Source organism: Litchfieldia alkalitelluris (assembly GCF_002153425.1).
GTDB classification, from domain to species: Bacteria; Bacillota; Bacilli; order Bacillales; family Salisediminibacteriaceae; genus Evansella; species Evansella alkalicola.
On record NZ_KZ119600.1, the window covers coordinates 4,197,100 to 4,254,770 of the forward strand.

The 57,671-nt window shown below is 39.8% G+C and carries 58 protein-coding genes and 4 pseudogenes (1 of these 62 running past the window's edge); all 62 read right to left on the minus strand.

The window, feature by feature from the left end:
* Positions 1-261 (minus strand): annotated as a pseudogene (locus BW724_RS23995) (hypothetical protein); the annotation flags it as partial.
* A 123-nt stretch (positions 262-384) separates the two neighbouring features.
* Entirely contained in the window at positions 385-537 is a 153-nt protein-coding gene (locus tag BW724_RS23765; RefSeq protein WP_176371487.1) for a hypothetical protein, read from the minus strand.
* Positions 534-1,157, minus strand: coding sequence for a DUF6338 family protein (locus BW724_RS19785; RefSeq protein ID WP_088076841.1), 624 nt, complete (start codon positions 1,155-1,157; stop codon positions 534-536). The genes BW724_RS23765 and BW724_RS19785 overlap by 4 nt, the downstream gene beginning before the upstream one ends.
* Before the next feature lie 168 nt (positions 1,158-1,325).
* Complete coding sequence (locus BW724_RS19790; protein ID WP_176371488.1) at positions 1,326-4,946, minus strand: recombinase family protein; 3,621 nt, start codon at positions 4,944-4,946, stop codon at positions 1,326-1,328.
* A 115-nt stretch (positions 4,947-5,061) separates the two neighbouring features.
* Positions 5,062-5,784, minus strand: a complete 723-nt coding sequence (locus tag BW724_RS19795; RefSeq protein ID WP_176371489.1) for a recombinase zinc ribbon domain-containing protein — start codon at positions 5,782-5,784, stop codon at positions 5,062-5,064.
* Between the two features lie 18 nt (positions 5,785-5,802).
* Positions 5,803-5,946 (minus strand): annotated as a pseudogene (locus BW724_RS24480) (recombinase family protein); the annotation flags it as partial.
* Between the two features lie 127 nt (positions 5,947-6,073).
* The gene (locus tag BW724_RS19800; protein WP_088076844.1) at positions 6,074-8,617 is read right to left on the minus strand and encodes a S8 family peptidase; all 2,544 of its coding nucleotides are present in this window, start codon (positions 8,615-8,617) and stop codon (positions 6,074-6,076) included.
* 7 nt (positions 8,618-8,624) lie between these two features.
* A complete protein-coding gene (locus BW724_RS19805; RefSeq protein WP_088076845.1) occupies positions 8,625-9,587 on the minus strand; it encodes an AAA family ATPase in 963 nt (320 codons plus the stop codon).
* A 219-nt stretch (positions 9,588-9,806) separates the two neighbouring features.
* A complete protein-coding gene (locus BW724_RS19810; protein ID WP_176371490.1) occupies positions 9,807-13,439 on the minus strand; it encodes a recombinase family protein in 3,633 nt (1,210 codons plus the stop codon).
* A 115-nt stretch (positions 13,440-13,554) separates the two neighbouring features.
* Complete coding sequence (locus BW724_RS19815; RefSeq protein WP_088076847.1) at positions 13,555-15,222, minus strand: recombinase family protein; 1,668 nt, start codon at positions 15,220-15,222, stop codon at positions 13,555-13,557.
* The gene (locus tag BW724_RS19820; RefSeq protein WP_088076848.1) at positions 15,215-16,831 is read right to left on the minus strand and encodes a recombinase family protein; all 1,617 of its coding nucleotides are present in this window, start codon (positions 16,829-16,831) and stop codon (positions 15,215-15,217) included. The genes BW724_RS19815 and BW724_RS19820 overlap by 8 nt, the downstream gene beginning before the upstream one ends.
* A gap of 400 nt (positions 16,832-17,231) precedes the next feature.
* Positions 17,232-17,849 carry a sigma factor-like helix-turn-helix DNA-binding protein gene (locus BW724_RS19825; RefSeq protein WP_088076849.1) on the minus strand — a complete coding sequence of 206 codons (618 nt, stop codon included), beginning with the start codon at positions 17,847-17,849 and terminating at the stop codon, positions 17,232-17,234.
* Between the two features lie 59 nt (positions 17,850-17,908).
* A complete protein-coding gene (locus tag BW724_RS19830; RefSeq protein ID WP_088076850.1) occupies positions 17,909-18,895 on the minus strand; it encodes an N-acetylmuramoyl-L-alanine amidase in 987 nt (328 codons plus the stop codon).
* Positions 18,879-19,313, minus strand: a complete 435-nt coding sequence (locus BW724_RS19835) for a phage holin family protein (RefSeq protein ID WP_088076851.1) — start codon at positions 19,311-19,313, stop codon at positions 18,879-18,881. Before BW724_RS19835 ends, BW724_RS19830 begins: the two co-directional genes overlap by 17 nt.
* Positions 19,314-19,497: 184 nt before the next feature.
* Positions 19,498-21,234 (minus strand): DUF2326 domain-containing protein, encoded by a 1,737-nt coding sequence (locus tag BW724_RS19840; protein ID WP_088076852.1) that lies wholly within the window; start codon positions 21,232-21,234, stop codon positions 19,498-19,500.
* On the minus strand, positions 21,222-21,467 hold the full coding sequence (locus BW724_RS19845; protein ID WP_088076853.1) for an ABC-three component system middle component 6: 246 nt from the start codon (positions 21,465-21,467) through the stop codon (positions 21,222-21,224). Before BW724_RS19845 ends, BW724_RS19840 begins: the two co-directional genes overlap by 13 nt.
* Positions 21,464-22,375 (minus strand): ABC-three component system protein, encoded by a 912-nt coding sequence (locus BW724_RS19850; RefSeq protein ID WP_088076854.1) that lies wholly within the window; start codon positions 22,373-22,375, stop codon positions 21,464-21,466. The genes BW724_RS19845 and BW724_RS19850 overlap by 4 nt, the downstream gene beginning before the upstream one ends.
* Positions 22,376-22,727: 352 nt before the next feature.
* Positions 22,728-23,783, minus strand: coding sequence for a hypothetical protein (locus BW724_RS19855; RefSeq protein WP_088076855.1), 1,056 nt, complete (start codon positions 23,781-23,783; stop codon positions 22,728-22,730).
* Between the two features lie 65 nt (positions 23,784-23,848).
* Positions 23,849-24,226 (minus strand): annotated as a pseudogene (locus tag BW724_RS19860) (DNA-binding protein); the annotation flags it as partial.
* Positions 24,227-24,279: 53 nt separating this feature from the next.
* Complete coding sequence (locus BW724_RS19865) at positions 24,280-24,873, minus strand: type IV toxin-antitoxin system AbiEi family antitoxin domain-containing protein (RefSeq protein WP_088076856.1); 594 nt, start codon at positions 24,871-24,873, stop codon at positions 24,280-24,282.
* An 87-nt stretch (positions 24,874-24,960) separates the two neighbouring features.
* Positions 24,961-26,118: a phage tail protein gene (locus BW724_RS19870; RefSeq protein ID WP_088076857.1), complete on the minus strand. Its 1,158-nt coding sequence runs from the start codon at positions 26,116-26,118 to the stop codon at positions 24,961-24,963.
* Between the two features lie 37 nt (positions 26,119-26,155).
* Positions 26,156-28,429 carry a phage tail protein gene (locus BW724_RS19875; protein WP_088076858.1) on the minus strand — a complete coding sequence of 758 codons (2,274 nt, stop codon included), beginning with the start codon at positions 28,427-28,429 and terminating at the stop codon, positions 26,156-26,158.
* Positions 28,430-28,512: 83 nt separating this feature from the next.
* Positions 28,513-28,701, minus strand: coding sequence for a hypothetical protein (locus BW724_RS19880; protein ID WP_088076859.1), 189 nt, complete (start codon positions 28,699-28,701; stop codon positions 28,513-28,515).
* A 69-nt stretch (positions 28,702-28,770) separates the two neighbouring features.
* Positions 28,771-28,947: a hypothetical protein gene (locus BW724_RS23775; protein ID WP_176371491.1), complete on the minus strand. Its 177-nt coding sequence runs from the start codon at positions 28,945-28,947 to the stop codon at positions 28,771-28,773.
* A gap of 11 nt (positions 28,948-28,958) precedes the next feature.
* Positions 28,959-29,384, minus strand: coding sequence for a hypothetical protein (locus BW724_RS19885; protein WP_088076860.1), 426 nt, complete (start codon positions 29,382-29,384; stop codon positions 28,959-28,961).
* A 337-nt stretch (positions 29,385-29,721) separates the two neighbouring features.
* Positions 29,722-30,297 (minus strand): annotated as a pseudogene (locus BW724_RS19890) (major tail protein); the annotation flags it as partial.
* Between the two features lie 3 nt (positions 30,298-30,300).
* The gene (locus tag BW724_RS19895) at positions 30,301-30,669 is read right to left on the minus strand and encodes a hypothetical protein (RefSeq protein WP_088076862.1); all 369 of its coding nucleotides are present in this window, start codon (positions 30,667-30,669) and stop codon (positions 30,301-30,303) included.
* An 18-nt stretch (positions 30,670-30,687) separates the two neighbouring features.
* Positions 30,688-31,119 (minus strand): HK97-gp10 family putative phage morphogenesis protein, encoded by a 432-nt coding sequence (locus BW724_RS19900; protein ID WP_088076863.1) that lies wholly within the window; start codon positions 31,117-31,119, stop codon positions 30,688-30,690.
* A gap of 16 nt (positions 31,120-31,135) precedes the next feature.
* Positions 31,136-31,450 (minus strand): phage head completion protein, encoded by a 315-nt coding sequence (locus tag BW724_RS19905; RefSeq protein WP_235849029.1) that lies wholly within the window; start codon positions 31,448-31,450, stop codon positions 31,136-31,138.
* On the minus strand, positions 31,425-31,592 hold the full coding sequence (locus BW724_RS23780; RefSeq protein WP_176371492.1) for a hypothetical protein: 168 nt from the start codon (positions 31,590-31,592) through the stop codon (positions 31,425-31,427). Before BW724_RS23780 ends, BW724_RS19905 begins: the two co-directional genes overlap by 26 nt.
* Positions 31,593-31,605: 13 nt before the next feature.
* Positions 31,606-31,917 (minus strand): head-tail connector protein, encoded by a 312-nt coding sequence (locus BW724_RS19910; RefSeq protein ID WP_088076865.1) that lies wholly within the window; start codon positions 31,915-31,917, stop codon positions 31,606-31,608.
* A gap of 24 nt (positions 31,918-31,941) precedes the next feature.
* Entirely contained in the window at positions 31,942-32,463 is a 522-nt protein-coding gene (locus BW724_RS24000; protein WP_205160376.1) for a hypothetical protein, read from the minus strand.
* Between the two features lie 63 nt (positions 32,464-32,526).
* On the minus strand, positions 32,527-33,717 hold the full coding sequence (locus BW724_RS19920) for a phage major capsid protein (protein WP_088076866.1): 1,191 nt from the start codon (positions 33,715-33,717) through the stop codon (positions 32,527-32,529).
* Positions 33,718-33,723: 6 nt separating this feature from the next.
* Entirely contained in the window at positions 33,724-34,503 is a 780-nt protein-coding gene (locus BW724_RS19925; RefSeq protein WP_088076867.1) for a head maturation protease, ClpP-related, read from the minus strand.
* A 68-nt stretch (positions 34,504-34,571) separates the two neighbouring features.
* Positions 34,572-35,828, minus strand: coding sequence for a phage portal protein (locus BW724_RS19930; protein ID WP_088076868.1), 1,257 nt, complete (start codon positions 35,826-35,828; stop codon positions 34,572-34,574).
* 79 nt (positions 35,829-35,907) lie between these two features.
* Positions 35,908-37,464 (minus strand): terminase large subunit, encoded by a 1,557-nt coding sequence (locus BW724_RS19935; protein WP_088076869.1) that lies wholly within the window; start codon positions 37,462-37,464, stop codon positions 35,908-35,910.
* Between the two features lie 25 nt (positions 37,465-37,489).
* Positions 37,490-37,996, minus strand: coding sequence for a phage terminase small subunit P27 family (locus BW724_RS19940; RefSeq protein ID WP_088076870.1), 507 nt, complete (start codon positions 37,994-37,996; stop codon positions 37,490-37,492).
* 82 nt (positions 37,997-38,078) lie between these two features.
* Positions 38,079-38,294, minus strand: a complete 216-nt coding sequence (locus BW724_RS19945; RefSeq protein WP_088076871.1) for a hypothetical protein — start codon at positions 38,292-38,294, stop codon at positions 38,079-38,081.
* A 68-nt stretch (positions 38,295-38,362) separates the two neighbouring features.
* Positions 38,363-38,572, minus strand: a complete 210-nt coding sequence (locus BW724_RS19950) for a gamma-glutamylcyclotransferase (protein ID WP_088076872.1) — start codon at positions 38,570-38,572, stop codon at positions 38,363-38,365.
* The gene (locus BW724_RS19955) at positions 38,572-38,802 is read right to left on the minus strand and encodes a hypothetical protein (RefSeq protein WP_088076873.1); all 231 of its coding nucleotides are present in this window, start codon (positions 38,800-38,802) and stop codon (positions 38,572-38,574) included. Before BW724_RS19955 ends, BW724_RS19950 begins: the two co-directional genes overlap by 1 nt.
* Positions 38,795-39,556, minus strand: a complete 762-nt coding sequence (locus tag BW724_RS19960) for a virulence-related protein (protein WP_088076874.1) — start codon at positions 39,554-39,556, stop codon at positions 38,795-38,797. The genes BW724_RS19955 and BW724_RS19960 overlap by 8 nt, the downstream gene beginning before the upstream one ends.
* Before the next feature lie 288 nt (positions 39,557-39,844).
* Positions 39,845-40,171: a hypothetical protein gene (locus BW724_RS19965; RefSeq protein ID WP_088076875.1), complete on the minus strand. Its 327-nt coding sequence runs from the start codon at positions 40,169-40,171 to the stop codon at positions 39,845-39,847.
* 7 nt (positions 40,172-40,178) lie between these two features.
* Positions 40,179-40,376 carry a hypothetical protein gene (locus BW724_RS19970; protein ID WP_088076876.1) on the minus strand — a complete coding sequence of 66 codons (198 nt, stop codon included), beginning with the start codon at positions 40,374-40,376 and terminating at the stop codon, positions 40,179-40,181.
* Positions 40,377-40,465: 89 nt separating this feature from the next.
* Positions 40,466-41,728, minus strand: a complete 1,263-nt coding sequence (locus BW724_RS19975; RefSeq protein ID WP_088078087.1) for a site-specific DNA-methyltransferase — start codon at positions 41,726-41,728, stop codon at positions 40,466-40,468.
* 323 nt (positions 41,729-42,051) lie between these two features.
* Positions 42,052-42,420 carry an HNH endonuclease gene (locus BW724_RS19980; protein WP_328588729.1) on the minus strand — a complete coding sequence of 123 codons (369 nt, stop codon included), beginning with the start codon at positions 42,418-42,420 and terminating at the stop codon, positions 42,052-42,054.
* A gap of 195 nt (positions 42,421-42,615) precedes the next feature.
* Positions 42,616-43,038 (minus strand): DUF1492 domain-containing protein, encoded by a 423-nt coding sequence (locus tag BW724_RS19985; protein WP_088076878.1) that lies wholly within the window; start codon positions 43,036-43,038, stop codon positions 42,616-42,618.
* 38 nt (positions 43,039-43,076) lie between these two features.
* Entirely contained in the window at positions 43,077-43,301 is a 225-nt protein-coding gene (locus BW724_RS19990) for a hypothetical protein (protein WP_088076879.1), read from the minus strand.
* Positions 43,298-43,723 (minus strand): DUF7768 domain-containing protein, encoded by a 426-nt coding sequence (locus tag BW724_RS19995; protein WP_088076880.1) that lies wholly within the window; start codon positions 43,721-43,723, stop codon positions 43,298-43,300. The genes BW724_RS19990 and BW724_RS19995 overlap by 4 nt, the downstream gene beginning before the upstream one ends.
* Positions 43,704-45,095 carry a DEAD/DEAH box helicase gene (locus BW724_RS20000; RefSeq protein ID WP_088076881.1) on the minus strand — a complete coding sequence of 464 codons (1,392 nt, stop codon included), beginning with the start codon at positions 45,093-45,095 and terminating at the stop codon, positions 43,704-43,706. Before BW724_RS20000 ends, BW724_RS19995 begins: the two co-directional genes overlap by 20 nt.
* A complete protein-coding gene (locus tag BW724_RS20005) occupies positions 45,043-45,357 on the minus strand; it encodes a VRR-NUC domain-containing protein (protein WP_088076882.1) in 315 nt (104 codons plus the stop codon). The genes BW724_RS20000 and BW724_RS20005 overlap by 53 nt, the downstream gene beginning before the upstream one ends.
* 340 nt (positions 45,358-45,697) lie before the next feature.
* Positions 45,698-48,094: a virulence-associated E family protein gene (locus BW724_RS20010; protein WP_088076883.1), complete on the minus strand. Its 2,397-nt coding sequence runs from the start codon at positions 48,092-48,094 to the stop codon at positions 45,698-45,700.
* Between the two features lie 30 nt (positions 48,095-48,124).
* Positions 48,125-50,083 (minus strand): DNA polymerase, encoded by a 1,959-nt coding sequence (locus BW724_RS20015; protein ID WP_088076884.1) that lies wholly within the window; start codon positions 50,081-50,083, stop codon positions 48,125-48,127.
* A gap of 66 nt (positions 50,084-50,149) precedes the next feature.
* On the minus strand, positions 50,150-50,689 hold the full coding sequence (locus BW724_RS20020) for a DUF2815 family protein (protein ID WP_088076885.1): 540 nt from the start codon (positions 50,687-50,689) through the stop codon (positions 50,150-50,152).
* A 72-nt stretch (positions 50,690-50,761) separates the two neighbouring features.
* A complete protein-coding gene (locus BW724_RS20025; RefSeq protein WP_088076886.1) occupies positions 50,762-51,898 on the minus strand; it encodes a DUF2800 domain-containing protein in 1,137 nt (378 codons plus the stop codon).
* The gene (locus tag BW724_RS20030) at positions 51,895-52,248 is read right to left on the minus strand and encodes an rRNA biogenesis protein rrp5 (protein WP_088076887.1); all 354 of its coding nucleotides are present in this window, start codon (positions 52,246-52,248) and stop codon (positions 51,895-51,897) included. The genes BW724_RS20025 and BW724_RS20030 overlap by 4 nt, the downstream gene beginning before the upstream one ends.
* Positions 52,241-52,408 carry a hypothetical protein gene (locus BW724_RS23785; protein ID WP_176371493.1) on the minus strand — a complete coding sequence of 56 codons (168 nt, stop codon included), beginning with the start codon at positions 52,406-52,408 and terminating at the stop codon, positions 52,241-52,243. The genes BW724_RS20030 and BW724_RS23785 overlap by 8 nt, the downstream gene beginning before the upstream one ends.
* A 180-nt stretch (positions 52,409-52,588) precedes the next feature.
* Positions 52,589-53,023, minus strand: coding sequence for a sigma factor-like helix-turn-helix DNA-binding protein (locus tag BW724_RS20035; protein WP_088076888.1), 435 nt, complete (start codon positions 53,021-53,023; stop codon positions 52,589-52,591).
* A gap of 318 nt (positions 53,024-53,341) precedes the next feature.
* Positions 53,342-53,536 carry a hypothetical protein gene (locus BW724_RS20040; RefSeq protein WP_088076889.1) on the minus strand — a complete coding sequence of 65 codons (195 nt, stop codon included), beginning with the start codon at positions 53,534-53,536 and terminating at the stop codon, positions 53,342-53,344.
* A 151-nt stretch (positions 53,537-53,687) separates the two neighbouring features.
* On the minus strand, positions 53,688-53,915 hold the full coding sequence (locus tag BW724_RS20045) for a hypothetical protein (protein WP_088076890.1): 228 nt from the start codon (positions 53,913-53,915) through the stop codon (positions 53,688-53,690).
* Positions 53,916-53,964: 49 nt separating this feature from the next.
* The gene (locus tag BW724_RS20050) at positions 53,965-55,833 is read right to left on the minus strand and encodes an N-6 DNA methylase (protein ID WP_088076891.1); all 1,869 of its coding nucleotides are present in this window, start codon (positions 55,831-55,833) and stop codon (positions 53,965-53,967) included.
* A 439-nt stretch (positions 55,834-56,272) separates the two neighbouring features.
* A complete protein-coding gene (locus tag BW724_RS20055) occupies positions 56,273-57,298 on the minus strand; it encodes a GDP-mannose 4,6-dehydratase (RefSeq protein WP_088076892.1) in 1,026 nt (341 codons plus the stop codon).
* Positions 57,273-57,671 carry the final stretch of a UDP-glucose dehydrogenase family protein gene (locus tag BW724_RS20060; protein ID WP_088076893.1) on the minus strand. The gene runs 978 nt beyond the window's last position, so the window shows 399 of its 1,377 coding nt (coding positions 979-1,377); its start codon lies off the right edge, out of view; the stop codon is at positions 57,273-57,275. Before BW724_RS20060 ends, BW724_RS20055 begins: the two co-directional genes overlap by 26 nt.

Consider the following 57,671-nt stretch of genomic DNA (forward strand, 5'->3'; position numbering starts at 1 on the left):
TTGGAAATGTATTAAATAAAAAATAAATAGGTATTTTAAAATAATAAATAGATCAATTGAATGATTTCGAGCTCTTCTTACTTTCCTCTTTTTAAAATTTTCATCACTATAATTTCTATAACGTAATAGAACAACTTTTACTGTAATCCATTTTAGTAGTTCAACTAAGTTAATATAGTAAAGGATATTTATTATTCTGTTTAACATTGGATATATAAAGCCATTATCTGTTTCTTTTTCTTTGTTTCTCCCACTGTACATATACGCATTTATCCTTTATATGAATTTCAAGTTAAATAAAATACTTGTTTATATCCAATTATTAATTTTTGAAAGTAGAATAAAAAGAACATAAGTTCAGTAGTTCTTTTTATTCTTTTACTTTTACTCCTTAGGTTTCAAGGCTGGTTTTGCACTAGTTGGTGGCGGTTGAGGTGTTTGTCTTGATGGTTGATGTCCGTTTTGATGGCGAGGTTGGTGTCCAAAATTTTGACTAGGTTGATATCCCTCATTTAATTTTTTATTATCTTGACTCATTCTTCAGTTTCACTCCTTTCTACGTATTCTATTGCTTTAATTTCATCTCCCTTTATCCAGATACTCCTTAATGGAGTTAACTCTATCCAATTACCATCTTCATCTAGTTCATATATTTTTTCTAAGAAAATATCTCTTTCCGAGCTTAAAGATGAGGCAAAGGATCTTGAGCCAAAGTAACCACTAATTGGCTGATTATCTTTTAGGTGAATAGTAACGTAAGCACCTTCCTTTTTATTATTAAAAACATAATCCCAAGAAACTGCAGTAGGATGAATAGGATTTAACCCTAATTTATTGTAAAACTTTTTCATTAGGCTATACTGATGAACTATTACTGAAATCAAACCGAACACAATTGGAAAAACAAACATGATAGATATCCAAAATAAAAAAGTTAACATAGGATGCTGAGTTTGGAAGTCATTCTTATATAAATAGTAAATTGGAAACGCCCAAACACCGTAATTAAAACAACTATAAATAAGAAATTGAATATATACAAACTCAGTTCGTGTATCTTTCAACGAAATAAATTTCCTTCGGATGAAGTCAATAATAAAACCTGGAACGATAAATAACAAAACTATCATTAACACAGTATAATTTGTAATACTCATATTTTTCTCCATTTCAACAAGAGATTTAAAGAGCCGATAGTGTTTAAATAACACATGGGTATTATACCATTTTTTTGAAGTAATTGGTCGAATTTTGTATACAATTAATGCTAGAATCAGAATAAACCCACCAAGCGGCTTGATCTGCCTACTCAGTGGGTTCCTTCATTACTTCTTCACCATATAATATTTATGCTTTCTTTGACGATTTGGCAAGAACTCTTTATATAGCTTCCCTTCTTCAATTAATGGTTGTACAATGCTTGCTCGCAAATGAGAATCGGAGATAAACTTCACCGTGTTCATAAACTCCAAGATTTCTCCCCACATCCGTGGTTTTTCACAAAACTCCAACAAGGCTTTCACTTCCGGTCCTTTCAAAAAGTCCTTCTGCTTTTGCTTTCGTTTCGCCTTGGTTCTCGCCTTTTTCTCATCTAAAAGCTGTTGCCGGTACTGATCATACCGTTCATCCGTTGTCCACCTCACTCCTATGCTCAAATGGTACACTACCTTTCCGTCTTTAAAGATTGTGGCTTGTTCCACAAACTGTGAGTAAAGCTCTGTAGGAAATGCCTGCTGTTGTTCTTCGTGAAGTATCTTTACTTTTTTCATAAGCTCTTTGAATTCATCCCGGTATTGCTCAGCCAACTTTTTACGGTCCGAGAAAGCTTTTAATTGCTGGTGTAGCTCCACAATCTCCCCACTTAGTTCATCTACCCTTTGTGAGTCTTGTCCGTCTTGATGGAGTTCTTCATCCACCACTTCGTAGAGCTCATGGTTCATCTGCTCCATTCTTTTTTGAGCCTCTTCTTCTTGTTTTAATTCCAGGGGACTTAACTCCGTTTGAGAAATGATTGCTTCCACTTCTTTTTGAAAGGCCTCATTCCGGTAAAGCCCTTTGACCATGTTCACAAAGTGCTGCTCGAGGTAGGTTTGTTGAAAACGACGTGAGGAACAGCCCTCGACAGCGTAATACTTTTCCGCAAGTCTACACACCCATCGGTGGATCTCGTATCGTTCACCCGTACTTCGCCGTTCCACCGCCCTCGAATAGCCAACACCACTCCCACATTCGCCACACTCGAGTTTCTGACCAAACGCTTCATTTTTGTGGGTCTGTGCTATATACTTGCTGCTCATACGAGACTTATAGGATCTTGATCGATCTTCAATGATGGCTTGTACATCGTCCCACTCTTTGGGATCAATGATGGCTTCGTGGTGGCCTTCGATATAGTATTGAGGCAATTCCCCTTGATTGGTCGCACTCTTCTCTTCTAACGTGTCCACCGTAAAGTACTTCTGATACAAGTAGTCGCCGCGGTAGACCACGTTTGTCAAAATCTGTTTGACCGTACTTAACGACCACATTCCCTTTCCTTTTGGACTCGGGATCCTATCTTTCGTTAGCGAGGCATGGATTTGGCTGTAGTTCTTTCCCGCCCTTAAGTCCGCATAGATGCGACGGACGATGGTCGCTTCTTCTTTATGAATGATCCATTGATGGTTGTTCCCTATTTCGTACCCGTAGTTCGCCGTTCCGACCTTAATAATGCCTCTTTCTGCTTGGCTTCTCTTTCCCCAGGAGATGGAGTTTCCAATGTTGATGCTTTCTTCTTGAGCAATGCTTCCGAAAATCGTCATCATCAATTCACTATCGGAATTTTTTGTATGAATGTTCTCTTTTTCGAAGAAAATGTAGACGGGCTTGGAAAGTGACTTCAGCCAACGGATGGTTTTCAATGTTTCTAATGTGTTTCTGCTAAATCTTGAAATGGATTTACACAAAATAAGGTCGACATTTCCTCGGCTACATTCATCCATTAATTTCTTAAAGTCGGTTCTGTTTTTCAGTGACTTTCCAGATATCCCTTCATCCGCAAAGATCCCCGCAAATTCATACCGAGGGTCTTTTAAGATTAGATACGTATAGTACGCGACCTGTGTCTTATAACTCGTGAGCTGCTCTTCCTTATCTGTCGAAACCCTGCAATAGGCAGCCGTTCTTAGCGGTTTTGTCACCGGGTTGGCTGTAGCGGTGGAAGGAAGGCCGTTCAAGTTTGCTTCAATGGTTTTCAACATGCTTTTTCCTTCTTTTGGTTCGATTTTGATGACTTCTCGCTCCATTAGAGTTTGCATGCTCTCTTCACCCCTTCCCTTTAAATGGCCATTTGCATCAATGATCTCATACAACGGCTCTTGTTCTTTTTGTTTTTGTGGCTTTTTCTTGATTGGACTTTCGGTACTAATCCCCTTCCCATCCTTTTCCGGCATCTCTCCTATGACGGTTTCCGTTCCATCCACCCATTCGATACGGTAATCGTTGGTTGAATAGATCTCCACCCCCATCACCCACGCCCGAAGCTGGTCAATCGTCACTTGTTCCAAAAACTCATCTACTGTTTGCACGTCCTCGAGCCAACTCAATGTTTGATTTCGATAGGGCCGATCATCTTCAATCCTTGCGGTGTGCTTCTCAAATGCTTGATACTCCTGTTCTAACTTGGCCAGATCTCCCTGTTCTGCTTTTGCTAACTCCAGTTCAGCCATCCATCTTAATCGGTGAAATTCGAAATGGTCTTTCTGATTGATATCTTGCAGCGCTTTTTTCAACTTATGAAAAACAGAAGGGCTCTCCATGTTAAACTTCTGTTTGAGCCCCTCTAGCAACATTTCTCTCAAAATATCTTCTCTTATGGACGTCAAATCACAGACCCCAATATCGCTCGTGTTACATTTCCAATAGTTCACGCCTCTTGTTGGATAGTTGCTCAAACGATAGCTACACCGGTGACAGTTCATTCTCCCTGAAAGACAATGTTTCTTCCCCTTTGGTCCTGTGTAGTTCTTCTTTGGCTTTATCTCCTCTAAACGTTTCTGTACCTGCTCAAAAACATCCACACTGATAATGGGAGAATGACAGTTTGCAATGGATATCTGATCTCTTATGTTTTTGGTCGTTTTATTCGTGAAAATATCTTTTGTTCGAACCCTTGTCAGTTTACTTCCGGTATAGGTAACATTGGTTAAGATGTGCTTGACCGTCGATCCCCTCCACAGTTCTTTCCCAACCGAAGTCTTTATTCCTTGTTGCATCAGTTCGCGAGCAATTTCAGCCATGGTCATGCCTTGTAAAAACCAGTCAAAAATTCTGCGAACAACTACAGCTCCTTCTTCATTAATTTGCAGGGCGTTCCGTCCCTCTTTTTTGACTAAATCATAACCAAGCATTTTATTATAGCGAGGGATACCTTGCTTGAAATTCTTCTCATACCCCCACCTAGTTGAGATGGATATGGTCTCGACTTCTTCTTGAGCAAGCGCCGCATACGTACTTAATAGAAATTTGTTGTACTCAACCGATGTATCAATCTGCTCTTTCTCAAAATAAAGTCCTACGTTCAATTTTTTAAGCTTTTCAATAATGGACAACGTCTCTTCCGCATTTCGTGATAGGCGGGAAATATTTTTTGTTAAAATAAAGTCCACTCGGCCTTCTTCACAGTGTCGAAGTAACCGTTGTAGCCCACGCTGTTTATCCGTTCTGGTTCCACTTCCGCTATCCACATATACCCCAACAAACTTCCAATTGGCTTTGTTTCGGATAAGGTGGGTATAGTGGCTTACTTGGTTTTCCAGAGAACGAATTTGCTCTTCCAGTGTGGTACTTACCCGGCAATAAGCTGCCACTCGGATAATCCCTTCCTCTGTTTCAAGAGAGCTTTGCCTTTTCTCCTTAACCGGATCCCAAAGCGTTCGTACCCACATTCCTTGTTGAACATAATCCAACACAAAAACCCCTTTCCATAGGTGATAATGGTTCGTGTCCATCTATCACTCACATCCCATAAAGGTTCAAGTCCTTTTTTACAGGTGGAAAGAGGTTTCTAGTTATTCAATAAGATTACGCTTTTTCTTTTTTCGGTGTCTTGCGTACTTTCGCACAGATGGTCCGTTTCACTCCGCATTTAAAGTGGAATTCGACCATCCGCTCTTTGCAAATGATGCCTCGCTCAATTGTGCTTTTGAAAAGCTTGGCATCAAAATCATCTAATTCTTCCGTTTCTTGGAGTATGTCTAGAAGGGATTGCAATTGCTTCTCCAAATAAACTTGTTCTTGTCTATTTTCTTCCAAGCTATCCCGCTCTTGTTGGAGAATTTCCTGCTCGTAGATAAGATGTCTTAAGGTTGCATCGTATATGGCATCGCTTGTGGCAGACTCCTTTGCGGCGAGATTACTAATTCGGTCACTAACCGCTTCAATCTGGATGTTCAATTCTTCAAGTCGTTCTTGTTCTGGGGGAGAAAGAGATGCTTTTTCAATGGCACACTTCGCTTCTTCTACTGTCTCCTCTAGATTCTCTTTCATCTCACGCACGACGTTCATAAAGGCTTTTTCCAGGTCTGTTTCTTGTACATAACTTGTTTTGCAATCTTTAAAGTCAGGATCCGACCCAGCTGTGACTCGACATTGCCAGGCGGTAAAGTAATACTTTTCTCCTTTCCTGCTTGAAGTCATGCGCCTTCGTACGACCGGCCTTCCACATTCCCCGCAAAAAAACTGGTTGGAAAAGATGCCAGTAGAACTATAATTCTGTCGGTATTTCCGATCCGGGTCCCGCATCATCAAACTTCGCCTTTTCATTTCTTGTTGAACTGCTTCAAAGGTTTCTTCACTGATAATCGCAGGGTGAGTGTTCTTCACATAATATTGTGGTTGTATATCGTGGTTGCGTACTCGTTTATGTGATAAGTACGCCGTGGAGACGAATAGATAAAAATTCGCAATATATAGATTGAAAGAATCCGAGTTTCTACTATTATATAAGCAGAATTATTTCGCTATTATTTATGCACAAAAAAATACCCACCAAACAGCTTGTACTAGCTTGTTCAGTGGGTATTATCTTCACTATCTATTTTTTATAAGTAACTTCTGTAGATACAGTAGTACGATTTTCAACACTAACTTTAGATTCAATTTTATTTTTTATGACAGAATATAAATCAACTTCTGTCTCAGGTGCCTCAATACTTACTATTAAAGAATATCTAATCTTTGAATTATATTTCTTTAAGTTCGTTCTCAGTTTCCACCATCCCGTTATTGGATAAACAGCTATTTGATTGCTTTGACTTAATTCACTTGCTGTTCCTTCCCAAATATCAGAATGAACGGATCCTACATTTCTATTAGATGTCCCGATAACCCAACGGTTACTATCGTTTTTTACATCACCTTTATCTTCTTCATCATCTCGCATAGCCTTATTAATTCTCTTCAAGAAATTATCTTGATCCTCAGTTGAATTATTAACATCAAACTGCAGGCCACAAGAAGGATATCGATATTTATCTTTCCAACCAACTTCTCCAGGACCTGGTTCAATAAAATAAGACAATGTAACTCGCATCTTTACATTTTTATCTTCCAGACTAAGTAATACATCATCTGGCCAGGGTATATTATGAATATGCATTTCTTTTGAAGTAATGCTTCCACTAGCCTTCTTATAAAAAGGTTGAATTTCATCTTCTATAATAAGGTTAACTCTATTAGAAACACTCCAAAGTGCTTTCGAAAGATTTGGCACACCATACCCGCAAGTTCTCAATAAGTTTCTATAATCCATTCTTTTTGGGGGATTATTCTCAAAACAAGCATTTTTCATTGCGTCTGTCCATTCAGCTGAATGAATCATCAAAGCCCTTATTGTTTCTGGCCATAGTTCTGGATAATGATGTTGAATATTTGCACCCATCCATGCAGCTTGAGCTGTTGCAGAACTTGTCATACTAAGTGTATCGAATGATTTACCCGTCGCAGCATCTTTACATGTCGTCAAAAGTTGTAGATCTGGTAATTCTGTATAAAAATTAGAATTTTCATCATAAGCTAAATTTCCACCCTCTAAAACTATATCCGGTTTCACCGGCCATTTAATACTCCACGTAAGTGAGCTAGAGGTAAATGGTGAGAAACATCCAGGTTCCACAACTGGATGATATGTACCACTTAATTCTTCAGGTATTTGGTATTTGACTGTATAAGCACCTACAGTAATAGCATTCCAAGCTTGTGCAGGATCTTCAATTGCATGGTTGATGACAGCAGTTTTTACATCACCTGATTCGCTAATCTCTGTAACACTTGTATTTCCTGCAGAAATGAACATAAGCTTTCTTTTTATATCCGTTTCCTCTATTAAATTTGCACCTGAAATAATAGAATCAATCGCTCCTGACCATGAGGAAGGTCGTCCATCACCTTTAAGTGTATTGGTTGGAGCCGTAATAGCCATACAAATAGCTCTATTAGTCTCAGGATTTTGTATTTCCGCTAAGCTAATAGCACTTTCGGTAACATAACCATATAATTCTCGTTGATTATCATCACTACGATCAAATAACTTTACAGATTCTAAAAAGTGATTAACTACAACAGGAGTAGTATTTTCAAGTTTATCTTCAAGTGTAAAGTAAGATGCTATTCCAGCCATTCTTGTACCATGATTAGCAATGTCATACACACCTTTTGAAGGATCTACTGCATGCATATTTTCATCAGTTAAAAGTGGCGCTAGCAAATCATGACCATTATTAACACCTGTATCAAGTAAACAGACCGAAGTATTTGACTGTTCTGAAACATCTAGTCTTTCTACTAAATCTTTTACAAAGTCTCTTTGATCTAATTCAGAAAGCTCTTCAAAAAAGCTTGTTGGGGTAACCATAATTCTGAATTCTGCAATTCTAGAACTTAACCATTGCAATTCTGATAATTGCTGCTTATTAGCTCTTACTCCTAATACGACCCTCTCTGGAAATACTATTTTTTGATTTTTATGTTGGATTTGTCTTTCATCACAAATTTGAAAAAATTCCCCAATAATGGTGTCCACTTCTTCTTTCATATCAAACATTAACCACACTTCACACCATTTAGGAGTATTGTTGGGTAATTCATTTTTATCGCTCATCCAAAGAGCATCGACCATTGCTAGATTAATACTCTCTATTGTTCCAATTACTTTTTCTTCAGTCTCTGTTTCTTTGTACTTATTTAATTTCTTAACAAAAAAATCCCTTTTGTTTTCAGGGACAAAAACAGTGGAGCTTACAACTTTCTGCTCCTCACCATCATCTTCACTTTTTATATTACAAATCCTAACTTTTTGCGTTGTATTCTCTAAGCTTTTAGTAATCAGATCATAACCAGCCTGACCCTTAATTTCTAAATATACACCGTGTTGAGAAGATACCGAAACCGCGCCTAAAATTTCCTGCTGTTTTTCAGCTTCTTCCCACGCTTTTGTTAAGCTTTCTTCTAATCGTTCTGCATGGCTACGTCTACTAGTTCTAACGGGATAATTACCTTTTCCACTGTTGGAGACAATTGGTGTGTAATCAACTGTTTGAGAGGATTGATTTATATATAAGTTGCTTAATTCTGGTTTCATTTATTGCTTAAGCCTCCTTATATTTATAATAATTCTTCCGATCTTTAATGTAATTTAATAGTATGTTTTTTGTAATCAGCTGATCCTCTAAGATAGAATACTTAACTGCTTCCTCACACGCTTTAACAATGTCTGCATGATTTAATCCTTTGGCCTCTTTGTACACATCTTCTGTAAAAATATTGTTAGATGCTTTGCCATGAAGCTTCATCTTAAATAATCTTGTGATTTGTTCGATATCAGGATTTTTATATTCCATCACATCATCAAATCGTCTAAATAGAGCATTGTCTAAAATGCTCGGATTATTGGTTGCTGCGATGATAATACTATAAGATTCATCATCTTCAAGATTCTGTAAAAATGAATTTAAGATTCTTCTCATCTCACCTACATCATTATCTAAGTTTCTATCCGACCCTATAGCATCAAACTCATCAAATAAATATACCCCTCGAACTTCCTTTATCTGATCAAATACTTGTCGAAGTTTTGCACTTGTTTCACCCATGTATTTCGTTATCAACCGATCAAATTGTATTACATAAAGCGGTAAATATAACTCGCTGGCTATAACCGAAGCAGTCATGGTTTTCCCTGTACCAGGATCACCTGCAAGTAACAGTTTTGAACGATTCATAAGTCCATTTTTTCTTAAGAGATCTTTTTTGTGATACTCATTGATTACACGTTTGATTTTTTCTTCTATCTCAACCGAAACGATTAAATCAGATAAATGGACATGAGTCATCTTTTGTTCAAGAATGTCTAATCCATTATTTAATGCTACAACCTTATTTTTGTTTAGATATTTTGGGTTTTGGATAATTTCTTTAATTTCACGAGCACTTGCTGTATGACCTACTTTTGCTTCGTGAGCCGCAATTTGCAAAACAACAGTTTTAAATTTCTCTTCATTACTATCGAAATGCGCTCTTATTAAAGCTTTAATCTGTTCTATTGTTGCCATGCGGATTCACCTACTTTCTATAGAAGTGCTTATATAAAAATATAAGGCACATACATCCTTTGTGCCTTGAAAAATAACGGTAAAGTTTACTTAAATTATATTTTATGTTAAAATTTCCATTTCGTTACAACGCATAGATTCTCTCTTTATTTTATCACTCAATGTCAAGCATCACAACTACATCAATTGGCTCATTTCATGTTGGATAATCACTTTTTTCTAAAAAGATGTCTTCTTTCTTTGATAATGAAACACCTCTCTGGTCCCACCCTTTTCCGGTGCTTTGAATCTTTCCATTTCCCCCTGCCTCATTAATGGTCTCAATATAACTTGGAAGATGTGCGAATCAGAAATCTCCATCCTCTCATTCATAAAAACTACAATCTCTTTAACTGCTTTGGGCTCCTCGCAAAACACTAACAGCTCCTCCACCTCAAGCCCATTGAGTAACGCCTCATGCTTTTCCTTCGTTTTCTGCTTCTTTTGCTGTCTTTTTATCTCAACATAGTCATCGTAGGTGTCAGGCATTTTTTGTTCCAGTTCAATTATGAGATGGTAGGTGACCTTTCCATCTTTACACACATCTGCACTACTTATAAATTCTTGAAACAAATCTTCAGGGAAGTCCTCGCTTACTCCTTCCACATACTTTCTCACCTTCTTCATTATTTCCTTAAACTGTTTTCTTTCATGTTCCACACGTCTTTCGCGATCACTAAAATATTTCAGTCGTTCATGCAGTTCGACCAATTCCTCTGTCAATTGATCCACCAGCTGAGTGTTTTGCCCGCTCTCATGGATACCTTCTTCAACCGTACTGTACAAGGATTGGTTTTGCTTCTCTACTTGTTCCTGCAAAGCTGTTCTTTCTTGTTTCTCTTCCTCTGTTAATTCCAATCTATTAATCCAATGCAAGACGTCATTTTTAAAATTAAGATTGTCATGAATTTGATTTAAAAAGTGAATGAAGTTCCACTCTAAATAATCCTGGCGAATACGCCGTGTATCGCATCGTTCTTGTCTATATCTCTGATCATGGCGACAGCACACCCAGAAGTGCGTTTCAAAAGGATTTTTCCATCGTCTCTCTACATGCCGTCTATGCCCCATCAAATATCCACATTCACCACAATACAGTTTTTCAATAAAAGCTTCATTTTTCATTTCGTCTTTTTCGTATTTCTGATGTCCATCCTTGATAAATCCTTTATTTCGTTTTCGTTCTTCTAAAATATCTTGAACCCGGTCCCAGTCCTTCGGCTTAATAATCGCCTCATGGTGATTTTCAATATAATACTGTGGTTCCTCTCCTTGATTACGAACGACCTTGGATTGTAGTGTATCGATGGTCACATGTTTTTGAAATAAGTAATCGCCCTTATACACTTCATTTGTTAACATCGCCATCACCGATTTAGGATTCCAAAAGTCTTTTCCAGTCACTGTTTTAATGCCATCCCCTGCCAAGTCTTCGCAGATTTTATTTACTGTCTTTCCTTTTATCACTTCAGAATAAATACGTTGGATGACTTTCGCTTGTTCTGGTTGGATATGCCAGTGATAGTCATTGTCCACCCAATACCCAAAAGTAGCTTTCTTCCACCGAATAATTCCTCGTTTAGCCTGACTTCGATGCCCCCAAGCAATGCTCTTCCCAATATTCATTACTTCTTCTTGGGCAATTGCACCGTAGATGGACATCATCAGTTCTGATTGAGGGTCTGATGTCCAAATGTTCTCCTTCTCAAAATAAATATACACAGGGGTTGGGAGTTCTTTCAATTGGCGTGAAATGGAAAGGGTGTCTAATGCATTCCGACTAAAGCGAGAAATTGACTTTGTAATGATGACATTTACAAGGCCCCGTTCACAATCCTTCAATAGACGGTTTAATTGATCACGATTTTCCAAGGAACGCCCTGTAATTCCTTCATCGGCATAGATACCAGCAAATTCGTAGGATGGGTCTTTTAAAATGAGATACGTATAGTACGCTACCTGGGTTTTCAAACTTGTTTTCTGTTCTAAACGGTCGGTTGAAACCCTGCAGTAAGCAGCTGTTTTAAGTGTTTTTTTAATTTTTTGCAAATGATCAGGTTTTTCATTTCCTATTCGAGCATTCTCGATCGTTTGAAGAATAACCTTCCCCTCACTTGGTTCTATCTTTTGTACTTCTCGCTCAACTGTAGTATTCATAGCTTCTTCCCCCTTCTCTTTTAACGCCCCGTGCTCATCTAGAAGGGTCAGTTCCCGGTTCACCTCCTTCTTGGGGCTTTCTTTTTTCATTAATTTCTCTTTCTGAGATGAATGAGTGGAGTTGCTTTCCGATAATTGACCAACCGTCAGGCTTGTCCCATCAAACCATTCAATTTGGTAGTTTTTTTCAGATTCAATCGTGATTTGATGAATCCATGCCCGTAAATATTCCGTCGTTACTTTTTGGTGAAACTCTTCCACAGACTTTAGTGTTTCTAGCCATTCCAATGTCTTCACACGAAATAGACGATCATCTTCTATTCGAGCCACTTGTTTTTCAAACGCTTGGTATTCTTTTTCTAATGCAACTATCTTTTCTGGATCTTCATTTCTTGCTTTTGCTATCTCCAATTCCGTTAACCATTTCAACCGATGAAATTCAAAATGATCCTGCTGATTGGTGTCTTTTAGGTCTTTCTTCATTTTTGCAAGGTTATCTGATTGATCCATATCGTATTTTGAACTCATCACTTGTAATGCCATTTGTTTTAACTGCTCTTCATTGATATTTGGAGCATCGCATGTTTTTGCATTACTCGAAGCACACTTCCAATAATCAATTCGTGGACTAGGGTGAAATTTATACCGATATCCACAAGCATGGCAGATGAGCTTTCTTGCGAATGCAGGTTGATTTATTTTCGTTGGTTTTCCTGTATTTCTTTTGTTGCTCTCGATACGCCTCTGTGCTTCTTCAAAAACTTCAAGACGAATAATCGGAGGGTGAGTATTTACTAATTCCATCGCTCCTCGCTCATGATATGTTACTTTATGAGTGAACAGGTCCCTCGTCGTGGTTCTTGTCATGATATTCCCTGTGTAGGTATACGTCTGTAACAAGGTTTTGATATTTGATGACAACCATCTATCTTTTCCAGTAGCTGTTTTAACTCCTTGGCGATATAATTCTCTTGTTATTTCAGCCCTCGACCATCCTTGTAGAAACCAATCAAAAATGTTGCGAACGCTCGTTGCTTCTTGTTCGTTGATTTCTAGTCTACTTCCTGACTCCTCTTGCACTAAGTTATAACCATATAATCTCGAGAATTTTGCTTCTCCTTTTTGAAACTTTTTTTCGTATCCCCATTTCGTTGTGGAAGAGAGAGTCTCTATTTCTTCTTGTGCTAAAGCAGCATACGTATTAAGTAAAAAATGATTAAAAGTAATGGAGGTATCAATTTGTTCCTTTTCAAAGTAAATCCCCACATCTTTCGCTTTAAGATCCTCTACTATTTCCATCAGATGTTCTGCATTTCTCGTTAAACGAGATACATCTTTTGTGAGGATGTAATTGACTCTGCCCTCGTCGCAATGGCGAAGCAACCGCTGCAGTCCTCGTTGTTTTTTAGCATTACTACCACTCGTACCACTATCAAAATACACACCAACAAATTTCCAATTAGGTTTACTTCTAATTAAGTGGGTATAATGATGTACCTGGTTTTCCAATGACCGAACTTGATCTTCAAAAGCGGTACTCACTCGACAATAAGCTGCGACCTTTACTTGCTTTTCACCAAGTAACGGACTTTCCTCTCTTTCCTTGACTGGATCCCAAAGTGTTTTGGTCCACAAACCTTTTTGAAATTCATCCAACACAAAAACCCCTTTCCCTAAGTGATAATGGTTCGTGTCCATCTATCACTCACATCCCTTAAAGGTTCAAGTCCTTTTTTCGGATGGAAAGAGGTTTTTGGTTATCCAGTTTAGGTTAAGCTTTTTCTTTTTTCGGCGTCTTTCGTACTTTCGCACAAATGGTCCGTTTCACACCGCATTTAAAGTGAAACTCGACAATCCGCTCTTTGCATATGATGCCTCGCTCTATGATGCTTTTGAAAAGCTTGCCATCAAAGTCTTCTAATTCTTCTGCTTCTAAGATGTCTAGAAGTGATTGTAGGTGCTTCTCCAAGTACACCTGTTCTTGCCTGTTTTCCTCCAAGCTGTCCCGCTCTTGTTGGAGGATTTCCTGTTCGTAGATCAGATGTCTTAATGTGGCATCGTAGATCGCATCGCTTGTCGCTGATTCTTTTGCGGCCAGGTTACTAATGCGGTCGTTGACCGCTTCAATTTGACCGTTTAACTCTTCAAGCCGGGCTTGTTCTGGGGGAGAAAGGGACGCTTGTGCAATGGCCGTCTTCGCATCTTCCACCGTCTCGTCTAGATTCTCTTTCATCTCGCGCACGATCGTCATAAAGGCCTTTTCCATGTCTATTTCTTGTACATAGCTGGTTTTGCAATCTTTAAAGTCCGGATCGGCCCCAGCGGTGACGCGACATTGCCAGGCAGTGAAATAATACTTCTCCCCTTTCCTGCTTGATGTCATTCGCCTTCGAATGACCGGCCTCCCACACTCCCCGCAGAAAAAGTGGTTGGAGAAGGTGCCTGTGTTACTGTAGTTCTGGCGATACTTCCGATCTGGATCCCGCAGCATCAAGCTCCTTCGTTTGAGTTCCTGTTGGGCTGCTTCAAAGGTTTCTTCACTGATGATTGCCGGGTGCGTGTTTTTCACGTAGTATTGCGGTTGAATATCGGTGTTGCGTACGCGCCTGTGCGACAAGTAGCAAGTTGTGACAGTCTTCTGAGCTAAACAGTGTCCTTGATATTTTTCTTGTTTGATAATCTTATAAACCGCATCACTCGTCCATGTGGTATTCCCTTTTCCGGTCTTCATCCCATCTCTCGTAAGTTCTTTAGCAATGGTAGGGCATCCTTTTCCTTCAAGAAATTCTCGGAAGATGCGCCTCACTACCTTAGCCTGTTCTTCGTCAATGACAATCTCGCCGTCTTCCATCGTGTCGTACCCCAGAAAGAATGTGGTCGGCATATGAACAATACCTTGTTGGAAGCGTTTCTGTACACCCCATTTTGTATTTTCACTTACACTTCGGCTTTCCTCTTGGGCCATTGAGGATAAAATGGTTAAAAACAGTTCGGATTTCGAGTCCAACGTGTCGATGTTTTCTTTCTCGAAATATACGCCCACGGCGGGTTTCAGTCCTTTGAGGCGCCTTAAAATGCTGATGCAGTCAATAGTGTTACGTGCGAAGCGGCTAATGGATTTTGTCAAAATATAATCAATTCTATTATCTTCACAGTCCTGTATCATTCGATTGAATTCTGTCCTGTTTTTCGTTGATGTTCCCGATATCCCTTCATCTGCATAGACATCAACAAGTGTCCAAGCTGGATTCTTTTTAACATATTCAGTGTAGTGAGCCACTTGTAAGTCATAACTACTTGATTGCATTTCCGATGCTGTTGAAACTCTGGCATAAACTGCTATCCGCTTTTTCTGACCATCAGGATTCTCTTCCATCCGGCCAGTTCTAGCTTTTGCGGGTATAATTCGTACTCTCGATTGGTTTTGATATTCACTCATTGAGTTTTGCTCCTCCCCTTAAGTCAACAATGGTTTCTTGATCATCAATCCACTTTATACAAAAGGACATTGGCGATATCGTTTTTACACGAACCACCCATGCCCTTAAAAATGTGATCTGTTCTAGTTCTTTTTGTAATAGTTTTAATGGATCTCTTACTCCTTCTAGTTCTTGCAACTTGTGTTGAGCCGTATCTCGAAAGGTGGCATCTTGATCTATCCTTTGCCACCACTCTTCCTTCACTTTTAGCTCTTTTTCAATTTCTTCACGTTTACAGGCGAGTGCTTCAAGCTTATTGTTTGTACTTGCACTCTCAGTTCCACTTGAATTAATTAATGTGATATTTTCTTCTAACAAGATTTTCTCTAAATCCAGTCGAAGTCTATTGTAGGAAAGATCTCTTGCTGATACAGCTCTCGAAAGGTCTTTTTCCATTCGTTGAGTGTCGTATACATATTTGGTCTTTCCATAGCGTTGCAGAAATGCAGCTTGCATAGCTTCCATGATGGTGGCCTCTGTTATACTTTTCATCGGGCAAAGCTCTTTGCTCTTCACATTATTTTCACATCGCCATCTGACAAATCCTCTGCAAATAAATCGATGCAAAGTCCCTCCACAATTACTACATTCTATCCGACTAGACAGCGGGTAGCGATTGGCTTTTTTGTTTCGGTTTGGCTTTTTCCGCTTCTCTAACGCTTGTTGGGCTGCTTCAAATAGTTCCCGGGTGACTATGGGTTCATGGTGGTTTCTAATGAGGAATTGATTTCTTTCCCCTTTATTAGCCACTTGCTTGTGAGAAAGGTGGCACTCAGTATATGATTTCTGGCAAATGACGTCTCCTGTGTAGTCTCGATTGAGAAGCATTAACCTCACGGTAGTAGAAGACCAATCTGTCCGGCCATTAATCTTCTCATAGCCCTTTTTAATAAACTCCCTAGCTATTTCAGAGGGCCTTTTTCCTTTCACCACTTCTTCAAATGCTTCTCGAACAATTTGAGCTTCTTCCTCTATCACAACCCATCTTTTATATGCATCTTGACGATATCCTAGCTTTCTACAAAAGACCGGTTCACCTCTTTCAAACCGTCTTGATACCGCCCAATTTATATTTTCTGATATGCTTCGACTCTCTTCTTGTGCAGTAGCTGAAAGCATGGTGAGAATAAACTCACTCGTCATGTCTCCTGTATCTATATTTTCTTTATCAAAAATAATTCGAACACCGAGTTCCGTAAGTTCGCGGATTGTGTTAATTGAATCAATTACGTTTCGCGCGAATCTTGATACTGACTTACAAAGTATCACGTCAATCTTTCTTTCCTTTGCATGCCTAATCAGTCGATTGAAGCCAGGTCGTTTGTCCATAGATGTTCCTGTTCGTCCTTGATCTACATAGATGTCTACCATCTTCCAACCCGGTGTGGATCGGATCAATTGTGTATAATGCATCTTCTGATTATCAAATGACCCTTCCTGTTCATCCGAAAGACTGCTGACTCGTACATATGCCGCTACCCGTAGCAGCTTAGGTTGTTCTTCCAGCTGATTCATTAAAGATAGTCCATCAACCCTTTGTCCGAATGAACCAAACAATGCTTCTGCCATGTGTTTGCCCCCTTTCAAATTTCAGCTATGTTTCTTACCACCTTGCGTTTTGTATTCAATCTGGCTCGCCAAAAAAAATCTGCTAAAGTGGCTCTAACTCAAGCCCCTACAGCTTTTTTGGTCATTGTATATATCACTTAATTTCATCCTAATAGCAAGTAAATAAGCGGATAAAAAGAAGAGAAAAGAGCTGATAATATAAGGTTTTTCAGCCCTTGTGTATGTAATCAGTTTCAATTTTCATCTTCTGCTGTGAGAATTTATTATCTAAATACACCCATAAAAAATGCACCTAAATGTCCGCTCATAAATAAAGATAGCGGATATTTAGATGCAGTAAGGATAGTAAATAAGAGCCGATGCATAACGCACACCAGCTCTTTGTTTTCTTAATATTTGTTTAATCCCAATAAAAGTCTTCTCTTTCCATACCTAAGACTTTAATCGCTTTTTGGCGATGATCTAATTCATTTTCCCGCCACAAATGGATAAGCAGTTTTTCTAACTTTATACGATTTTTATAGTTATTGGAATATTTCTGATTGAAATAATGCTCAACTACAGCTTCATAAGAACGGATTTCTCGACCAATCTGTACTAACACTTCATCCGATTGAGCTGCAATAACTTTTTCAAACGATTGTTTTGGCTTTTTCGGTTTTATTCTAGCTAAAAACCTCAGAATTTCCCTTGTAATAATACGTTCAGACTTATTTCGTATTTGCGAAGCACGAGAATTAGAAAAACCAAAGTGTTCCCCTATCTCTGTAAGAGTAGGAATTTCACCTTTCAGTCCATATTGGAAGTCTAGTATTGTTTTTTCTCTTTCCTTTAGACAGTCTCTATAATTGTGATAGACTCGGATAAACCTTTTGTAATCTTCCGAATCCCGCTCCTTAAGCAAAGGATAGTAGGGCTTTAACTTTCCGATTTTTGGTTTATAAGATGGACCGTATCTAGAACCTATCATATCCAAATAAAACAGTACATCTTCTTTAGTAATTTCTTTTTCGCCCATAAAACTACCACCTTTGCTCAAGAGTAAATTCACTAGATACAAGAATATTTTAGCATAGTTTAATCAAATTTAATGTATCCCTCAAACCCTGCTGCCTTTACTCTCTTTAACAATGCCTCTGCATTTTCCTTATTAGAGAAAGCTCCAACCTGAACCCTGTAGTAACTATTATTCTCTTTTGACGTTTTAGCTTCTTTAGCCTTCGAAACAATGACAACTAACGAACCGACATCAATCCAACTCATAATCCCAGGAGATTCTTTCCCACTCTTCTTATCTAGGCTTTTGCCTAGCAGCACACAAGTCTTTCCACCTTTAACAACAGGTTTTCCACTTGAAATAACCTGCGTTACTTTGTGATAGGAGTCTGTTTTGACCCAAGCTGGAATAGCCGCCCCACCCGGATAATAGGTATTCGCCGATGCTTTCACTTCCACAACATCACCTACCTGAAGCGAAGCTGATACATCTGGAGAAACCTTCGTTTTACTTAATGCAGCTCTTACTGCTGCTCTAAAGGTATCCGTACTCTCACCATGCTTAGGGAACCAATGCATAACATCAGCATGATTACTCGCTATCCCTCGTCTACTACCTTCCGAGTGGCAAATAATATCCCGCTCAGTTAAACCGTACTTCTTACAGAGCAACACACAAAGTTCCACTGCATTTTGCCAAGCCTTTCTGAAATACGCTTCATTCTTCGCAACATTATAGCCAACCATGTTTGAACCACCTGAATACGAAAATCCACCTGGCTCACAAATCTCAATCCCAATATGGGTATTATTAGCTGTGCCACCAGCATGCCAGCCCCGATGATCCCAAGGAAGGTACTGCCACGCTTCCTTATCATCAACAAAGGCATGAACACAAACTTGACGGTTGATCTCTCCAGCTTGATACGATTTATTCCAACGACTAAACCAAGTAGCTGCCATCACACCTGGAGTTGCTGTTGAATGGATCATGATTCCTTTAGGAGTGATTTTTCTTCCTGCTTTGTAACAATCATTTCTCGTCATAAACTTAGTACTTAGTTTCATTTTTGCCATCCTCCTTTGATTTCCCATTTAGTTGAGCAAGCACATCTTTCAGCTTCTGTGGTACCGGAAGTCCAATCCTTGATGCATTTTCGATAATGCTAATCCCTTCATTCGAGAGATAAAAAAAGATGACCGCTGTGCGAATAGCACTACCGTCACCAATAAGTCGGTTGTCAATAATATGAGCAACACCGACAAGGATAAATATTAAAATCTTTTTAAAAATACCTCTAGCACCGATTTCACTAGAAAGTTCTCGGTTAATAATTGCAACCATAATCCCTGTGATGTAATCGACAATCACAAAGGTAATAAGAGCATATAAAAATCCGTCAAACCCACCAAGAAACCACCCTAACCATCCACCAACCGCTGCAATTCCGACCTGTGCATATATCCATAATTCCTTTACCGCCATGTTACCTCCCCACTTTCTATTTAGTTTGATGTATATAAAAAGACGCCTGTGACTATTTAGGTCATAAAGCGTCTGTATTTTTTACCAATTGAATGTCAGAGTCCAAGGTGAAAAACTATCACATCTCTAAAAGGACATGAAAAAAGCCCACCATAATAAATGATGAGCAATTGAAATATTCATTTTAATCTTCAATATTCACTTGAATCCCGAGCAATTTCTCAGAAGCATCGTTATCTGTTAACTCCAAGACTACATGCTTTTCAATGATATCCTTATATTGCTCTTCGTCGAGAATTTGTTTAATTTCGTTAAGCTGATTCTGATTAACAGAAGCTATATACTGTTTATCAGAATCGTTGAATGTGTCATTCAAAACCTTAATCATCTCTGTTTTTTGACGTTCATCAATGCCATCGAATAAACGACTGTCGTGAAATAGAGAATTTATATTATGGTTTCGTCCCTTGAATAACAAAGTCAAGTCATAACAGAATATTTTAACGTTATTGATACCATCCGAGTTATCTGATTCAATCTTCGCATCAATATCAAATCTTTGTAGGTTGTCTCCATCATTATTGTCAATGGTCAAACCTGACGTACTGTCTGGATAAAAGCGTTTAGCCAAAGTACGAAAGAAATTTCTTTGTTCTGCAATTTCGGCATGCATTCGTTCAAGGTAATCATCTGTTTGTTGAGATTGATCAAGCTGGTCCTTCTTAATTTCTCTGATTTTCTCCTTATACTCCGATTGTAGCTCTTGGTATTTCTGCAAATTTTCTCGTTTAGCTTTAAGATTGGACACTTCTTCACTAAGCGAAACAAAAACATCTAAAGCTTGGTGATCACCAAGATATTTCATTAAACGATCTAGTTCTACTTGCATTTTCTTTACTTCTTTTGACTTTTCTTCAACCTCGGATTCAAAACGTGTTTTTTGTTCCAACAGCCTCCGTTTACGATTAGTGACTAGTTTCTCATAAAAGGACTCTAAATCAGTTAAAGTTTTCGATACTGATTCATTAAAATGAATATTAGCTTCTTCATACACCCTTTGTATATCATTAGTATTATCTTTATTCGGTTCAACACTCAAACTTCTCTCAATTGACTTAACATTATTTCCCAGTAAAATAATGTTATTATTGAGCTTGAATAGTCTTTCTTCCACCCGGTCAGCTTTTAATTGAACAGCATGATAATCCTCAGCTACTTTAAAGTTCTTTAAATTCGTCTCAAGCCGCTTAATTTTTTCATCTAGATCAGATATAGTCAGGGAAACATCTTTCTGTCCAGTAAAAAAATCCTTTAGTAAGTCATCATTTCTAAAATTTGATTCTAACTTTTCAATCCGCTGTTTCTCTTTCCTTAATTCATACTTTTTATTCGCTAAATTTATATCTAATCCTAAGAGAAAAGAGTTGTATAACATTTTTTGATAAGGGTTCCGATTAGCGCTTGCTTCATCAAAGTTCAAATAGCTTTCTTTACCTGGACGTATGAAGTATTTAAACAACGATCGAAAAGACAAAAAGGGTATTTTTTCAGGTATATTAAAACATACCTCTTCAACCTTTGAATTAAATCGTTTTACGGGTAACTCTTCATTATTAAGTAATATCCTTCCTGGATTGGCTGTAGATCTAGTAGCTGTGTGATTCTTCCCTTTAATTTCAAATTCCAATGTAAAAGACCAGTCAGTAAGTTCATTGCAAAACGATTTATATCTATCTTTATCAGCGCCTAAACAAAAATGAATAATACTGATTAACAATGACTTTCCGACACCATTGTACGTCTTTCTTATATTTGTTACTGATTCATTTTTCTTTCTGGCTATAATGAAGTTTAATCCACTTTTGTTAAAGTAAACAGTTTTAAAAGTTGGTTGGTTCGCAGATACTTTTATGAGCCGCATTTCATTATACCTCCCCCACTTTCCTCAATAGCACCAAGGGAGTGTAAAAATACAAGTGTAAGTAACAAGTTATCGAAACTATGCTTTGCATCAAAACGATAATCGGATAAATCCTTTTGATATTCGTTCCAGAGATCATCTACTGATTTTTTAGTATCTAGCTTCTTCAATATATATCCGCCGAATCCAAGTAATGACTCTGAAAAATGGGTGTGTTTTGTTGGCATAATCATCTTTCTTCCTCCTCCCTTGGTTCTTCAAATATATCGCAGGTCTCAAAATATTTTGCCATTATAATAATCACGATATTTTGATAAGGTTGAGTTTGTTTGGGACTGAGCTGTTCTACCATGGCCATAAATAATTGATCGCCACTTTTGTTTATCTTTTCCTGTTGATAAACTTCATTCAACTTATCTCTCAATTCATCTGCAACAAAGTAACTGTTGTTTGCTAAATATGCTTCTAAGTTATCGAGTTGTAGACAAGCTGTATCCAGATACCTTGCTACTGTATCAGATAAATTATTGAATTGAATTTTTTTGTCCCAATCAGGTAACACTATTTTTCCATCTTCATTGGAATGTATCGGCAATTCCATAATATGCGAAATTACCTGATTTAATATAGAGTAATCAATATTTTTAATACTACTTGGATCTGGTGGCATACCTACAATATTAAATATTTGATCATCTTCCAATTCAAACAATATATTTTCCAGATCCTTGGCGATAAGAATTGCTGCATCTTCTAAACCATGCTCTACTTTTATTTTTTCCATTTCTTGATCTATATCAGGATGTACCCCATCATATTTATCATTTATTACAAAATAAAACCTATTCACCGGGGACCACTGTTTCATTAAGCCATTAAAATCTGTATGAAGCTTTTTTACCGCACTTGGATAAGATTTTTTTATATCTTCCGGAGCAAAAACTTGATAGTATGTTCCAGTCTGTTTTATATATCCATCATTTTTTCTGTCTCCAATATTCCCCCAAGGTTTAATAGGTTTGAAATCTTTTTCTGCATAATTCATCACAGATGTAAATAGATCTTCAAATGATTGAGCATCACTTTTGTGTATTCTATTTTGAAATATTATTCTTAACATGGTCTTTTCTTGTGAGTTCATGCAAATACTCCCTTATCATTAAACATTCAGCGAGGCCGATTTATTTACGGTTTAAATTCTTAATTATAACTGAAATTTTAACATATTTTTGGTAATTATAATTAACTAAATGTATTCTTTCAGTTGCTTGCCAATAAACCAGCATCTTACTCTCGCTAGAATAGTCAGGTTATTATACTGCTTTCCCAGTCTAATGACATGTTAACCTACTACATGCCAGTGGCTGGCACCCTTAACCCAGATAAAGTGTCAAGTTTTTATGGTGCTAAACCACCATTACTTCAACTTCATTTTACCATAGTTGAACTGTTGACTTGTACATTGAAAGGGACACATTACTGGCTAATTTTTATTAATACGGAGCATAATACACAAACCCACTCGCCTTCACATAAAACCCATCTCCCGGTACATAAATAGCTCCACCAAAGGTATCATAGGTTGTTGTTGTAAAGCCTGGTTGCTCTACTCCTTCCCATGTCAGGCCATCGCCAGAAACATAAAGTGTGCTTTCATTAAAAAGAGCAAACTTCCCCCAAGCTTCCATCCAGATGATATTTTGTGGATTAGCGATACGGTTGTCAGCAAGATCGCCAACATGAGAAAGGTTCGTTTCCGTTAGCTGAGTGGCACTATCATTTAACACACAAAGATTTACATGATAGGTGTTGTTCACATATCGCCATCTCATCACAAACAGTTTTCCATTAACAGAACGAATAAACATGTACCGACTATCATTTGCATCTTCAGGTATAGTCGTATTCCAAAGTCCAGGACTAGATGAACTTGCTGCTGCAATCGATCGGTCACCACCAACCACACCAACAAATTGCCCTTTATGGGTAGTCAGATATCTAAAGATTGGAACACCACCACCGCTTGCTAATGGCCATTCAGTTCTTTCTGTCAGGGAATCAAAACTATAATAAATAGGGGTTTGATTGTACCACCAACTGACAATTCCACTTCCCCTATCCATATCATAGGCACCAGTTGTCATCGCATTTTGTGCTCCAACACAGTATCCAGCATTATGCCAGGTGATGCCGTCAAAAGAAGCGATGATGTTTGCAAACCCTGTGATTTTTGCTATAAATACACCACCGCCAGCATAAAGAATTTCCGGCTCCCCATGTGCCCACCAAGATACATCTACCACTGTCCATTGACCCGTGGTCTTGTTGTAATAGGACATATATGGTGTTTTCGCATAATACACAGCTATTTGTACATTCCCATTATCATAGACATTGATTTGTCTCTCACTTCCATATTGGCTGTAGCCAAAGTCGTAATAATATTTTCTTTGCCAGTTCAAGGTAGGGATAGGAAGAATAAGTTCACCTCTGCCACCAAAAGCTGTCCAGATCGCTAATGTGTTATTGAAATTTCGATCATAACTCACAAACTATCCCTCCGTTTCGGCATGAAAATAGCCCACCACCCGGTAATAGTGATGAGCTACGTTCTAATTGGTACTGCAAATTCATATGAGTCAGTGGCTAATCTTCCACCTGTCACACGTAATAAATCCATATCTGTGTAGTCTGAAGTTAGATGGTTAGCTTTTAAAATCCCTTTAAAATCTGGTCTCCTTTTATCCGGTAATCGACGTGCAAAGGGTCCAAAAAGCCGGTCAGAAACATAAGTCTTTTCTATATCTCGAAATGATAAATGTGGCTTATACCCATTTTGCATTGCTTCAGTTAAAGTTTGTCTCTTCCCACTTAACTCATAAGAAAATGTATACGTGCCATCTTGATGAAGAATTAAGTTACCAACGTAGTAACATTGTTCAGTTTCTTCGTTCTGCCAAATCAACCACAATACATCTGGGGCATTTTTCATTCGAACACTTCCTTTTTTCTTAGAGATAATCCACTTCATCGCTAAACTTCCCTTTATAAAAACATCTCCATATAATTTCTTACTATTTTTTGAACCCCTAATTCTTTTGCATATCTTAAGAGTTGCGGAATATTCTTTTCACTACTCCTGGAATACCTTCTAATTGCTTCGTTTAAAACAGCAACATCCATATTATGTCGGTTACGGGCAATGTCACAAATCGTTCTTTCCTTATTGTAAGTTTTGATTTTTCTTCCAAATATCGTTTCTGCCTCTGTTACCCCCATTAAATAATGGGATCTTTTCACAGTATAAACCTGAATGCCTGACTTTCTTAGATTAGTCCCGTTATAGCCGTATGGTACTGTAACTGACCACTCAAGAGGTATCCTGTCGGTTAAATCATACAGATTTAATGCTGTTTCATGAGAAAAAATTACTCTTTGCCTCTTTACTTGAAGGATATACATTTCATCTTCCAATGCATCCGATGTAACGTATGTACCGTTTGCAACTCTCTCAAGCTTTCCCTCTCGCATTAATAACGTTAAATAATGTCGTGGGATCCCTTTCCTTTCAACTTCCTTTGTAAAAATAAGTCCTTGATTTTCAGCAATTAAATCCTCTAACTGTTCTCGATATCCCATTAAACCAACCTCATTTTTGCTTTTATGCTTTAATTATAAATAATTTGAGCATATATGCAAAAAAACATGAGGACCGTAACTCATACTCTATCCCTCCAACACCTTATCAATCCCAGTAATCCGACCACTGCTATCGGTCGTATAATCATAATTCGCTGTAGTCCCATCTACATAAGTAATCTCAAACCTCGAAGCATCTACCAACAAAGAAGACACTTCTTTTAATAGCAATTCCGAAAAAATATCTTCAAGCGTAATCGATGTTATTCTTCCATTACTGTCCGCAGTGTAACTGTATTGAGCATGGTACTGATGGGTGTCCCCTTTTTCTACTTCATAAGTGACATTAATAGAACTAGCATCGACAGTCAGGTTTTTCACAATCGTGTAGGAAATGCCTAGTTGATTCACTTGGTGTTGAAGACCATCGACGGAACTTCCAACCTGTGTGATTGACGATTCCACTGTATTCATGGAGCTTTCAATTCGATAAAACGTATCAGAGATGCTAGGCCTGTACCTTCCCACTTCTACCCGAATGTTGTATCGATAGAAAGGGTTATACTCCAATGAAATAATCCTCGTTTTCACATTGATACCTAGCGGCTTAAAAACGATATGAACATTGTCGCCAACGGATAGGTTCAAGAGCTTAAAGAAGGAAATATCATAAGAAGAGGCATTTTCCCTCGAGTCATATGACACCGATACATTGGTCACGTTTTTGGAATCCATAACTGCTTTATGTTCCATGCTCCCTCGATGACTACGAATGTTTATTTGATAACCATCGTACTCGAGCTCTCCACCTAAAAGGCCGATGAACTGCATCAGAGCTGCTCGCCTTCTAACGAGCTGATTAATTTTTATATTAATAGTGTCTGTAAATTCAACAATCCCTACGGAAAAAGGAGTACCAGCTAGTAGTAATTCAAGTCCTTCTGCTGGATCTCCGGAAAAATCAAAGTCGTCGATTCTATACCAATCATTATTTAAGGTGTAAGATACATGTTCACAAGTCACCGAACAAATTGGCAGGCTGCCCTGAATTGACTTGTTAATCTGGACAATTTCAAAGAATTGCTCATTTATCTTGGCCAGCTGTTTCGTCTTTAAAGCAAGGGCAGATTTCGCCAGTACCGTAAATGATAGGGTGAACTCTCCTTCTAGCGTTTCTCGAATATTAGCGGTCATAACCTTTTTCACAGTTTGGATCAGGGTGTTCCCTGCATAAACTTCAATCATGGCTTACCTGCCCTCCTTTCTGCCAAGTGTGGTTCACCTATGATTTAGCAACTCCTAAGTTCCTAATGGTTACAGTGTTTTGGTTCCATTGAAGTTGGGCGATAATTCGAGTTAATACCGTTCCATCAATGGTCAAAGGAATAGTCACATCTAGTAGCGATCCGTTTGCTCCTTTGGCTGTCGCACCAATTTCACTATTCAGGTCAAGATCAAAGTCAGTTGGAATCGCACCTTCCATGTCTTTTTCTACATCACTCATCGCACTAGAAAAACCTTCTCCAATCCCTTCACCCATGTTCTCACCAATGCCAGCAAAGACCCTAGAAGGGGAACGAATGCCAAGGACCCCTTTTACATTGCTGACAATCCCACCGACAAAGCTGCCAACCTTATCTTGGATCCAACCAATCATAGAAGAGATCCCATTCCAAAGACCGCGAACAATATCGCGACCAATGGCACCTATAGATAAAACCGCTTTGCCTAGGCCAACGAGGAGAGCGGAAATGACTTGTGGCAATTGAGCAACAAGCTGGGGAATGGCTTGAATAATTCCAGCCGCTAATTGAATAATCAGCTTTACTCCCATCTCGACAATCCTTGGTAAGTTCCCGGTGATAAAGTTGATAAGGGTTAAAATAATAGTAGGCAGTGCTTCGACAAGTCTTGGAAGTGCATTGATTAATCCCAGTGCTAACCCTTCAATAATTTTGAAAGCTGCATCTAAAACCATATCCAAGTTACTGAGGATTGTATTTACAATGACCATGATCGTTTCCACAATGACAGGGATGAGTTCAGGTATGGCTTCTCCAATCCCTTCTGCCAAGGTAACGACCATTACCAGCGCCGCTTCAACTAAGGAAGGTAGATTTTCGACGATGCCATTAACAAGAGCGAGTACCAACTGAAGTGCTCCCTCGGTGATTTGAGGCAGGGCTTCGATAATGCCACTTACTAAAGTCATGATGATGCTTGTTGCCGCTGTAATTAACGTCGGTAAATTCTCGATAATACCGTTCACAAGAGCCATCACTAATTCTGGAGCTACTTCAGCAATCGCTGAAATAAGACCCGTCACCACATCCAATATTCGAGGGAGAATCTCTCCAATCTGTTGAACGGTTTCTTCCGCTCCTTGCTTTAGCTTTTCGGATGCCCCTTCTTGTCCTGTAATAAGACCAGTTAAGCCGTCAAGGATCATCGTAAATCCCGGTAACAATTCAGAAGCGATGTTGTTTTTGACTGCCTGGAATGTTCTTGTGAAATTATCCATCGCATCTGTGTATTCAACAGCTGCATTTACCGCATCTTCACTCATGACGAGTCCGAGTTCATGAGCTTTTTGCTTCAGTTCATCTGTACCTTCCGCTGTTTGGTTGAGTAAAGCTGATAATTCTACAGATGAACTCCCGAGTAGATCATTGGCTACCGCTGCTTTTTCACTTTCATCTGTCATCCCTTGAAGGCCACGAACCGTCATTTCAAAGATTTCTTCACGACTTTTTCCTTGTAAATCCTCCATAGAGATACCTAATCGCTCAAATCTCTTCGCAGCAGAGTCACTTCCGTTAATCGCATCATCGACAGTGTTATTTAGTTTCTTCATACCATTATCTAACGTATCGATACTGGCGCCATTTTGAGATAAAACGTATTCCCATTCCTGATAAGCCTCTTTGGAAAAACCAACTCGTTGACTCGCTTTGTCGATTTCATCCCCTGCTGCAGCCGCATCGTTGGCCATATCGTACAACTTCTTTCCCGCTGTAACTGCTGCAGTTCCAATGGCAGCCATGGCTACACCAATTCCAACCGCTACACCTTTTACAACTGAACCTAACTTTTCAAATTTACCCCCTGCATCATCTGCAGTGTCCGCTGCATCTTTAACTTCATCTCCAAATTTATCAGCTTCACTTCCTGCTTCATCAAAACCTTCACTCGCCGCTTCTAGGGTTCGGTTATTTTCATCTAGCTCACTTTCCATTCCGTTTAGGGCAGCTTTGGCATTGTTCAGCTGAATTTGCCAAGCTTGGGTGCGTTTATCATTTTCGCCAAAGGAAGAAGCCGCATTCTCGAGGGCCTTCTCCAGCGTGCCAATTTTATCTTTCTGGGCATCAATCTCTTTATTAAGTACAGCATTTCTAGCAGTAACCGCCTCAATCGATTTGTCTTGCTTATCAAATTGAGAACTAACGAGTTTCATCTCACTCCCTAGCACTTTAAAGTTTCGGTTGATATCCCTTAAGGCATTTTTAAACTCTTTTTCTCCTTCGACACCAATTTTCAGACCAAAATTATCGGACACATTTCCACCTCCTCTCTTTTAGACATAAAAAAAGAAACCCAGTCTCTGTAACGGGTTCCGTGTATAACTAACTTGTAAATAAACTACTTTTCTTTCCTTGAATCCAATATTCTTTTTGCATTAGCAATCCGTTCTGATTTACTATGCCTCATATCATTGAATACATCTGTTTCATTAAGTATTGTACGTGGAGTAGAAATGATTTTTTTAGCAGCTTCTTCATCTAGAGTAAATGAACTAATATTGGCTTTTGCCTGTCTGTCACCAGTCACACAATCAACTCCTTCTTTTGCTAACAGTATACCTCTAACTAAAAAAAGCTCAACCCACTTTATTTCATTTTAAATCCCAACCGGAATCACATCATCAATCGATATTTCCCTCAGCGGTTTTGCTATTCCAGTAAACTGCTTATGACATTCCCATAGATCCATTAAGTAGCCCAAAGGCATGAGCCAGACTTCTTCTTCTCGACGGTTTAAATGGGCCGTTCCATAATAAAGAAGTCGGATAAACAACTCATCATCGCTTACCCGACTTCCACGTTTTTTTCTGGTTCACTCGCTATATGACGTTTTGTGCCTTTCATCATGCTGACCATGATGGCATTTTTGTACTCTGCTAATTCAAAAGGTGTCGTTAACAGCTCCACCTCATCTTCTTCCAATAATTCCTTCTTGTCATCCTTATTTCTGATATTGTGAATGAGGATGGACTGGTTAGCGAGTAAAGTAACGAGCCAGACAACTTCATCTAAAGCCAATTCAAAGTCCTTGTTCTCCACAAGCTTCGTTCCGAGATTTTCTAAACCGCCATAGCGTTTTGCGATTTCCTTGGTTGCTTTGGTAGTCAAAACGAGCTTATACTTCACCCCACCAATTTCAATGGCTGCACTTCTTTCATTCGCTACCTCATCTACATCAAGAGAGTTCGTCTCTACCTGTTCATTTGTCAATTTTCATCATCCTCCCATAAGCCTCATGCATTTACGATACAATTACAGTCGCAACATCAGTTTTGACATCTGTCGCACCAACGGAACTAAGCACACAATAGTAGTAATACGTTCCAGCAAGTAAGTCTGTTGGAAGATTGAAACTTGCTGATGTTTCTCCATTAATAACCGTTCCACCAGTCGTGCTATCTGTCGTATTTTCATACCACTGATAAGTGATTGGATGGCTTGTATTCACACTTGCTACGACAGAAAGGCTACCTGAAATACTGCCTTCAGTAGTTTCTGTTAACTCTTCAGGCTGAGTCGTAATGGTGATCACGGGTTCCACTGGGGTGAAATCAGGTTCATACACTGCACTAAACCATTCTGAGATTGTTGAAGTCGCAACGCCTGAATCGCCTTCCGTCACCTCTGCCTTCCACGGGTGTTTGCTTTCTCCATCCAATTTGTTTCGTCTAAAAACGGTTCCTTCAATGGTCGGACTACTAAATGTAATCGATTCTCCTTTTGTCGCAAGGCTTGTGGTAGGAATGCTGAAAATCACACGATACAACCAGAAGTAGCGATATCTCCCGTTCGACTTTTTGGCACGAAATCCAATGGCCACCGGATTCCCTCCATCTTCACTTCTTGAAACGATGACGTTATTGCTATCAACTTTACAGCCTGTTAAATCCTGAGCTGCCAGTGGTCCAATGTCGTCAATCCCAAGATTTAAAGTACCGCTTTGAAACTCTTTTACAATTTCAGACGCCCCGTCATCGGCATACAGAATGGCTTCAATCAGCTCAACACTTAGTTCAGCTGTCATTGCTTTTGCTAGTACCTTAGGAGTTCCATAACTCTCAATGCCATTTTCATCTTCTGTAATGTTGGCATAAAATAAACGATCAAGTCCTATCGTTGCCATTTGTTATTCTCCTTCCATAATAAAATTCATTTCATATTCCTTTGCTACATCAATGGAAAAGTGGTGATAACCAGTATCTCTTTCAAAACCAACATAACGTCGGTCGCTAATGGTGAAATCGGCTGCCATTAGTAAATCGACAACTTCATTTTTTCGCTCCATATAATTACGTTTACTAAAAAGAGAAAGGCGAGCTTCTTGTATTTCATGTTGAGGCAGATTATCCGCAAACAACTCAAAAACGTCGCTCATCGGTGTGATGACCAAATACTCATCAGGTGCTTTTTTACTGAAGATCCCTGTTTCAATTGGAATCTCTGTTTGCTTAAGAACCACTTTTATATCTTTTAAAATGCTGTTGTACTTGACCATCCTCTGCCTCCTTCCTGGTTACAATTTACGAATCTCTTCATCTAGCTTTTGTTTCATCACTTCGATAGCTGGCTTTCGACTAGAATTCCTAGCAGGTCTTAAAAAAGGCTTCGGTGGCTGACCAGATTTACCATGTTCGAGAATGTTCGCAAGCTTTGCGTTCGACACGCCATCCCTTCTCGGTTCGTCAAATCCAACCTTCACGTTATACTCACCTTTTCGGTCCACCCCCGCTGGTGTTACACCTAAAGCATTGATTAACTCACCGGTAGAACGGGGATCTTCTTTCAAGTTTTTTCCCACCACTGCTTCAAGATTCGATTTAACCCTGGTTTTCACCACTTCGCCACCCTCTTGTAAAACTCTAGGGATGATTTCATCGGTTTTACCAGCGAGAGAGGATACTTTTAAAAGAAAATCGTCAGGCATTTTAATAGATGCTTTTGCCAAGTCGTTCACCTCCCTACTATGCCTTTGAAGGCTCTATTTTTTCAGCGAGGACCTCCGTGTACATTCCGTTAATGTCTTCTACACTAATAACGGTGTATCTACTTTTATCACAAACAAATAGCATGCCACTTCGAATCTCTAATCCTGGTACCCTTCGAAACTTAAAAATCGCATTGGCATCTGTAAATGCTGCCAAGTTGGCCCACTTCCTTGAACCATGCCGTTCTTCTCGAAAGGCTCTGACACTGGCGACGAAATCGTCTATTTGTGTGACAAAGCCCTCACTATCTTTTGATTGATTTCGATTAAAAATATCGACAAAAATATTCATCTTCCCTAAACTCATCATCCACACCTACCTGCTTAACTTCCTTCTCTACCTTCTCCACACGATTGTCTCTGTTCCGGTTTTTCTTTCTCCCTTTTCGATAACAGCGCTTTTGCTTTTTTCGATGCTGCTTGCTGAATTTCATGAGCCTTCCTCCCTCAGACCTTCCACTCCTTGCCTGTACGAAGTAAGAGATGGACGGTTTTCCAAACTTGATCACCTGCTCTGAAGTTGTTACCAAAAAAGCCACCGCTGGAACCATCGCGACTCTCATAAAAATGAGTAGCCAGCATGATAATTCCTTGCTCGGTAGCTGATGATATGGGATATTCGTTGTAATAGCCCTCATCTAATTGCTGAAAGCTCTCGGCATAAGATTTGGCAGCCGCAACATAGCTTTCGATAAGGGCATCATCCTCGTCATGACTGATAATGAGGTTTGCTTTTACCTTTTCAAGTAGTGCGCTCACGTTAACCACCACCGGTCACTTTCATTACGCTTCCTCAACCGTTACAGTTATGACTCTAGAAGTCACATTTTCAGCTTCTTCAGCACTAACAACACAGTAGTAATAATACGTACCTGCAGTTATATCAGTAGGAAGTACAAAAACAGGATCAGTAGCATCTTCAATCAATGTACCGCCACTATCACTTTCCGTTGTATTGCTATACCATTGATAAGCGAGGTCTCCACTGCCCGTAACGCTAGCTTCAAGACCAAGACTTTCTTCAATGCTGCCTTCCGTTACGGTAATATCCAGCGGTTCTATTAAAATCGTAATCAGTGGTGCTTCCGGAAACACCACCCCTGCACTCCTCAGCTTTCCTAGCAATTTATTAAAATCAGAAACGATCCCAGCAACAGAAGAAGCTTCACTATCAGATTGGAAAGTAGCTTGAGAAACTTCACTTCCGTCAAAAGTTAACTTCCCACTCTTTTCAATGGTTAGCTCACCACCAATGACCGTTTTCTCTCCACCCTGTTCGGTGTAATTCTTTGTGTTATACCCCATGGTTGTTCCCCTCCTTTAATTCAAATAGGTAGCCCCAATGAAGAGACTACCTATCGTTATTTACTATTTTTGTTGGAGCACCTTCACTGCTTCAGGAAGAATCAGTTTGGCATCAAGTCGTTGCCAAGCTAAGAAGCCAACTTGACCGTTTGCTGCATATAATTCGTTCAATCGCTTAAAGGTTCGTCCTTGACGATCCGCAATCCAGTAGTAATTGAAATCACCGAAAAGTATCGTTTTCTCACCAGCAGCAGCTGTTGGCATGTACTGAGAAGTTTGCACCGGGCGATTTAAAATCGTATCTGGTGTACCTGCAGTGACAGAAGGCTGCCATAAATACTGCCCTTGTCCATCTTTTAGCTTTCGAATGGCTTTCACTGTTGCATCATTCACCACAAATGTTGCATTCTTTCGATAAGCTGACTTCAAGCTATGATACAAATCAAACACTTCATCCATTGAAATCGCAGTGGCACTTGAAGCTGTCACTCCAAGGCTAGCCCCACCAGTACTATTAAGAAGTCCAGTCGGTTTGCTGCTACCATTTCCTAAAAGGAACGCTTCTTCTTCAGCAGCACCAATTCTTCTTGCAAACTCTTCAGCCACATACCCTTCAAGGTCAAAGAAGCTATCGTGTAAAAGCTCATCAGATACCTTTAACATCGTGCCAAGCTTATACGCTGAAAGACTTACTTGGGTGAACGTATCATCGTTTTCTTGGAAGGCACTCTCTTCATCCATCCAAGCTGCACTTCCGTGACTGGCTACCACTGGAATTTTTCTATCGCCATGACTTGTATTAATAACATTACACAGCTGTCGTAATACATTCGCTTCTTCTAATGCCTGAATTAATTGTTGCTCGTATTCATCTGGAACAAGAAAACCACCTTCAGAGTCTTGGCCAATTTGTAAGGCATTTTGCACGGAAGGGTTCATCTTGTTTCTCATTGCACCCCAGAAAGCTGTTCGGTAATTATCAGTCGCTCTACCTGTCTTTCCTTCTTTTGATTTTTCAGGGCGACCGGCTAACGGTTTGGAAACCGCAGCTGATAGTTCTCGGTCCACTGCTTCTTGACGTTCTAATCGTTCTACCTCTTTCCCAAGGTCTACAACTTCCTTTTCCATCTTTTCATAGGTGGCATTGTCCTCAGGTGAAATAAGGCCATTTTCCTGACGACGCTCATCTAAAAACTTCTTGGCTTGATCCCAGACCTTTGCTCGTTTTTCTCGTAACTCTTGAATTCTATTCATATTTTTCTACCTCCAATTTTTAATCAGTTCCAGCCGTTTTTCTAGCTGGTCTACTGGAATTTGAATTTCTTGCCCTTGGCTATCCTGTGGTTCTTTGAAACTATCAGTTGCATGGGGGGATACTATTTTGGGTAACTTGGCCTGAACCCCAGGTAGCTTATGAATCAACGTGTTTGTGACGGTTAGCTTGTCAAAAATAAAACCGTCAGCCCCTTCAGCCGTCGGTTCATGTTCATAAAGAATGCGGTCAGCAAACTTTAATTCAATTGCCTTATGGGCACTCATCCATGTTTCTGCATTCATCATGTGAGCGATTTTTGTTCTCGAAAGACCGGTTTTAATCTGATAAGCATTGATAATGCTCTCTTTGACTTCGCTTAAAAGATTAATTCCAGCCTCCAGATCCGACACTTCCCCACCAATGAACATAGCCGGGTTGTGGATCATTAACACCGATAGTGGTGAAACAACCACCTCGTCGCCTGCCATGGCAATCACAGAGGCAGCACTTGCAGCAAGCCCATCGACCTGAACACTGATGTGTCCTGGATATTCCTTTAACATGTTGTAGATTTGCGCTGCCGCAAAGCAGTCACCACCTGGGGAATGGATTTTCACAACGATGTCATCTGTTACATTCCCAGTGCCATAAAGCTCTGTTTTAAACTGCTTAGGGGTGATGTCATCATCAAACCAAGAGGACTCAGCGATGTACCCTTCCATGTGCAGTGTGCGTACTGGCTTTTCTCCGGCTTCATTCGTTACCCAGCGCCAAAATTTATCCATTTTTCAAACCTCCTTTTGGGCATAAAAAATACACCTCAATATTGAGATGCTGTCGCCTTTTATCTTAGTTAAGTTGTTGTTTCATCTACTTCATCAGCCTCCCCCTCACTCTCTTTTAACGCTTTCTTTGCATAAGCTCCTGCCATCTTCAGTGGGAGCATGTTGCCATTTGTTAAGTAAAGGTCACCACCTTCTTCAGCAGCAATCGGGTCCAAGTTCTCCATGCGCCTTACATCATTAACAGAGAAAAATCCGTTCTGAATACCAATGGCGTACCCATCCATTCGTGATTTGTAATCCCCACGCATGAGGGCAGAGGCATTAAAAGATACAAAGCATTGTCCCTTCTCACTTTCTTTAAAAAGTTTACGGTTCATCGCCTGTTCAATTCTTACAATCCATGGTCTGACGGTATGGACCACAAAGCTGATGGATTGATTCTCAATGTTACTAAACGAACTTTTACTTAAATCGGCAACCATGTGAGGTGGCACCTGAAATATTCGGCAGATCTCTTCAATCTGAAACTTCCGAGTTTCTAAAAACTGTGCATCGGAATTGGGCATGCTAATGGCTTGGTATTTCAAACCATCTTCTAAAACAGCTACCTTGTTACTGTTGCCACTGCCACCATAAGCTGCTTGCCAAGCATCTCTCACTTTTGTCGGGTTTTTAATCGTTCCTTCTGTAGAAAGGACCCCACTAGGAGTGGCATTATTAGCGAAGAACCGACCTCCATATTCTTCAGCTGCAATGTTCAGGCCAATGGCATTTTTAGCAAGGGCGACTGGGGAGTACCCCATCACGCCATCAAAGCCTAGACCTGGTATGTGTAATACTTCTTCTGGCCCAAGGTAATGAGTAATACCCTCTTTTTTGTAGGCATAATAAAGGTCACCCCTTCCGTCTCGGTCCACAGTCATTTTATCTGGGAGCAAAGGATAAAGGCCAATCACATCACCACGACCATTTCGAATGATTTGGCAGTACGCATTCCCCCACAATAGAAGGTGTGTCATGATCGTTTCTCTAATTGTAAAGGACGTCATTTCCGGATTCGGTTCGTCATGGAGGATCCTGTACAATGGATGGTCAACCATCTTTTCTTTTCCATCACCGGCATACTTATAGGTGTGTAATGGTAAGGAAGCGACCGTCTCCGCAATGATTCGAACACATGCAAATACCGCTGTTGTCTGCATCGAACTTCGCTCATTCACCATTGCCCCTGACACACTTTGTCCCATGTAAAAGTTTGGTGCCGAGCTGACTCTGTCAGTAGGATTATCACGGGCTTTAAAAAATCCTTTTAGAAATTCAAACATACGTTTTTCATCACTCCTTTCTCCATTAAATTTTGCTTTCATGCTCAAATGACAAACAATTAAAGCATAAACGCAAAACTTAACCTAAAATAATCATATCCCGCTCATCATATATCGAACTTCCATCATCAGTTGGATTTACCATCGCTCGAGCCAGTCCCATAATCATTGCGACAATGCCATCAATTTTCTCCGTTGATTTCTCCTTATCCACTTTAATGTTGCCAGCGGGATCGGTCTTAACGACAATGTTATCTGCCATCCAACGAAGAACCGGATGTCCACCATGAGCAACTTGTTTACTTAATACGAGTCGCATCATTTCCTTGGTTGGTGGTGACATATCTTTGAACCCTTGACCAAAAGGAACAACTGTTAAGCCCATTCCCTCTAGATTTTGACTCATTTGAGTAGCTCCCCAGCGGTCATAAACAATTTCTCGGATGTTATATTGCTCCCCTAGCTTTTCAATGAACTTCTCAATAAAGCCATAGTGGACCACGTTTCCTTCTGTAAGATTTAACAACCCTTGTTTATTCCAAATATCATAAGGTACACCATCTCGTTTTACCCTTTGAGGCAACGTTTCTTCTGGCAACCAAAAGAAAGGCAACACCTGGTATTTGTCGTCTTCATCTTCAGGTGGAAAGACTAAAACAAAAGCGGTAACGTCACTGGTAGATGATAAATCCAAGCCACCGTAACAAACCCGACCTTTCAACTCCTCTGGATCGACAACAAAGTTACAATGATCCCATTTGTCCATCGGCATCCATTTGATTTCTTGTTTTAACCACATGTTCAACCGTAGCTGCTTAAAAAGCGCCAAGTCTGCTGGGTCATCTTTTACTTGCTGATAATGTTCCCTAACTCGATCTATTTGAATGGTGTGACCAAGACTAGGATTAGCCTTGTACCAATTGTTTTCATCTTCAATGTCTGCATCTTCTTCTAATCCATAAATGATAGAAAGGAATGTAGGATCGACCCTTTTCCCATCTAAGATGTCTTTCGCTTTACAATGCATTTCCCATCCATAGCCGGAGAGTTTATTCCCGGCTGTCGTCAAATAAAGAAAGAGCGGTTGGCTTCTCGCATCACCAGAACCTGTGGTGAGCATCTTTGCCAAGTCCGCATTCGGATACGTCCAGATTTCATCTAAGATTACACATGATGCGTTGATCCCTGATTTCGATTTTACGTCTGAACTTAATACTTGATAAAAGCTTCCCGTCTTCGGATAAACAACTCGTTTAGTAGAACGGACTGTGTTCGTAACTTTTGATAACGTCCTGTTTCCTTCCACAAAATTGACGCTCGTATTAAAAATGATACTGGCTTGCTGGCGGTCACAAGCAGCTACATATACTTCAGCATTTGGTTCACCGTCAGCCAAAAGCATATAAAGAGCAATGGCAGCACCAAGTTCTGACTTGCCGTTTTTCTTTCCTATTTCCACATAGGAGGTGCGATATTGTCTTGTACCATCTTCCCGCAACGTGCCAAAAAGCTTCTTCACCAAATCAAGTTCCCAAGGGAGAAGGATAAACGGTTTCCCGGCCCATTTCCCTTTGGTCAGTTTTAAGTTCTGGATAAAATTCACTGCATGATTGGCATGGGCCTCACTATAAGGCATAACTATCTCCTCCTTCCTGATCGACCTAATCCGAGCTGTTCATAATGTCTTCTGCTTTCGGAATAGATAAAAGCAGCTCTTCCATCTCGTCACCTTCGACCGTGTTACCTGAATTGTTAATATTCAGCCTGCTTCTTGCAGACGGACTAAGCCCCAGTTCCGAGCAAAAGTTTCGCATTTGTTTTAAGTTTTGCTGAGCAATCGATACCTGTGGGATCTGCTGGATATAGCCTGAGCTGGTCTTTAAAATCGAACCGTGCTTTGAAATAAACTCTTCCGCTTCTTTCCACCTCGCATAAGCCTGGCAATAGCCAGCAAAGGCAGCCATATCAACATGTGTTAATAACCCCATCGTTTCTAATTCTTCAGAAAGTCTCCGCCATTCTTTTTTCGCATCAGGCTCCAGCCATGACGGGCATTTCGGTGCCTTTTTCACCGGCCTCGGTTCGTTTTTATTCAAAGGTCGTTTTCCCGGATTACCTTCCAGTTCTTTTATCGCTGTTGGTTTTGGCGGCCTTCCTTTACCTGCCATAGCTTTCACCTCCTCAAATTGAACAAAAGAAAAAGCCTATCTCTTGATAGACCCGATTCCTAAGCGTTAACTTTTGTATTTTTTATGCCTTCCATATTTCCATCTTGAACTCCCCTTCAAAAACCATCCAGCGTACTTCACCATCTTCAAGCTTTAAAACTAACATTCCCGGCATTAAAAACATTTGATCTTTTTGATATCCGGATGCTAGTAAATCCCTTTTTTGCTTCACTAGAAGTTCCATACCTCGTAATGCATCAACATTCCCCTGCAGCATTCGTTCCTCATCTTTAACCATGTGTAACTTACCTCCCTGCGTTTTGGTATGTCTATACATCACTCTAAAAGCAGGGGATAGCAAGTTAATTATTGGCCGTGAATTCCTTTATAATTGTAATTTCCCTTCTTGATTTCCTCATGATCGGCTTTAACCGCCTCATCATAGTCGTCCTGTTTTGACTCTTTGTCTTTACAAGTCATGCACAGGCAATCGGTATTGTACATCGACATAATCCGTCCGCCTTTTAAGCTACCGCCACATCGGTCACAGTGTGTTTGAGTAAAAAATGTATCCATCACTGCCTCCCCAATGTGTACTTTTCTCGAGTTGTGTTGATGAAACGCTGAAGGTGTTCGGCATTCTCTTCGAATTCCATGTCGCTGTTCCAAAAAAGGTCTAAATCCTCAAGCAAATCGAGAATGGTGAGTACACTTTCTTTTGCATCTGCTTCGCCAAGCACTACCTCTTTTTCAATGATGGTAGCAATCAACCCTCGTATCATCGCTCGGTAGGTTTCCCTATTCATTCGGCTCACCCGCTTTTCTAAAGGCTCCGCTTCCTTCAAGGTTTGCAAGTAGCACTTTCCTTGTTGTTTTATATTCGCTGCCATTCATCCCTAGGCGAATGAGCCATGTTCGGAAGGCGTATTTCGGATTGTCGTCCTGTGCTTGTTTAAACGATGCCCGTTTTTGCTTTTGGGCACTTTGGTTAATGAGTACGGCGAGGTCTTGAAAGGCTGCAATCTTATCCGGGTCCAAGTTTGGCGCTTTTAGCTTGATCGTGAAGGTTTCTATTTCAAAATCAAAGGTTAGGCCTGGGATCTTTTCCTTTCCGATTTCCTCGAGTGCTTTCTTAAACTCTTCAAAAGTGCTAACTTCCTTGGAGCTTAAATCCTCTGCAAAGGTTCCATCCATCAGTGGCTCGGTCATTTCAAAAGCCTTTATGATTAGGTGCTGCTTGCTAAAAAGCATGTTTACTAGATTTCGTAGGGTGGTTCCGGTGTGCCCTTCTAGCGGAAGCGTAACTTCTAAACCGTCAATCTCTAAGGGCTCATGCTTTTCTTCGGCCGGCTGCTCTGGCTCTTCTTTCGGTGCTGGTGGGTTAATAATCTCTTCGTAAGTCTTTACTTCTCCAGTTGAAGTTGTGATTGTTCCAAGCCTGTCGATGGTGTAGGTTTCCTCTTCGGTTACAATTTCGTAATTAAAGGTTGGTGCGTTAAGAAACTTTGGTTTCACTCCTAAAAATTCACCTAACAATTTGACCATTTCTTTTCTTTTCATTTTTCAATACCTCCTGTGTTTTGGTGTAGTACATATATCACTCTAAACACAGGTAATAGCAAGCATTTCTGGGGAAAAATAGTATTTATTTTAGCTTTATAATTGCACATAAAAATGGTTGCTCATAATAGCAACAGCAACCATTCCCTAGTTAAAATTTCACTTTAAGTATCCTAAACATTATGTGCCAACTGCGACGTATAACAAAGTAGCTCTGCACCTCTCAATGTAAGAGGTATCAGCACTTTCTGTTCCATGGGGCACTTCGAGTTATTGCACAGTTATCTCCTACTCCGAAACAACCAGAGTTTCAATCGCTGTGTACCGGGGATATGTATATCCTTCGTTGTTCACAAGTACCTTTTCATCGGTATCTTGGTTAATCACCCGAATGCAGCGAACCTCTCTTTGCTCGATTACTCCGCCATCTTCCTTCGTGATCCAAGCCTGATCGTTAAAGAAGTCCTTTGCAAAAGAATGAAATTCGTCATCTTCTAATAAGACTTCTTTTATCACGCAGTAGCTTTGACCCCGCTGCCCACTCTTTATCGCTTGTTCCGTCAGTTCTTTCAGCTCGGTCAGGTTGGTTACTTTTCTACCAAAGATCGCTCTCATGTAATCATCACTCCACCTCAACGTATTCCATCATAATTTGCAGGGCCTCATCATAGGAACCAGATGCCAACACTCGCTCACTTACTTCCTTGGCTTCATCAGCTTTTCCGTTTTCCTTTAAGGCTCTATTTACCCGACCGAGGATCCAAAAGATATTCCCATCTTCTCCGACTAACTTGCATATTGGTTTTCCATGCTCTTCCATTGCTACACCTCCAATCTCTATTAAGGTAGTAGCATATTGCCATACACGTGGGTGTATAGCAACTAGATTCATAGGTTAGCAAAACACTGTTACTGCAGCAATTCCTCTTCCACATTAACCTCTGGTTTTGGTACATCAGCAAAAGCAATCTTCTTTCCATCACGAATTAAAAACACATCTTCATCCGTTCCGACTTGTTCAATAAACCTCTTCACAATTACCGTCGCATATTTCGGATCAAGCTCCATTGTGTAGCAAATTCTATCAATCTGTTCACAAGCAATAAGAGTGGAGCCACTGCCACCAAACGTATCAAGAACGATACCATTGACTTGGGAAGAATTCTTAATAGGGTAGCATAACAACGGAACTGGCTTCATTGTTGGATGTTCACCATTTTTCTTTGGTTTATCATACGTCCAGACGGTAGTTTCCGAACGGCCAGTATACCATCGGTGTTTGCCTCCCTTTTTCCAACCAAAAAGAATCGGCTCATGGATCCAGTTGTATGGGCTCCTTCCCAGAACAAGAGAGTTCTTTTTCCAGATACACACACCACTCAAATGGAAACCTACGTCAATAAATGCTTTTCTAAAATTGAGCCCCTCGGTATCGGCATGGAATACATAAGCAGATGCTCCCGGTGCCATATTCTCTGCCATATTCTTAAAGGCGGCTAATAAAAACTGAAAAAAGGATTCGTTCTCTTGTTTATCGTTTTGTATTTTTAGTCCGCTCGAACTTTCAAAATCAACATTGTAAGGCGGGTCCGTTACCAGTAGATTTGCCTTCTTACCATCCATCAGCAAAGCTACATCTCCCTCTTTTGTTGCATCGCCACACACTAAACGGTGACGACCTAATTCCCAAACATCACCGGGGAGAACAAAAGCGGCTTCTTCTAATGCTTGATTGACATCGTAATCATCATCTTTCGCATCCTTGTCGTGAACTTGACTAAACAAATCGTCAATTTCAGCTGCATCGAAACCGGTAAGCGTGACATCGAAGTCTTGCTCATCTAGTTCTTTCAGTAGATCTGCCAACGCTTCAAACTCCCAGTCACCCGTCACTTTATTAAGAGCGACATTAAGTGCTTTCTCTCTTTCTGGCGTTAACTTTACGACGACACATTCCACTTCGGTATGACCTTCTTCTACAACCACTTTGTATCGCTGGTGGCCGCCGACAATGTTCCCCGTTTCTTCATTCCAGATGATCGGTTCCACATAACCAAATTCAGTAATGGAGCGTTTCAACTTTTCATAAGCTGGATCCCCCGGCTTTAAATCCTTACGAGGATTGTACTTGGCCGGTTTAATCTCCGATACTTGGACCCTCCGGATATTCATTGCTTCGTTCATCTTCCCAACTCCTTTTAATCAATCATTTAATTAACAGCAAAAAAGCCCGAGACGTAGTGACCGAGCTCAAAAATAGCTAAAAACATGATAAAAATAACCGTTTTTCGCTTTATATTAATCAAAAAAATACTACCTTCTGTTAAATATTTAAAGTACGGTAATCCTTATTTTCATAAGGTTTTTCAAAGGTTTCTAGTGCAGTTCCACCAACATCAGAACCGCTTAGATACCCCCCCTTACGATTTTTGCGAATTATTACACGAAACCCTGGCGCGTTGTCGACTCAAAAGTTTTTGTAAGATGTGATCCCCCTAGGGGTGCTTGGAAACATTTCCGAAGCCACCATCTTCAAGAGCTGTCTTCTTACTGTGACACTTTTTACAAAGCGACTGCCAGTTTGTCTGACCCCAGAACAATTTCATGTCACCGTTATGAGGAATGATATGGTCCACTTCAGTTGCTGGAGTTAGTCTCCCATCACGCTCACAATTAATACACAACGGATGTTCTTTCAAATACACTTTGCTTACCTTTCTCCATTGGTACGTGTAAATTCTGGAGCTGGATTTATTTTGTTCTTTCGCTACATTCTTTTTATGTTTATCGCAATACCTATCGCTGCCAAGTTCATGACAACCGGGATAACGACAGATTGTTTTTGGTTTCCATGGCATTGCCATCACCTATTTCATAATTTAAGGCATAGAAAAAGCCCTCGGTTTCTAATCCCAAGGACTGTGATATCAAGAATGCTGCGTTTCCTAAGATCGTATCGATATAGCTTAGGCATATGCTACAACATCTGGTACTCTTGATGTTTTCTATACCTTTACATGTTATAGAATAACAGATTAACCGACTGCCCTTCACTGCCCTCAACTGCCCTCTTTTCGAATTAGCTCAATTTCTTTGAGAGCTCTTCCATGTACCTTGAACACCGAGCGATTATTATAATTCAGAGCCAGAGCAACGTCATCCCATGACTTCCCACTAATGTATCTCATCTCAAGCAGCAATTGATAGTTCAAATCATTCACTGCCTGTATCGTATTAAGAATTTCTTTTTTCAAATCTACAAGTCTGTCAACATCAAGATTAATCTCTTCTTCCAAATCAATCACCTTTGCGACAGCATTTTCCATCGCACTTTTCACATGGTTTCCACCGGATACTTTCTCCTCACTTAGTGTGGAAGTAACCTTCACCGATAGACTCTTGAGTGAATCAAGTTGTTCCAGTTTATTATCAATCATCTTATCCAGCCAAATCGCTTGGGATAAATATTCCTTTGCGTTCATAGCAAGTACCTCCCTTCTTGGACACCACCTAAAATCAATCAAACTTGTTCAACCAGTTCATTCAATTTCCCACTATAATATGTTTCGTTAATGTCTCGTCTTGTTGCTTCATCCAAAAACTGAATGCACATAAGCGCTTGCTGTCTATCCGTCTCTAATTGCTCACTGGTCTTATGAAACCCACAACCTAAACCTTCGCATTTGTTAATTCGTAATATTTTGCACTTCCCATTCTTGTAAGCAAAGCACTCTTTCTCGTTCATCGTTTCGCTCCTCCCACCCATTCACACTCCGTTGAAAACTGGCGAACGGTCATGTTTTTTGATTTCGCTCTTTTTATTTCAATCACCATGCCTTGTGATAACTGATTACCGAATATCCAAAGTTCCTCACATTTACTGAGTAAGGCTAGTCCCATTTCAATGCCCAACTTTCGTTCTTCTTTATCATCATCAAATAAAAACTGAGTGTACATGAGATGAGGAATAATTGGAACCGCACCTTCTGTTACTGCAAAACGGCCGTAGCGTTTCGCTCTCATCACATTTCCTTCAATATCACCAGCATAAGGAGCGCAAATAAAAACGAGCTTTTTCTGCTTCTTGTTCTCCCGTTCAAGATTTGATAATGCTTCATAAGCTGTCGGATCCAAGTATCCATCACTGTTATACAGACTCACTCCCATTAATCGTCCCCTCCTTGTATTGATTGATCCTCGCCTTCACTGCTTCTACCAGTGCTGCTTGACCCGTATCTTTTTCATCAATTGCTCTCATCACTCGTTCATCAATGGTGTCCTTGGCAATGATATGGTGAATAACCACTGTTTGTTTCTGGCCTTGTCGCCAAAGTCTTGCATTCGCCTGTTGATAGAGTTCAAGACTCCAAGTCAAACCAAACCAGATAATCGTGCAACCACCATCTTGTAAATTTAAACCGTGTCCTGCTGAAGCGGGATGGCACAAAGCAATTTGCATCTTGCCTGCATTCCATCTAGCAATATCCTCCGAGGTGTTTATCTCTCCTGCATCAAACCGTTCTTTAATGCGGTCCCGATCATGTTTAAAAGAATAATAAACAAGGGCTGGTTTTCCGTTAGCTGCTTCAATCAAATCTTCTAAAGCATCTAGCTTTCTATCATGAATGGCTTTCACGTCACTAAATTCATCATAGACTGCACCGCCTGCCATCTGCAGCAGCTTGTTCGATAACACTGCTGCATTGGCTGCATCCACATCGCTATCCTCTAATGGCAGTAACAAATCTCGTTCTAGCTTTCGGTACAGCTTCATCTCTTTTTCAGAGAGTTCCACTTCTACTTTGTTAAAAATAAGCTCAGGCATTTCCAAGTACTCAAGCGCCTTCATGCTAATGCAGATGTCTGATATCTTTTCATAGATTTTATCTTCCGCATCCTCGTTGATGACATAGTCAGCTGGGATGCCACCGTTAATATATTTCTGTGGGTGGAAGTAGCGACTGCGGTAGCCGCTATAGGTTCTCCCGAGTCGTTCCCCACCATCAAGCAAATAAATCTGACTCCAGATATCCAATAGACCATTCGGTGCTGGCGTTCCGGTTAGCCCAACAATACGTTTTATTTTATGGCGCACTTTCTTCAGTGCTTTGAACCGTTTTGCTGATGGAGATTTAAAACTAGAAAGTTCATCAATGATTACTGTGTCAAAATCCCACTCTTTGTTTTTCACAAGCCACTCCACATTCTCCCGATTAATCACGTAGACATCTGCTCTTTTGTAAAGGGCCATCTTTCGTTCCTTTTCACTACCGAGAACTTTAGAAATCACCAGTCCATTCAGGTGTGCCCACTTCTCACATTCCCTGCTCCATGTATCTCTCGCCACTCGAAGCGGAGCAATCACCAGCACCTTTGTCGCATCGAAATAATCGTAAAGCAACAACCAAACCGCTGTCAGAGAAATCACCGTCTTCCCAAGTCCAGGTTCTAAGAAAAGTCCTGCTTCTTTATGCTTTAAGATAAAATCAGTAGAGTACACTTGATAATGGTGAGGTTGGTACTCTGTGTTCAATGCCATCCAGCATTCCTCCAATCTGCCTCGGATCATCTAAGCAATACACTAAAAATCCTAGTGACTCTAGCTCCCCTTTTCGCTTTATTTGTAGTGGTCGCATTTTCTTTCCTGGTGCTTTCACTTCTACAAAACCAATCTTTCCACCGGGCATAAGCACAAGTCGATCAGGCACTCCATTGATACCAGGAGAAATAAACTTATACGCTCGTCCCTTTCTTTTCTTTACTTCTTTCACGAGCATTTGCTCCACATCTTTTTCAGTCATAATCGTTTTCACCTCATCTATTTATCGAGCACCCTTATCACTTTTCAGACTTTTTAACTTGCAACATTTCATTGACACTTCCTCTGTTCCTAAAGCTGTTCTTAAGCGTTTAAAAATCCTTACGCGCATATATACATGTTTTTAGCTTCTATTAGTAAACGACCAATACTTTATAGTAGAGATAGAAACATAGGAACAAATATCATAAAACCCGCACCAGCTCTCACTTTGAATGTGTTCCTATAAAAGTTCCTAGTAACATCTTGAGTATCATAGGAACAGCAATCCCGTTCCTAAGTAGGTCATAAATGTCGTCATTCGTTCCTAACGGGAACACCGATCATGTTCCCTCTCGTACATACGTCAATTGCGGACCATAAATCGGAATTCGTACCTTTCCAGACTTGTTGCCGTTATATCGTTTCCAGCCGCCAATCTTAACTAAGATGCCTTGAATTTCAAAGGAATCCGTCCGTTTGATATCTTCTTTTTTCTTTCCAAAGCACTCACACCAAATTTCCTGTAAACTTACTTGCGTTCTCCTCACCGTTCCAATCAATGTTTCTGGTCCAAATTCATTATCACCAGCTAAGAAATTGCGACGCTGGAACAAGTCCATCTCATTCCAGTTCTCCGGTAAAAGGGTATCAAGGTACTCCCGCACCAACCCTTCTCGGTCATCTTCTTCCAAGGCTTCTTGTTGTCGTTGGTAAGCAATCACGGCTGCTTCCCCTTTGATCGTTAACTCTTCTTCAGCTTTATATTTCATAATTACCTCTGCCCAAATTTGATCCACTTCTGCCTCATTCAGGTCGTGCCAAATACTCTTTTTGCCACCTCTCACTTGAACAGGCCAAAACCTTCTGTTACCAGTGACATCTCGTAAGAAGCCTTTTTCTGCATTGGTTGTTCCGACGATAATACATTGCCTTGGATGATTTTCCACATGGACACCATAGCTTTGACGAAACTTATCATCGGTTCTTGTAATAAAGGATTTAACGGTTTCCACATCCATCTTACGAAGACCCGCCAGCTCCCCAAGTTCCAAAATCCAGTAGCCTTGTAGTTTCTCAGCTGCTGCCTTATCTCTCATATCTGAAACAGTTAAACTATCAGAAAACCACCGACCAGCAAGCTTGGCGAAAAAAGTAGACTTTCCGATCCCTTGGTCACCGTTTAAAATGAGCACATGGTCAAACTTCATGCCCGGCTCGTAAATCCTAGCGACAGCTGCACATAACGTCTTTCTCATGACTTCACGAATATAGATGTTGTCCTCAGCACCGAGATAGTCGATTAACAGCCTATCCACTCTCTCCGTTCCGTCCCAAACGGGTAAGGAATGAAAGTATTCTAGAATTGGATGATAAGCTCGCTCGGATGCAGCAGTTAATAGTGCATCTTTAAACTTTCCCGGTGCCCAAATGCCATACTTCTTGTCAAAGTACACCTTCGCTCTTGAAAGGTCGGAGTCATTCCAACCTGGCTTGACTTGTTTCCATGGAAGCGTACCGTTGACATCAATCATATGAGACAGCTGGTTGTAAGCAATAGACCGAAACATGTCGTCATTACGAAGAATTTCTGTAATATTACTCAACGTATCTTTGACCGTTCCATTCTTGTTCAGGTCCAACCCTAACTCCCAGTCATCGTCAATATCACTTTCTGTATCTTCACTTGATGAAGCAAACTCTTCTTTTGCCTCCATCTCTCGTTCCTTAGCTAATTGCCTTTTGACCACACCATCTTTAATATAAAACTCGGTCATAGCCTTAAACGAAGGAAGCTGCTTCTTTCCATCGACCTCTTCATCTAAATCACCAAACAAATGGATCCGTACTAAATCAAAAGCATTTAATAGCTTTCCACACGCTGGATCAGTCGCATGGTGGGAATAAGCATACTTATTGTCGTATATCACAACACCAGCGGTAGAATCAGCCGGAATGTAGTCGTACCGTTCTGGCATCAGGCTTGGTGTATAAACTTCAGGTAGAAATGTTTCAATCGCTTCATCAAGTGAATAGCTTCTACAAAACACACCGACCATGCCGTCCTTCTCCATCGGATCGGCTTGTTTTTTCATTAACTTATTGATGATGGCTGTTTGTCTTGAAGATACGGGCCAACTAGAAGTATCCCGCCAGTTCTTATAAAGCTTTAAAACGTCATCCGGGTTTAAAAACTCTCCTTCAATTAACTTGAAAAAATACTCTCCATCTGATGAGGTGCTTGGCCAGTACATGAGCCGATTCGGTTCAAAGGTCGTATCATCAAAAAGCTCCATGCCATTTTCCTTTGCGACCATACGAGCAATGGCTTGATACTCATCGGCTGATACTGGTCGAGACAAGGGAATAATCATCCGAAGTCTCGGCTTCTCAGGCACATGCTTATGGGTCGAATATATACAGCAAGCATAGTCAAAAAGCATCTCCATATTTTCAGCAATGACGTTTGCATCATCGGCATAATCCATATCGAGTGTGATCATGGAGCGGAATAGTACATTTTCTTTCCTACGTCGTCCGTCTTTCAGTTCACCCGCAACAAATCCACCGACATCTTTCACATTGTCTTGTTCGTACTTTTTCATTTTCCGGTACTCTGCCTGTGTTTCACTGGTGACAGTGGTTTGGGAGAGCTTTTTGACAAACTCATCCCAAGATACCACCTGTTGTTTCCACACTTTATCTTTCCGGCTGTTCCCAACTGAAATCGTAAATTTCATCGTGTCCTCCTCCCTCTCCTAAAAGAAGCACTAATCTTTCTGGTAAAATGAACACTCATAGCCTTCTGCCTTTAGCGGTAATCCATCAGCCCATTCGGGTGCAATACCCATTACTTCACAAACTTCCCCTACGGAACGATTCGTTCCCTGGGGCACCTCACAAATGACCTCATCATGCACATGAGCGACAATGTCATATCCCGTTTGATCCAACCTAAGCATGGCTTCTGCCAATAGATCACGTGAGGTTGCTTGGACAATGTTCTCAACGATTTTAGGGCCATACGTTTCAATCCGCTCCCACTTCTTTGTCGTACCAATCCCTTCATAAGTGAGACCTTCTCGACCAAATTTGTTTAGAGCAAGCTTCGGTTTCACATAAACAAGGTTTCTCCCTGACGGTAAAGTGATAAAAAGCATGCCACTTCGATACGTAAAAATAAGTCCATGCGTACTTGTTCTTGTTCTTTCCTTCACTGCTTCGATCGCTGCTCTATCTACTTCCCACCAGAAGTTCACAACGCGGGGGTTTGCTGCTCTCCAGTTGTCAATTAAGCCTTGCAGCTCCTGTTCCGCAACACCCATTTCAATCGCACCCATCGCCTTTAACGCTCCAACACCGCCACCATAACCACAGGCTAATTCGGAAATTTTCCCTTTCTGTCTTAATCGACTACCCTTTGTCACACTTTCAAAAGGAACATGAAACATCATCGATGCCGCCGCTTCATAAATCTTTCCGTGGGATGAAAACACATCAATCCGCCACTTCTCACCAGCAAGCCATGAAATCACTCTTGCTTCAATCGCTGAAAAGTCTGCAACAACAAAACTATGACCCTCTTTCGGAATAAAAGCTGTTCTAATCAGCTCTGATAATACATTGGGCGTATTCCCAAAGAGCAGTTCAACATCATCCACTCTGCCCTCTTTTACTAAATCTCTAGCAAGCTCTAAATCTCTCAAATGATTCTGAGGCAGATTTTGAAACTGAACTAATCGGCCAGCCCATCTGCCTGTCCGGTTAGCACCATAAAACTGAAACAGTCCATGAACTCTGCCATCAGAGCAAACGGCGCGTTCAATGGCTTCATACTTCTTCACACTCGTCTTAGCCATTAAAAGTCGTAACTTCAAAGCCTCTTCGACTTCCCCTTCCGTTTCTTCCACCAGCTCAGACACAGCTTTTTTTGATAGACTCTCTACTTCCACTCCCCGCTCTGCCAGCCAGTCTTTTAACTGAGCGACTGAGTTAGGGTTTTCAAGACCCGTCAGTTCATAGGCTCTTTCAGTAGCCGCAACAGTAAACTGTCGGTCACACGAAATGGCCTCATTCACCATATCCATATCTACCAACAGTCCTCGATCGTTAATTTTTTGGTCAAGGATGTAGATGGTTTGTTCATTCTCCGGTATTGGGTAGGAAGCTAGCTTTTCCCGTATCGCTAGCTCCACCTCAACATCCCGAATGTTGTATTTCTTAAACAGCTCCCACTTTTCTGGAGCATCCACTGGTCGATTCCGTGTCCTTCCACCATTAGCCGCTGTTGGTTTACAAGGAATACAAAAATACCTGATTAAAGTTTTCCCTTCCGATAGTTTTTGATCTTCAAGGCCCAGCACCTTGCCGACATTATCAAGTGATAGTGGTAACCCCAAAAGAGCTGCCTGCGTCATGCTGCATGACCAACTATCAGGGTTTAAAACAATCGTTCTATTAAACTTTCGACTTAAATAACGCGACAGACAAATACGTTCAAAGTTGGCATTAAAGGCCGTCTTAATCACAGTAGTATCCTTCAAGGATTCAATAACTTCTGGAGGGAGTTGTTCCCCTCTAGCCAAGTCAATCAACTCAACAGGACCCCCATCAATGCTGTAGGCAAACAGCAAAATATCGAAATTCGGACTATCGGCATATCGATAAACGCCACATTTACCAAGGTCAATATCCGAATATGTCTCAATGTCTAATGACATTGTTTTCATAGACTGACCACCACCTTTGGATGTCCAAACAGCTTAAATGGCTCCCAGCTGCCATGAGTATTTCCTCTATTGCAAGAAATCATCATCTTCATCCGTCTCAATTTCAAAATCATCCTCAGCTCTGCTTTTCCCACCCAAAGATTCACCATCACGGAGCTTTTGAACGTTACCTAATCCAGCGGCGATCCCACGGTTCCCGTTCGTATTGAAAGCATAAAAATTAATGCTCACTTTTCCGTAGCAACCACTATACACTTCACTACGCTCGAGAATCGGTTGGATCTTTGCATCAACAATCTGTGGTGCGTCTTTAGAGTTAGTATTAATGAAATAACAATCTTCATAATTTGGATCATCAGGACGGTCAATATCACCGTCTCTCAATGGAGTCTTTAAGTTAGCCGGGATCTTACCACCGAACTTCGCCAACCCATCTTGCTTTGCTGCTTCAATGGCCTTCTGAATGGCAGCAACTGTCTTCTTATCACTTTTTGAAATAATTAAAGAAATACTGTACTTCGGATCACTCCCATTAATACTTTTCGGCTCCCACACATTCACAAAACTAAATCTTCCTGGAACAACAATTTTCGTATTTTTACTCATGAATAAATCCTCCTAAAATTGGTTTATAGATACGATTACTCGCTATATCGTTAATCAATCGATTGATTAACTTTATCCTTCCACTTGAAACTCAGCCGCTACTGGATCGACAGCTTTTCTTTTATCTGCTTCTGATACCAAAGTAAGTTTGCCTTTGGGTTTGTCCACGAAGGCTCCAAGAATTTCTTTGAACTTCTTCTTGCCCATGAGCTTCTCCATCTCCGTGATGGAGATTAGACTCTCGTTGAAAATATCGCTGTAACCGGCTTCCTTTGCTGCCTCAGCTACAGCTTTTTCATCGGAATACTTTCTACGGGTACGACTCTCCACTAACTTAAATCCATCCCACTGCCTACCTTCGTTAATGGCAAGAGCACTAGCATAGGTGTAAATATCACTCGCCCATTTGGAGAGTTCATCTGCTACACCAATAATTTCTGCAATTTCATCATCCGAAAGTAAGGATGGATCTGCGAACTCATATTTAAGAAGCTCTAGGTTCTTTACTGCTCTAGCTCGGCACTGATTTTTTGCCCTGCAAAATCGGCAATGATCACCTGCACAAAACTCTCCTTCACCTTTACTGGCTAGTAACGCTTTCGGCTTCAACTCACCCTCTGCCCAATCGAGAAGCTCGTCCACGCTCATTTCATAAGTAGAGAAGTTATCTACCCTTGGCTGAACAATAACCATTGAAATTCGATCAATCTGATAGAGCATTTCAAACAGGGATAAAGCTCCGAGGGCATACAACATCATCTGCGGATTGCGTTCCGCTGATACCACTACACCTTTGCCGTACTTAAAATCAACTACATGAAGAGTGCCATCCCCTACTACAACCAGGTCACCAGTACCGAAGCCATCTTTTACGAAATCACTGAAGTCTAACTTCTGTTCAATAAGAACCTGAATATCTTTGCACTGCTCCTTTTCTTGTTCAATTAATGATAGGCAGTACTCCACATAAGCATCAGTGTATTCGTCCATCTCATCTGAATGAAACTTACTAACGGGTTTCCTCGAACGTAGCTTCAGTGCTTTTCTTAACTTATGCTCCGCTAGATCATGTGCAGCAGTTCCCTCTTCTGCAAAAACACTTGTTTCATTTGGAAACTGTTGCTCCAAATGAGCGGAAGGCGGACAAGCCATCCAGCGATGAGCACCTGAAGCGGAGTAAATGGAGTGAGAATTATGTGATCCACTCATTTAATGTCACCCACTTCTTTCATCACTTCTGTGTAATGCTTTGAATCAAGGGCAGTCAGCTTATTAGCTCCATATTTAATAAGAATTGATTTGATCGCTTCTCTATGTCCTTCACGATTTTTCTCCGCCATCGCAGCTCGAACTTCTTCAAGAGTGGGTTGCTTTTGTTCCGGTTCGGACTCTTGTTTTGACTCCGTTGATTTCTTAGTCTTTGTTTTCTTGGGTTGTTCCAGTTCAGCTTTCGCAACCTCTGTTTCATTTGCTTTCATTGCCTCAACCAAACCTTCAATACTACCAGCTAAGTTCCTTAAATCGTTTACTACATCAAGAGCGAGTTTGATTTTACTCATGTTCTGCTTCTCCTTTCTTTTCGTTTTCATCTAGTTGGGTTAATCGGTTTGCTAGTCTTTTAGATACAATGCTGATGGCAGTAAGTACACCAACCATTTCTTCCTGCATTTCTTTATTGGAAACAGTCGTCACTATTTTTTCCTTTGCTTGAGTTGTCATCGGGTTCACCTCCTAACTTTAAATAATGCCCTTCACTTGTTAGCCAATGGAGAGAGTCATTTGTTAACCAAAATTCATAAAAAAGTTTCTATTTTTTTCCGGTCCTAAAAATGATCTTTTTGGTTAACAATTTTCCCTCTCAATTACTAGCCAACGAGAGTGACAGTTTGTTAACCAAAATCACTGAAAAATTTTCTTTAATTTGCTTAACACCTTTTTATGCCTTTTAAATACAGCAACCTGTGAGATATTTTCTTCGCTTGCTACCTCTCTTAAAGTAAGATTTTTATAGTAAAGTGCTTCAATCAGTTCCCGCTCCTCTCGCTCGAGTTCTGCAACTGCTTCCTGCAAGATTAATAGAGTTGCTTTATCGCAAATAATATCTTCTACTAGCTGATCGCCTTCAAAATCTGCACCTTGCTCCATCAATCGATTGATTGAATCTTCTTTGCTTGGGATAAAATCAAATGTTTCAGCTTCAGGATCAACCTCTATCCTTCCAACTTTAATATCCTCTTCTAGGTATCTCTCACGTCTTTTCATTCTGTAGTACTCTTTATAAATCTCCTCACTTACTGGTACTCGCTCCTTGCCAACGTAGATAAACTTGCTCATTCTCTTTTCCTCCAATGGCCCGGCAAGGAGCCGTCAGGGGAAAAAGAGACAAAAAAAAGGCCGGACAACAGCTAACCCTGATCAGGGTTATCCATTGTCCGGCCTATAGGTAGTTCACCACGACTCCGTTGCTCGGTACCGATTATTTTTAATTTCTAAGAACATAAAAAAGCCGAATAACTACTAAAAAAAGTAATTATCCGGCCTGGGTAATTCTTAGGATTCCTCGCTCGGTATAATCGTGATATGAACTTTTAAAACAAAAAAAAGCCAGATGACTGCCATTGTCGACAGTCATCCGGCCCTTAAGGTAGTTCTTCAGACTCCTTTTCGTCTCGGTATTGGTTTTCCGCTTATTAACTTGAATTCATCTGTTCCTAAATCAACTTCCCATACCCTTTTACATTTACTGCACTTGACTTGAACCTTACCTGTTGCATCTTCTTCCTTATCCATTAACCTCTGTCCACAAACAAGGCATTCGACTCTTATTACGATAGCTTCTTTTGTCATTATGTCCTCCTAACTATGTTTATGTTTTAAACCTTTTATTAATTTTTCACTTCCACCATATTTACATTTTACATAAGAACACTTGTTCTTGTATAGTGATAAATTATGCTAGCAAATAAAAACAGGGCCGGATAAACCATTAATGAATTACTTAATGGTCTATCCGGCCCTTAAGGTAGCTCTTTAGGCTCCTTTTCGTCTCGGTATAGGTTTTTTTACTTATTAATTTGAATTCATTTGTTCCCAAATCAACTTCCCATACATTCCTACACCTACTACACTTCGGTTGGACTTTACCCGAAGCATCTTCTGCTTTATCCATCAATTTTTGTCTGCATTCTGGACATTCTACTCTTAAAAGGACAGTTTCTTTTAACATTTGTTTCCTCCCCGAAAATAAGTATATAATTTTAGCTTTGTAAGCTTAATTACTTCTTTGAAATGGACAATCGCAATTTACTTGTTAATTCCTCTCTCTGATGTTCAAATCTCATAATTGCTTCCTCAATTACTTTCTCGTAATCAAATTTATTTCGTCTTATATCGTTACCGATATCATCCATAAATTCGATATCAAACAAAGGTACTTGAAGCCGTTCCAATTGCGAAGTGTTCAGGAGTTTAATAGTCGTACCTGTTTGGATACCCTCAAGCATTTTAACCCCTATTTCACTCTGTAAAAATTCATATAAAACATAAGGATTATACTTTCGAGGGTCTACTCTTATTCTTGTAAGGTTTGAGCTAATAAAGGCTGGCCTTGAGTGTTCTTCGACAATAGCAACTCTTACTGTTGACCCTTTGGATGTAAGAATAATATCATTTGGTTTTATATCGAACTTCCCTAGCCAATCGGCTTTCTTATTAGTAAGCTTGGCAGTTTCGTCATAATATATCCTTCCATTATCTATGTCCTTAACATTTAGAAAATAATGTGTTGGATGCGCTGATAACATTTCCATATCACTCTTAGATACTTGAACACCTCTTGTAATTTCAGCTATGTTTTTTAACTTAACGCTGTGTTCGAATGTACTTTTCAATACATCGAAATCCAAATATTCTTTAGGATTTAATGTGTAGTTATACTCTCTAATTTTTTCTATGTCCACAAACTTACTAAAATGGTCCTCTTCAATGCCATGATGATAATATTCCAGTATCTTATTAATTCCTTCTGGACTTACAGCATGTTGGTTCTTGTTAATCCTATAACTATAGTCGCTAGCGTTAATAAATAAAACTTTATTCCTCCGAGCACGATCTTTATTTGTATTGAATATAATAATTTCCGTTCCTATACCGGACTTTTCATATAGGTTAGTTGGTAAAGTAATAATACTCTCAATTAAATCATCTTCCACGATCCCTTTTCTAATATGGGCTTCATTACTTCGTACCAAAGTACCCATGGTTCCGATAACAACACCCTTGCCATTTTCTTTTAAATGATGCAATACTATCTGGCAAAATGCCCAATCAGCACTACTGCGAGTTGGAATACCGTATTTTAATCTAGGGTCATTATATCTGTATCCCATATCATAATGCACGACTTGGGGAAAATCAGAAACAATGAAATCGAATTTTAAATCTCGTTCACTACTTTCATCACTTAAAGCATCCTTGTTAACAATTTCATAATTATCTATTCCATTAACAATCATGAGTAACTTTGATATTAAGAAGTTTGTTACATTCATCTCTTCCCCATAATAATGTAACTCTCTATTCATTCGATCTCGTCCTGTTTTGGCCATACGCTCAAAGATATGAATTGCCACACCAGACATACCCGAGCAGTAATCAGCAAAAGTCCTTACTTTACCAAAATCCATTAAACCTACAATTATTTCCTTAACACTATCCGGTGTTTGATTAAACCCGAACATTGCAGGGCGATAAGAGGTTATCTGATTGATAAACATCCTTACTTCTTCATCTGTTGAAAAATTGGCACTTTCCACTATTTGAAAAATATGTCTTAGCTTCTTATTTTCAGATTTGTCCTTATAAATTAATACCTTATCCATCATTCCTGTTAAGATCCCTTTAAACTCAGGAAATTCATACTCAAACTGTTTTAATTCATCTTGTAAAAACATAAATGAGCCGTACTCATGCAAATACCTTTTATGTTTTAGGTTCGATGTATTATATTTATCATTTAAATTTACCCATGTGATAGACGAAACTCCTAAAATGATATAAAAGGATTGTTCCTGACTAAAAGTTCCTCGTAATTCCCCAAAACACGATTCTATAATTGCTTCATATTCTTTATTCCAGCCGTACATTTTATCACCTCTTCATTTTAGGTATGTATATACCTTGAAATAAGCTTATCATCTCCCATGTTTTCCCGTCAATAGTTTTTAGGTATAAACATACCTTTTTATTTTAAAGTCACATTACAGTTTCCAAAAGGGATATATGTTCTTGTTAAGAGGAAATATACATAAAGCCCGCTAAGCATAATGATAGGCAGAAAATTTTTGAATTTCATTTATCTGGAGAGTTTTGTCAGATATTCGTGAAAAAAAATGAGGTATATTGTAGGATGAATTTATTATTCGTTAGATACTATTGAGGTTTATTGTTATATTTGTGTTAAAGATAGTAGAGCAGGAAAGCATTTTGTCGAGGAATAACATAAATAACTTCTTTAAATTAACGCGCTAAAGGTTAAAGATCTAAAAGTAATCCCGCCAAGTTTTTACACTCAGCGGGAACTCATTACTTTTTATTATAATAATCAACATACCAATTAGCGAACTTCTGTAAGCCCTCTTCAATCGATGTTTTTGGTTTAAACCCAACAGCTTCCTGCAATAAATCAGTTGAAGCATACGTAGCAGGTACATCTCCTGGCTTAATTGGTTCAAAAACCTTTTCAAATTGTACTTCTCTTCCTAAAGCCTTAGTTAAAGTCTTCTCCAATGTATTAATAAACGTCATCAGCTTTTCAGGATTGTTATTACCGATATTGAACACCTTGTGAGGAACGGCATCGACTGGTGGTTTACCAATAAGTCGCTCTATTCCTTCGACTATATCATCGATATAAGTAAAATCACGGTATAGGTCATTATCAAAATCACCATTATTAAAGATCTTAATTGGTTCTTCAGCAAAATATTTATCTGTAAAACCAAAGTAGGCCATATCCGGTCTCCCCATCGGACCATAAACGGTAAAGAAGCGGAGACCTGTTGCAGGAATGTTATATAAATGGCTATACGTATGAGCCATCAATTCATTTGACTTCTTCGTAGATGCATAAAGTGATACAGGAGTATCTACAAAGTCTGTTTCTTCAAATGGCACCTTTTTATTGGTGCCATAAACAGAGCTTGAAGATGCGTACACTAGATGTTCTACTGGATTATGCCTACAAGCCTCTAGGATATTATAGAAACCAATTATATTACTTTGAATATACACATCTGGATTCTCTATTGAATAACGTACCCCCGCTTGGGCTGCTAAATTAACTACAACACTAGGCTTGTACTTTTCAAAGAGTTCTGTGATTAATTCCTTGTCCGAAATATCTCCCCTAATAAAAGTAAACTTATTAAAAGGTAGTAGTTGCTCCAGACGATCCATTTTTAGATTCACATCATAATAATCATTTAAGTTATCAATACCTATTACTTGGCATCCGCTTTTTAGTAGCTTTTTAGATAAAAAGTATCCAATAAAACCTGCTGCTCCAGTAATAAGATAAACTATACTAGGATCTAACGGTTTGTAACTCAATATTTCTCGACTCCTTTGCAACTTCTCTCTCCACAGCCTTCCTTCCAATAGAATGATATTCCACTCCTGCTTCCTTCATTTCATCGATACTATATATATTTCTTCCATCATATACTAAAGGAGTTCTCATTAACTCCCTATACTTTCCAGGAGTAACTGCTTTTACTTCGCCCCACTCTGTAAATATAAAGCAAACATTCGCACTGTCTAGTGCTTCTTTTACATTAGTAACATAAGTGATATTTCCCTTACCATTTTTTCCTTCTGGGTGTACTTTTGCAAAGTTACTTGCGCCAACAGGGTCATAGGCATAGATATCTGCACCTTGTTCTAATAGTAAAGGTACATTCTCAAGAGATGCAGCTTCACGCAA

Bases quoted from the DNA above. Each gene is read 5' to 3' on its own strand.
- BW724_RS19970 (WP_088076876.1), bottom strand. From the start codon at position 40,376: ATGGAAGAGCATGGAAAACCAATATGCAAGTTAGTCGGAGAAGATGGG.
- BW724_RS19835 (WP_088076851.1), bottom strand. From the start codon at position 19,313: ATGGCGGTAAAGGAATTATGGATATATGCACAGGTCGGAATTGCAGCG.
- BW724_RS19865 (WP_088076856.1), bottom strand. From the start codon at position 24,873: ATGGGATATCGAGAACAGTTAGAGGATTTAATTGCTGAAAATCAAGGA.
- BW724_RS19815 (WP_088076847.1), bottom strand. From the start codon at position 15,222: ATGAGTGAATATCAAAACCAATCGAGAGTACGAATTATACCCGCAAAA.
- BW724_RS19785 (WP_088076841.1), bottom strand. From the start codon at position 1,157: ATGAGTATTACAAATTATACTGTGTTAATGATAGTTTTGTTATTTATC.
- BW724_RS20035 (WP_088076888.1), bottom strand. From the start codon at position 53,023: ATGAGCAAGTTTATCTACGTTGGCAAGGAGCGAGTACCAGTAAGTGAG.
- BW724_RS20020 (WP_088076885.1), bottom strand. From the start codon at position 50,689: ATGAGTAAAAATACGAAAATTGTTGTTCCAGGAAGATTTAGTTTTGTG.
- BW724_RS19930 (WP_088076868.1), bottom strand. From the start codon at position 35,828: ATGTTTGAATTTCTAAAAGGATTTTTTAAAGCCCGTGATAATCCTACT.
- BW724_RS24000 (WP_205160376.1), bottom strand. From the start codon at position 32,463: ATGGGGTATAACACAAAGAATTACACCGAACAGGGTGGAGAGAAAACG.
- BW724_RS20025 (WP_088076886.1), bottom strand. From the start codon at position 51,898: ATGAGTGGATCACATAATTCTCACTCCATTTACTCCGCTTCAGGTGCT.
- BW724_RS19925 (WP_088076867.1), bottom strand. From the start codon at position 34,503: ATGGATAAATTTTGGCGCTGGGTAACGAATGAAGCCGGAGAAAAGCCA.
- BW724_RS20030 (WP_088076887.1), bottom strand. From the start codon at position 52,248: ATGAGTAAAATCAAACTCGCTCTTGATGTAGTAAACGATTTAAGGAAC.
- BW724_RS19905 (WP_235849029.1), bottom strand. From the start codon at position 31,450: ATGAATATTTTTGTCGATATTTTTAATCGAAATCAATCAAAAGATAGT.
- BW724_RS19950 (WP_088076872.1), bottom strand. From the start codon at position 38,572: ATGGATACATTTTTTACTCAAACACACTGTGACCGATGTGGCGGTAGC.
- BW724_RS19850 (WP_088076854.1), bottom strand. From the start codon at position 22,375: ATGAACTCACAAGAAAAGACCATGTTAAGAATAATATTTCAAAATAGA.
- BW724_RS19980 (WP_328588729.1), bottom strand. From the start codon at position 42,420: ATGGCAATGCCATGGAAACCAAAAACAATCTGTCGTTATCCCGGTTGT.
- BW724_RS19820 (WP_088076848.1), bottom strand. From the start codon at position 16,831: ATGGCAGAAGCATTGTTTGGTTCATTCGGACAAAGGGTTGATGGACTA.
- BW724_RS19920 (WP_088076866.1), bottom strand. From the start codon at position 33,717: ATGAATAGAATTCAAGAGTTACGAGAAAAACGAGCAAAGGTCTGGGAT.
- BW724_RS19805 (WP_088076845.1), bottom strand. From the start codon at position 9,587: ATGGCAACAATAGAACAGATTAAAGCTTTAATAAGAGCGCATTTCGAT.
- BW724_RS19845 (WP_088076853.1), bottom strand. From the start codon at position 21,467: ATGATTATGCCAACAAAACACACCCATTTTTCAGAGTCATTACTTGGA.
- BW724_RS19795 (WP_176371489.1), bottom strand. From the start codon at position 5,784: ATGATGCGGGACCCGGATCGGAAATACCGACAGAATTATAGTTCTACT.
- BW724_RS19870 (WP_088076857.1), bottom strand. From the start codon at position 26,118: ATGATTGAAGTTTATGCAGGGAACACCCTGATCCAAACTGTGAAAAAG.
- BW724_RS20010 (WP_088076883.1), bottom strand. From the start codon at position 48,094: ATGAAATTTACGATTTCAGTTGGGAACAGCCGGAAAGATAAAGTGTGG.
- BW724_RS19955 (WP_088076873.1), bottom strand. From the start codon at position 38,802: ATGAATAGGGAAACCTACCGAGCGATGATACGAGGGTTGATTGCTACC.
- BW724_RS23780 (WP_176371492.1), bottom strand. From the start codon at position 31,592: ATGAAATTCAGCAAGCAGCATCGAAAAAAGCAAAAGCGCTGTTATCGA.
- BW724_RS19940 (WP_088076870.1), bottom strand. From the start codon at position 37,996: ATGGCAGGTAAAGGAAGGCCGCCAAAACCAACAGCGATAAAAGAACTG.
- BW724_RS20050 (WP_088076891.1), bottom strand. From the start codon at position 55,833: ATGTACGGCTGGAATAAAGAATATGAAGCAATTATAGAATCGTGTTTT.
- BW724_RS19965 (WP_088076875.1), bottom strand. From the start codon at position 40,171: ATGAGAGCGATCTTTGGTAGAAAAGTAACCAACCTGACCGAGCTGAAA.
- BW724_RS19995 (WP_088076880.1), bottom strand. From the start codon at position 43,723: ATGGGAGTGAGTCTGTATAACAGTGATGGATACTTGGATCCGACAGCT.
- BW724_RS19985 (WP_088076878.1), bottom strand. From the start codon at position 43,038: ATGAACGCAAAGGAATATTTATCCCAAGCGATTTGGCTGGATAAGATG.
- BW724_RS20005 (WP_088076882.1), bottom strand. From the start codon at position 45,357: ATGACTGAAAAAGATGTGGAGCAAATGCTCGTGAAAGAAGTAAAGAAA.
- BW724_RS20015 (WP_088076884.1), bottom strand. From the start codon at position 50,083: ATGAAAACAATGTCATTAGACATTGAGACATATTCGGATATTGACCTT.
- BW724_RS19960 (WP_088076874.1), bottom strand. From the start codon at position 39,556: ATGAAAAGAAAAGAAATGGTCAAATTGTTAGGTGAATTTTTAGGAGTG.
- BW724_RS20045 (WP_088076890.1), bottom strand. From the start codon at position 53,915: ATGTTAAAAGAAACTGTCCTTTTAAGAGTAGAATGTCCAGAATGCAGA.
- BW724_RS19800 (WP_088076844.1), bottom strand. From the start codon at position 8,617: ATGAAACCAGAATTAAGCAACTTATATATAAATCAATCCTCTCAAACA.
- BW724_RS20040 (WP_088076889.1), bottom strand. From the start codon at position 53,536: ATGACAAAAGAAGCTATCGTAATAAGAGTCGAATGCCTTGTTTGTGGA.
- BW724_RS19990 (WP_088076879.1), bottom strand. From the start codon at position 43,301: ATGAACGAGAAAGAGTGCTTTGCTTACAAGAATGGGAAGTGCAAAATA.
- BW724_RS19945 (WP_088076871.1), bottom strand. From the start codon at position 38,294: ATGGTTAAAGATGAGGAACGAATGCTGCAGGGGAATGTTGATGCATTA.
- BW724_RS19895 (WP_088076862.1), bottom strand. From the start codon at position 30,669: ATGGTCAAGTACAACAGCATTTTAAAAGATATAAAAGTGGTTCTTAAG.
- BW724_RS19935 (WP_088076869.1), bottom strand. From the start codon at position 37,464: ATGCCTTATAGTGAGGCCCATGCCAATCATGCAGTGAATTTTATCCAG.
- BW724_RS23785 (WP_176371493.1), bottom strand. From the start codon at position 52,408: ATGACAACTCAAGCAAAGGAAAAAATAGTGACGACTGTTTCCAATAAA.
- BW724_RS19825 (WP_088076849.1), bottom strand. From the start codon at position 17,849: ATGGGCGAAAAAGAAATTACTAAAGAAGATGTACTGTTTTATTTGGAT.
- BW724_RS20000 (WP_088076881.1), bottom strand. From the start codon at position 45,095: ATGGCATTGAACACAGAGTACCAACCTCACCATTATCAAGTGTACTCT.
- BW724_RS19840 (WP_088076852.1), bottom strand. From the start codon at position 21,234: ATGCGGCTCATAAAAGTATCTGCGAACCAACCAACTTTTAAAACTGTT.
- BW724_RS19975 (WP_088078087.1), bottom strand. From the start codon at position 41,728: ATGAATATCCGGAGGGTCCAAGTATCGGAGATTAAACCGGCCAAGTAC.
- BW724_RS19830 (WP_088076850.1), bottom strand. From the start codon at position 18,895: ATGAAACTAAGTACTAAGTTTATGACGAGAAATGATTGTTACAAAGCA.
- BW724_RS23765 (WP_176371487.1), bottom strand. From the start codon at position 537: ATGAGTCAAGATAATAAAAAATTAAATGAGGGATATCAACCTAGTCAA.